The organism is Streptomyces sp. NPDC031365 (genome assembly GCF_055569765.1).
Genome location: NZ_JBVIIM010000028.1, coordinates 56,932 through 106,809, shown reverse-complemented (window position 1 = coordinate 106,809; position 49,878 = coordinate 56,932). Strand labels below are relative to the sequence as shown.

36 protein-coding genes and 1 pseudogene are annotated in these 49,878 nt (G+C 71.4%); 11 read left to right on the top strand and 26 right to left on the bottom strand.

The window, feature by feature from the left end:
- The 4 genes from ACZ5C2_RS31245 to ACZ5C2_RS31230 all read right to left on the bottom strand — a co-directional run.
- Window positions 1–163, bottom strand: a 163-nt coding sequence (locus ACZ5C2_RS31245) for a flavodoxin-dependent (E)-4-hydroxy-3-methylbut-2-enyl-diphosphate synthase (protein ID WP_351004190.1), incomplete at its 3' end; no start/stop codon positions are given.
- Window positions 164–346: 183 nt separating this feature from the next.
- Window positions 347–1,639: a M50 family metallopeptidase gene (locus ACZ5C2_RS31240; protein ID WP_468798920.1), complete on the bottom strand. Its 1,293-nt coding sequence runs from the start codon at window positions 1,637–1,639 to the stop codon at window positions 347–349.
- Between the two features lie 8 nt (window positions 1,640–1,647).
- Window positions 1,648–2,910 (bottom strand): 1-deoxy-D-xylulose-5-phosphate reductoisomerase, encoded by a 1,263-nt coding sequence (dxr, locus tag ACZ5C2_RS31235; protein ID WP_468798906.1) that lies wholly within the window; start codon window positions 2,908–2,910, stop codon window positions 1,648–1,650.
- A 131-nt stretch (window positions 2,911–3,041) separates the two neighbouring features.
- A complete protein-coding gene (locus tag ACZ5C2_RS31230) occupies window positions 3,042–4,982 on the bottom strand; it encodes an acyl-CoA dehydrogenase family protein (protein ID WP_468798904.1) in 1,941 nt (646 codons plus the stop codon).
- A gap of 306 nt (window positions 4,983–5,288) precedes the next feature.
- Here ACZ5C2_RS31230 and ACZ5C2_RS31225 point away from each other — a divergent pair, with 306 nt between their 5' ends.
- Entirely contained in the window at window positions 5,289–6,299 is a 1,011-nt protein-coding gene (locus ACZ5C2_RS31225; protein WP_468798902.1) for a LacI family DNA-binding transcriptional regulator, read from the top strand.
- Between the two features lie 23 nt (window positions 6,300–6,322).
- Here the strand turns inward: ACZ5C2_RS31225 and ACZ5C2_RS31220 are convergent.
- The 7 genes and pseudogenes from ACZ5C2_RS31220 to ACZ5C2_RS31190 form a co-directional block, all read right to left on the bottom strand.
- A pseudogene (locus tag ACZ5C2_RS31220) lies at window positions 6,323–7,164 on the bottom strand (dioxygenase family protein).
- A gap of 194 nt (window positions 7,165–7,358) precedes the next feature.
- Window positions 7,359–8,072, bottom strand: a complete 714-nt coding sequence (locus tag ACZ5C2_RS31215; protein WP_468798900.1) for a glycoside hydrolase family 12 protein — start codon at window positions 8,070–8,072, stop codon at window positions 7,359–7,361.
- Between the two features lie 36 nt (window positions 8,073–8,108).
- Window positions 8,109–10,322 carry a glycosyl hydrolase family 95 catalytic domain-containing protein gene (locus ACZ5C2_RS31210; protein WP_468798898.1) on the bottom strand — a complete coding sequence of 738 codons (2,214 nt, stop codon included), beginning with the start codon at window positions 10,320–10,322 and terminating at the stop codon, window positions 8,109–8,111.
- Window positions 10,319–12,304 (bottom strand): beta-galactosidase, encoded by a 1,986-nt coding sequence (locus ACZ5C2_RS31205; RefSeq protein WP_468798896.1) that lies wholly within the window; start codon window positions 12,302–12,304, stop codon window positions 10,319–10,321. Before ACZ5C2_RS31205 ends, ACZ5C2_RS31210 begins: the two co-directional genes overlap by 4 nt.
- Before the next feature lie 240 nt (window positions 12,305–12,544).
- On the bottom strand, window positions 12,545–13,507 hold the full coding sequence (locus ACZ5C2_RS31200; RefSeq protein WP_468798894.1) for a carbohydrate ABC transporter permease: 963 nt from the start codon (window positions 13,505–13,507) through the stop codon (window positions 12,545–12,547).
- Window positions 13,504–14,592: an ABC transporter permease gene (locus tag ACZ5C2_RS31195; protein WP_468798892.1), complete on the bottom strand. Its 1,089-nt coding sequence runs from the start codon at window positions 14,590–14,592 to the stop codon at window positions 13,504–13,506. Before ACZ5C2_RS31195 ends, ACZ5C2_RS31200 begins: the two co-directional genes overlap by 4 nt.
- A gap of 26 nt (window positions 14,593–14,618) precedes the next feature.
- Window positions 14,619–16,304 (bottom strand): extracellular solute-binding protein, encoded by a 1,686-nt coding sequence (locus tag ACZ5C2_RS31190; protein WP_468798890.1) that lies wholly within the window; start codon window positions 16,302–16,304, stop codon window positions 14,619–14,621.
- Window positions 16,305–16,662: 358 nt separating this feature from the next.
- Here ACZ5C2_RS31190 and ACZ5C2_RS31185 point away from each other — a divergent pair, with 358 nt between their 5' ends.
- Window positions 16,663–19,503, top strand: a complete 2,841-nt coding sequence (locus tag ACZ5C2_RS31185) for a glycoside hydrolase family 3 C-terminal domain-containing protein (RefSeq protein WP_468798888.1) — start codon at window positions 16,663–16,665, stop codon at window positions 19,501–19,503.
- Window positions 19,504–20,003: 500 nt separating this feature from the next.
- On the top strand, window positions 20,004–21,161 hold the full coding sequence (gene cobT, locus ACZ5C2_RS31180; protein ID WP_468798918.1) for a nicotinate-nucleotide--dimethylbenzimidazole phosphoribosyltransferase: 1,158 nt from the start codon (window positions 20,004–20,006) through the stop codon (window positions 21,159–21,161).
- A 148-nt stretch (window positions 21,162–21,309) separates the two neighbouring features.
- On the opposite strand, the gene ACZ5C2_RS31175 is transcribed toward cobT, so the two are convergent.
- The 3 genes from ACZ5C2_RS31175 to ACZ5C2_RS31165 all read right to left on the bottom strand — a co-directional run bounded on the left by ACZ5C2_RS31175 (window position 21,310) and on the right by ACZ5C2_RS31165 (window position 27,481).
- Window positions 21,310–22,755, bottom strand: coding sequence for an aldehyde dehydrogenase family protein (locus tag ACZ5C2_RS31175; protein WP_468798886.1), 1,446 nt, complete (start codon window positions 22,753–22,755; stop codon window positions 21,310–21,312).
- 605 nt (window positions 22,756–23,360) lie between these two features.
- On the bottom strand, window positions 23,361–24,923 hold the full coding sequence (locus ACZ5C2_RS31170; protein ID WP_468798884.1) for a PucR family transcriptional regulator: 1,563 nt from the start codon (window positions 24,921–24,923) through the stop codon (window positions 23,361–23,363).
- Window positions 24,924–25,045: 122 nt separating this feature from the next.
- Window positions 25,046–27,481, bottom strand: a complete 2,436-nt coding sequence (locus ACZ5C2_RS31165) for an ATP/GTP-binding protein (protein ID WP_468798882.1) — start codon at window positions 27,479–27,481, stop codon at window positions 25,046–25,048.
- 342 nt (window positions 27,482–27,823) lie between these two features.
- Here ACZ5C2_RS31165 and gabT point away from each other — a divergent pair, with 342 nt between their 5' ends.
- Both gabT and ACZ5C2_RS31155 read left to right on the top strand, forming a co-directional pair.
- Window positions 27,824–29,158, top strand: coding sequence for a 4-aminobutyrate--2-oxoglutarate transaminase (gabT, locus tag ACZ5C2_RS31160; RefSeq protein ID WP_468798880.1), 1,335 nt, complete (start codon window positions 27,824–27,826; stop codon window positions 29,156–29,158).
- Window positions 29,159–29,933: 775 nt separating this feature from the next.
- Window positions 29,934–30,575, top strand: coding sequence for a phosphatase PAP2 family protein (locus ACZ5C2_RS31155; RefSeq protein ID WP_468798878.1), 642 nt, complete (start codon window positions 29,934–29,936; stop codon window positions 30,573–30,575).
- 87 nt (window positions 30,576–30,662) lie between these two features.
- On the opposite strand, the gene ACZ5C2_RS31150 is transcribed toward ACZ5C2_RS31155, so the two are convergent.
- The 6 genes from ACZ5C2_RS31150 to ACZ5C2_RS31125 are packed head-to-tail and all read right to left on the bottom strand — an operon-like array spanning window position 30,663 to window position 37,851.
- On the bottom strand, window positions 30,663–32,081 hold the full coding sequence (locus ACZ5C2_RS31150) for an NAD(P)/FAD-dependent oxidoreductase (RefSeq protein WP_468798876.1): 1,419 nt from the start codon (window positions 32,079–32,081) through the stop codon (window positions 30,663–30,665).
- A gap of 36 nt (window positions 32,082–32,117) precedes the next feature.
- On the bottom strand, window positions 32,118–32,918 hold the full coding sequence (locus ACZ5C2_RS31145) for an ABC transporter permease (protein WP_468798874.1): 801 nt from the start codon (window positions 32,916–32,918) through the stop codon (window positions 32,118–32,120).
- A gap of 1 nt (window position 32,919) precedes the next feature.
- Complete coding sequence (locus tag ACZ5C2_RS31140) at window positions 32,920–33,843, bottom strand: ABC transporter permease (protein WP_468798872.1); 924 nt, start codon at window positions 33,841–33,843, stop codon at window positions 32,920–32,922.
- The gene (locus tag ACZ5C2_RS31135) at window positions 33,843–35,015 is read right to left on the bottom strand and encodes an ABC transporter ATP-binding protein (RefSeq protein ID WP_468798870.1); all 1,173 of its coding nucleotides are present in this window, start codon (window positions 35,013–35,015) and stop codon (window positions 33,843–33,845) included. Before ACZ5C2_RS31135 ends, ACZ5C2_RS31140 begins: the two co-directional genes overlap by 1 nt.
- Window positions 35,016–35,019: 4 nt before the next feature.
- Window positions 35,020–36,267, bottom strand: coding sequence for a polyamine ABC transporter substrate-binding protein (locus ACZ5C2_RS31130; RefSeq protein WP_468798868.1), 1,248 nt, complete (start codon window positions 36,265–36,267; stop codon window positions 35,020–35,022).
- A gap of 48 nt (window positions 36,268–36,315) precedes the next feature.
- Window positions 36,316–37,851, bottom strand: a complete 1,536-nt coding sequence (locus ACZ5C2_RS31125) for a gamma-aminobutyraldehyde dehydrogenase (RefSeq protein WP_468798866.1) — start codon at window positions 37,849–37,851, stop codon at window positions 36,316–36,318.
- Window positions 37,852–38,073: 222 nt separating this feature from the next.
- Here ACZ5C2_RS31125 and ACZ5C2_RS31120 point away from each other — a divergent pair, with 222 nt between their 5' ends.
- Entirely contained in the window at window positions 38,074–38,643 is a 570-nt protein-coding gene (locus ACZ5C2_RS31120; protein WP_468798864.1) for an NADAR family protein, read from the top strand.
- Window positions 38,644–38,712: 69 nt separating this feature from the next.
- Here ACZ5C2_RS31120 and ACZ5C2_RS31115 read toward each other — a convergent pair whose 3' ends face one another.
- The gene (locus tag ACZ5C2_RS31115; protein ID WP_468798862.1) at window positions 38,713–39,171 is read right to left on the bottom strand and encodes a DUF4190 domain-containing protein; all 459 of its coding nucleotides are present in this window, start codon (window positions 39,169–39,171) and stop codon (window positions 38,713–38,715) included.
- Window positions 39,172–39,250: 79 nt separating this feature from the next.
- The gene (locus ACZ5C2_RS31110; protein WP_468798860.1) at window positions 39,251–39,919 is read right to left on the bottom strand and encodes a DUF4190 domain-containing protein; all 669 of its coding nucleotides are present in this window, start codon (window positions 39,917–39,919) and stop codon (window positions 39,251–39,253) included.
- Window positions 39,920–40,028: 109 nt separating this feature from the next.
- Here ACZ5C2_RS31110 and ACZ5C2_RS31105 point away from each other — a divergent pair, with 109 nt between their 5' ends.
- Together ACZ5C2_RS31105 and ACZ5C2_RS31100 are read left to right on the top strand one after the other, a co-directional pair.
- Entirely contained in the window at window positions 40,029–41,147 is a 1,119-nt protein-coding gene (locus tag ACZ5C2_RS31105) for an adenosine deaminase (RefSeq protein ID WP_468798916.1), read from the top strand.
- Between the two features lie 19 nt (window positions 41,148–41,166).
- A complete protein-coding gene (locus ACZ5C2_RS31100) occupies window positions 41,167–41,949 on the top strand; it encodes a glycerophosphodiester phosphodiesterase (protein ID WP_468798858.1) in 783 nt (260 codons plus the stop codon).
- On the opposite strand, the gene ACZ5C2_RS31095 is transcribed toward ACZ5C2_RS31100, so the two are convergent.
- On the bottom strand, window positions 41,936–42,817 hold the full coding sequence (locus tag ACZ5C2_RS31095; protein WP_468798856.1) for an alpha/beta fold hydrolase: 882 nt from the start codon (window positions 42,815–42,817) through the stop codon (window positions 41,936–41,938). The genes ACZ5C2_RS31100 and ACZ5C2_RS31095 overlap by 14 nt on opposite strands.
- Before the next feature lie 134 nt (window positions 42,818–42,951).
- Between ACZ5C2_RS31095 and ACZ5C2_RS31090 the strand changes: the two genes are divergently transcribed.
- Complete coding sequence (locus tag ACZ5C2_RS31090) at window positions 42,952–44,925, top strand: AfsR/SARP family transcriptional regulator (protein ID WP_468798914.1); 1,974 nt, start codon at window positions 42,952–42,954, stop codon at window positions 44,923–44,925.
- Here the strand turns inward: ACZ5C2_RS31090 and ACZ5C2_RS31085 are convergent.
- The 3 genes from ACZ5C2_RS31085 to ACZ5C2_RS31075 all read right to left on the bottom strand — a co-directional run bounded on the left by ACZ5C2_RS31085 (window position 44,882) and on the right by ACZ5C2_RS31075 (window position 47,629).
- Complete coding sequence (locus tag ACZ5C2_RS31085) at window positions 44,882–45,412, bottom strand: hypothetical protein (protein WP_468798854.1); 531 nt, start codon at window positions 45,410–45,412, stop codon at window positions 44,882–44,884. The genes ACZ5C2_RS31090 and ACZ5C2_RS31085 overlap by 44 nt on opposite strands.
- Before the next feature lie 49 nt (window positions 45,413–45,461).
- Window positions 45,462–45,974 carry an HXXEE domain-containing protein gene (locus ACZ5C2_RS31080; RefSeq protein WP_468798852.1) on the bottom strand — a complete coding sequence of 171 codons (513 nt, stop codon included), beginning with the start codon at window positions 45,972–45,974 and terminating at the stop codon, window positions 45,462–45,464.
- Window positions 45,975–46,189: 215 nt separating this feature from the next.
- The gene (locus ACZ5C2_RS31075; protein ID WP_468798850.1) at window positions 46,190–47,629 is read right to left on the bottom strand and encodes a gamma-aminobutyraldehyde dehydrogenase; all 1,440 of its coding nucleotides are present in this window, start codon (window positions 47,627–47,629) and stop codon (window positions 46,190–46,192) included.
- A gap of 206 nt (window positions 47,630–47,835) precedes the next feature.
- Between ACZ5C2_RS31075 and ACZ5C2_RS31070 the strand changes: the two genes are divergently transcribed.
- Window positions 47,836–48,354 (top strand): Lrp/AsnC family transcriptional regulator, encoded by a 519-nt coding sequence (locus tag ACZ5C2_RS31070; protein ID WP_468798848.1) that lies wholly within the window; start codon window positions 47,836–47,838, stop codon window positions 48,352–48,354.
- 2 nt (window positions 48,355–48,356) lie between these two features.
- The gene (locus ACZ5C2_RS31065; protein WP_468798846.1) at window positions 48,357–49,730 is read left to right on the top strand and encodes an aspartate aminotransferase family protein; all 1,374 of its coding nucleotides are present in this window, start codon (window positions 48,357–48,359) and stop codon (window positions 49,728–49,730) included.
- Window positions 49,731–49,878 lie beyond the last annotated feature (148 nt).

The following is a 49,878-nucleotide window of genomic DNA, read 5'->3' as shown; positions in this document are numbered from 1 at the left end:
GGAGGGTCGCGCCGATGTCGGACGTACGCGTGGTCGTCATCGACTGCACGGACACCGGGGCGTCCCCGCCGACCGCCACTGATCCGACCTGGATCTGCCGGCTCTTCCGGCGCTCGGCGAGCTTGGTCGGTACGGACGGCATGCCGAGAGAAATCGCAGTCATCTGCTGTGCAACCCCAAGTCGTGGATCAAGGTCCGGCTCCCCGTGAGCGGCGGGCTCCGGGCTCCGAGATTACGGCACCGGCCCACGCCCGAGCACATCGCGCCCGTAAACGGGCCCAAGGGCGACGGCCTGGAAACCAAGGGTTCCAGGCCGTCGTGAACGGCGGGTGTCCTGGCCCGGCGGCTAGGAGATCCGCACCGGGTTCACCACGTCCGCGATCAGGACGAGGAGGGTGAAGCAGACGAAGATCCCGGCCACCACGTAGGCCACCGGCATCAGTTTCGCCACGTCGAACGGGCCCGGGTCGGGGCGGCGCAGCACCCTGGCGAGGTTGCGGCGCAGCGACTCCCACAACGCGCCCGCGATGTGTCCGCCGTCGAGCGGCAGCAGCGGGAGCATGTTGAACAGGAACAGGGAGAGGTTGAAGCCGGCGAGCAGCATCACGAACATGGCCATCTGCTGCGAGGCGGGGATCTCGAGGGTGGCGATCTCGCCGCCGACCCGGGCCGCTCCGACGACGCCCATCGGGGAGTCGGGTTCGCGGGGGCCGTCGCCGAAGGCGGCGTCCCACAGGGCGGGGATCTTGGACGGCAGGGCGGCGAGGGAGTCGACGGCGTCGCCGACCCGGTCGGTCATCCAGACCACGGAGTCCCCGAGGTCCTGTTTGACGACACCGTTGGCCGGGGTGAAGCCGAGGAAGCCTGCCTTGACGTACTCGCCCTCGACGTAGGTCCCGTTCGCGTCCTTCTTGGCGACCTGGTTGGTGGCGATCTTCGCCTGGAGGGTGACCTCCCGGCCGTCACGGTCGACGACGATCGGCACCGCCTTGCCGGCGCTGTCGCGGATGAGGTCCGAGAGCGTGGCCCACTCGTCGGTCCTGACGCCGGCGAAGGCGACGATCTGGTCGCCGGCCTTCATACCGGCGGCGGCGGCCGGGGACTGGGGGTCGGACTTCTCGCACTCGTCGCGGTTCTCGCTCTGCGAGATGACGCACGGCGAGACCGAGCTGACCGTCGTGGTCTCCTGCTGGATGCCGAAGCCCATCAGCACGGTGAGGAACAGCACGATGGCGAGGATGAGGTTCATGAACGGGCCCGCGAACATCACGATGACCCGTTTCCACGGCTTGCGCGTGTAGAACAGGCGCTTCTCGTCGCCGGGCCTGAGCTCCTCGAAGGCGGCGGAGCGGGCGTCCTCGATCATGCCGCGCCACGGTGAGGTGGAGCGGGCCTCCAGCCGGCCGTCGGGGCCGGGCGGGAACATGCCGATCATGCGGATGTAGCCGCCGAACGGGATCGCCTTGACGCCGTACTCGGTCTCGCCCCTGTTCCGCGACCAGAGGGTCGGGCCGAAGCCGACCATGTACTGGGGCACGCGGATGCCGAACATCTTGGCGGTGGAGAGATGGCCCAGTTCGTGCCAGGCGATCGAGAACAGCAGGCCGGCCGCGAAGACGACTATGCCGAGGATGAACATCAGGGTCGTCATGCACGCGCCTCCGCGCTCGCCGTCCGGACTGTCAGTTCCCGGGCCCTCGCCCGCGCCCAGGTCTCCGCTTCGAGGACGTCCGGCACGGTCAGGGAGGTTCCCGTCGCCGGGGTGCCGTGTTCCTCGACCACCCGGGTGACCGTCTCCATGATCCCGAGAAACGGCAGCGCACCGGAGCGGAAGGCCTCGACGCACTCCTCGTTCGCCGCATTGAACACCGCGGGGGCGGTTCCCGCGAGCTCACCGACGTGCCGGGCGAGGTTCACCGAGGGGAACGCCTCGTTGTCGAGAGGGAAGAACTCCCAGGTGGACGCCGTGCTCCAGTCGAAGACCGGGGCGGCGTCGGGGACCCTTTCGGGCCAGCCGAGACCGATGGCGATGGGCCCGCGCATGTCGGGGGGTGTCGCCTGGGCCAGTGTCGATCCGTCCGTGAACTCAACCATCGAGTGGACATACGACTGCGGGTGCACGACGACCTCAATACGGTCGAAGGGAATGTCGTAGAGCAGGTGCGCCTCGATGACCTCCAGCCCCTTGTTGACGAGGGTCGCCGAGTTGATCGTGATGACCGGTCCCATGGCCCAGGTGGGGTGGGCGAGGGCGTCCTCCACCGTGACGTCCGCCAGCTGCTCCCTGGTGCGGCCGCGGAAGGGGCCGCCGGAGGCGGTGACGACGAGCCTCTGGACGTCGGCGCGTGTGCCGGCGGCCAGCGCCTGGAAGAGGGCGGCGTGCTCGGAGTCGACCGGGATGATCTGGCCCGGCTCGGCCAGCGCCTTGACCAGCGGGCCGCCGACGATGAGCGACTCCTTGTTGGCGAGCGCGAGGGTGCGGCCCGCCTTCAGGGCGGCGAGGGTCGGGGCGAGCCCGATGGAGCCGGTGATTCCGTTGAGGACGGTGTGGCAGTCGGAGGCGGCGAGCTGCGTGGCCGCGTCCGGTCCGGCCAGGATCTCGGGCAGCGGCTCCCCCGCGCCGTACTGCGCGGAGAGCGCCTCGCGCAGCGCCGGTACGACGTCCTGGCGGGCGACGGCGACCGTGCGCGCCCGCAGCCGGCGGGCCTGTTCGGCGAGGAGGGCGACCCGGCCGCCGTTGGCGGACAGGGCGGTGACCCGGAAGCGGCCGGGGTTGCGCAGCACGAGGTCGATGGCCTGGGTGCCGATCGACCCGGTGGAGCCGAGGATCGCCACGTCCTTCGGGCCGTCTCCCACCGGGGGGTCGTACACCAGGTGCGGATCGGCGAGCGGGGCTGGAGCGTCGGTCATGGACCCCATTGTGTCGGGTCGCGCCCACCGCCGGGGCCCCACCCCGGCGGCCGGGGCGTGTGTTCTTGCGCGCGGAAGGGTGCGGAGGGGAGTGGCCGGACCGCCCGGCCGCTCCCCTCCGTCCCGGCGGATCAGCGGATCGGCCGGTGCACGTTGTCCCGTTGTGACGGGCCCGGGGTGGCGTCCGCGATCCAGGGGCCGTCGTCCGAGGGGTCGATGACGCCCTGCTCGAGCCATGCGTACGTGCCGGAGAGCACGCCCTTGACGACCTTGCGGTCGAGGTCGTCGGTGTTGGTCCACAGCCGGCCGAAGAGCTCCTCGACACGGATGCGGGCCTGTCGGCAGAAGGCGTCGGCGAGCTGGTAGGCCTCGCGGCCGTTCTCGCCGCGGCCTCGCAGGAGTTCCGCGCGGACGCAGGCGGCGCTCATGGCGAACAGTTCGGCGCCGATGTCGACGATCCGGCCGAGGAAGCCCTGCTTGGTCTCCATCTTCCCCTGCCAGCGGGACATGGCGTAGAAGGTGGAGCGGGCCAGCTTGCGGGAGGTGCGTTCGACGTAGCGCAGGTGCGGGGACAGGTCGACAGCGTGCTTGAACTCGTTGTAGGTACCGGGGAGCTGCCCCGGTCCGGCGACGAGCCTGGGCAGCCACTTGGCGTAGAACACGCCCGCGTTGGCGCCCGCCCTCGCCTTGTCGCCGAGGGACTTCTCCGGGTCGATCAGGTCGCCGGCGACCGAGAGGTGGGCGTCGACGGCCTCCCGCGCGATCAGCAGGTGCATGATCTCGGTGGAGCCCTCGAAGATCCGGTTGATGCGCAGGTCGCGCAGGATCTGCTCGGCGGGCACCGCGCGTTCGCCGCGCGCCCGGAGGGACTCCGCGGTCTCGAATCCGCGTCCGCCGCGGATCTGGACCAGTTCGTCGGCCATCAGACAGGCCATCTCCGAGCCGTAGAGCTTGGCGAGGGCGGCCTCGATGCGGATGTCGTTGCGGTCCTCGTCGGCCATCTGCGAGGAGAGGTCGAGGACTGCTTCCAGGGCGAAGGTGGTCGCCGCGATGAACGCGATCTTGGAACCGACGGCCTCGTGCAGTGCCACCGGCTTGCCCCACTGCTCTCGGGCCGCCGACCACTCACGGGCGATCTTCAGACACCACTTGCCGGAGCCGACGCACATCGCGGGCAGGGACAGGCGTCCGGTGTTCAGCGTGGTGAGCGCGATCTTCAGGCCGTGCCCCTCCTCACCGATGCGGTGCGAGGCGGGGACGCGGACCTGGTGGAAGCGGGTGACGCCGTTCTCGAGCCCGCGCAGCCCCATGAAGGCGTTGCGGTTCTCGACGGTGACGCCCTCGGAGGCGGCCTCCACGACGAACGCGGTGATGCCGCCCCGGTGGCCCTCGGACTTGGGCACGCGCGCCATGACGACGAGCAGGTCGGCGACCACGCCGTTGGTGGTCCACAGTTTCACACCGTCGAGGACGTAGTCCTCCCCGTCGGGGACGGCGGTGGTGGCGAGCCGGGCCGGGTCCGAGCCGACGTCCGGCTCGGTGAGCAGGAAGGCCGAGATGTCGGTGCGGGCACAGCGCGGGAGGAACGTCTCCTTCTGCTCGCGCGTGCCGAAGATCTTCAGCGGCTGCGGAACGCCGATCGACTGGTGGGCGGAGAGCAGTGCGCCGGTCGCCGGGTTGGCCGAGCCGACCAGGGCCAGGGCCTTGTTGTAGTAGACCTGGGTGAGGCCGAGGCCGCCGTATTTGGTGTCGATCTTCATGCCGAGGGCGCCGAGCTCCTTGAGCCCGGTGATCACCTCGTCGGGGATGCGCGCCTCGCGTTCGATCGTGGCTCCGTCGATCTTCGTCTCACAGAAGTCGCGGAGTTTGGCGAGGAACTCCTCACCGCGCTGGACGTCCTCGTCGGCGGGAAGGGGGTGGGGGTGGATCAGGTCGAGCCGGAAACGGCCGAGGAACAGTTCCTTGGCGAAGCTGGGCTTGCGCCAGTCCTGTTCCCGGGCGGCCTCCGCGACCTGACGGGCCTCCCGTTCGGTGACTGTGGGCCGGGACGGAGACTCGGGTACTGCGGACATGAGGCTCACCTCGCCGCGAATAGGATGGAGTCATGCGTTACTGACTGGTGCTACCCGATCGTATGTACCCGATTAGTAGCGGCCCCACCACCCTTCGTGCGGCCGTTCGGCCGATACCGCGACCCGGAGGACGGGGACCGCGACCCGGCACAGGTCGGGGCGAAGGCCGGCGCGGGCAAGGCGTCGTCGAAGCGCTTCGACAGCCTATGGACACTCGTTGTCCACGGAGCTACTGTCGAAGGATCCTCAACCGCCCGCGTACATATCGCGCTCCGTCGAAGCGCTTCACACCATTGGGAGAGCCGGATGGTCACCCTCGCCGAGGTCGCCCAGCACGCAGGAGTCTCGGCGAGCACGGTGAGCTATGTCCTCAGCGGCAAGCGGTCCATCTCCGCGAACACCCGCCTGCGGGTCGAGCGGAGCATCCACGAGCTCGGGTACCACCCGAACGCCGGGGCCCGCGCCCTGGCCAGCAGCAGGTCCAATATCATCGCGTTGATGGTCCCCCTGCGTACGGACATGTATGTCCCGGTGATGATGGAGATCGCCATCGCGGTGGCCACCACGGCCCGCACCCACGGGTACGACGTGCTGCTGCTCACCGGCGAGGAGGGCCCGGACGCGGTGCGCCGGGTCGCGGGCAGCGGGCTCGCCGACGGCATGATCCTCATGGACGTCGAACTCGACGACGAGCGGCTGCCGCTGCTCCGCGGAACCGATCAGCCCGCGGTGCTGATCGGTCTGCCCGCCGACACCGCCGGCCTGACCTGCGTCGACCTCGACTTCAAGGCCACCGGTGCGCTGTGCGTGGAGCACCTGGCCGAGCGGGGGCACCGGGATGTCGCCGTCATCGGCGAGGCCCCGGCGGTCTACGAACGGCACACCGGCTTCGCCGAACGCACCCTGGACGGCCTGCGCACCCGGGCACGCGAGCTGGGGCTGCGGCTGCTGCACCGTCCGTGCGAGGGCGGGTACGACGCGATGGCCGTGACGCTCGCCCGGATCCTCGACGAGCGTCCCGGCACCACGGGCTTCGTCGTGCAGAACGAGTCGGCGGTCGAACCGCTGCTCGCCCTGCTGCGGCAGCAGGGCCGGGCCGTGCCCGAGGACGTCTCGGTGGTCGCCGTCTGCCCGGAACAGGTCGCCGTGCAGGCCTCGGTGCGGCTGACGTCGGTCGCCATCCCCGCGCAGGAGATGGGCCGGCACGCCGTGGAGCAGCTGGTCGCCAAGCTCGACGGACGCGGCGGCGACGAGGTCGTCCTGCTCGCGCCCGAGCTGACCGTCCGGGCGAGCTCGGGCCCGGCGCCCGCCCCCTAGAGGGCCCGGTGAGGCGCCCGCGGTCACTCGCGGCGCCACAGCGCCGGAACGTTGGGCGGCTCCCAGCCGGTCATCGAGGTGTGGGCCTGCAGACAGCGGTAACCGGCGCCCCCGTGGGTGACCCGGTCGCCCGCCGCGTACGGGCGGCCGGGAGCCCAGCTCCCGCTCGGCGGGTCGGTGGGCGGGTCCGTCGGCGGATCCGTCGGGTTGCCCTCGGCGTCGAGCACGAAGTCGAAGGTGCCCTGCCTGCCGCCGCCCGCGGCACGGACGTTCATCAGCAGCGCCGGGTCGAAGAGCGCGTCCGTGCTGTTGCGGGGCTCGCCGGGGAAGTACAGCTGGGTGGTGAGCACGGGCTCGCCCGGTGCCTGCGCCTTGACGTGGATGTGCCGGGTGCGGCCGGGGTAGAGGCCCGGCACGATGGTCCGCAGGGTGAAGGCACCGGTGGCGTCGGTGAACTGGTGCCCGCGGAAGGTGTATCCGGCCATGTCGTAGGCGCCGCCGTCGTCGGCCTGCCAGAAGTCGAGCAGGATCCCCGCGAGCGGGACGCAGTTCCGGCCGAAGACGTGCCGCTGACGGTGAGCCGGACACCGGGGGCGCCCGGGGTCACGAGGTCGGTGCGCAGCGGGGAGTTGGGCTTGAAGTAGGGGCCCTCCATCTGGTCGGGCGTGGGGTCGTCGCCGTCGTCGCAGTAGGGGGTGGGCGTCAGGGGCCGCGCCTGGGGGCCGGTCTCCCTGGCGAGCGCCACCGTGCCCGTGGCCAGCAACGGGGCGGCGGCTCCGGCGGCGACGGCCGCGCGGAGCAGGTTCTTGCGGCTGATCGGGCGTTCGGCGCCGGTTCCGGGCGCGTCGGGACGGGATGGGGTCATGACGGTTCCTCGGGCTTCTCGGTGGGGGCGGAAGGACGGGGCGTGCCTGATCGCCGGAAAACCTACGCGCGCCGGCGGATACGGCGACAGCTCCCGTTCCGGCCCCTGCACGGCGTGATGGCAGCCGGGCGGCGCCGGGAAGCACGGCTCCGCCCGCACCGGGCACAGGTGCGGGCGGCACGGAGGTGCGGTGACTAACCGCCCGACACCGTCAGGTTGTTGGTGCGGAAGTCCAGGCCGCCGGCCGACGAGGTGATCTCGTAGCCGAACTGCACGTCACCGATGGTCTCGTTGCCCATCCAGCCCTTGGTGTCCTTGATCCACCTGAGGATCGGGAGGATGTCGACGGTGCCGGCGTCCGAGTCCGAGGTACGCAGGAACGAGAAGACCTCGTTGGCGCCGTTGTCGCCCTTGTGGACGTTCCAGGTGTGGCCGCCGAGGCTCACGGTGCCCTGCGGGCTGCCGAGCGGGCCCACGGCCCCGTTGTGGTTGACCCACAGCATGATCTCGTAGTCGTAGTCCGTGTCCCAGATGTCGTACGAGGTGTTGTACGCGCCCGAGGACGGGACGGTGACGTTGTAGCTGCTGGTGAGCGAACCGAGAGAGGTGATCGACTTGTTGATCACCTTCTTGGCGTTCGGGTAGGACTTGATGCCGCCGGTGTTGGGGTGGTCCGCCCATACGCCCCAGTTGGTGCCGGAGTTGGCCCAGACGCACTGGGCGCCGGCACCGGAACCCCAGATGTTGTTGTAGAGGGTGTAGCCGTTCAGGCCGGTGTTGCCCCACCGGTCGCAGGAACTCCAGACGGCGGCGTGCGCGGGGGCGGAGGCGAGTCCGGCCGTCGCGCCGAGCGCGAGGGCGGGCGCCAGCAGGACCTTGGTGATCCTGCCCAAGGTGCTTGGTGCCATGGTTTTCCTTCCATGGGTGGGGGGAGTCGCGGGGGGTCACCGCGTTTTCGTGATGAGGACGCGGTCTTCTCCGGCGACCAGGTCGAGCGGCTCGGCGCCGGCGGAAGTCCACAGGGTGATGCGGTGGGTGCGGCTCGGCCGCAGGACGGCGGTGGCGCCGTCCGGGGACCAGGTGAGATCCAACGAGGCGCCGAACCGGGTGCGGATTCCGCGCAGTTCACCGCTCGGGTACTCCGGGAGGGGCGCCGGCAGCAGGACCAGCCGGTCGGGGGTGGACTGCACGAGGGCCTCGATCAGCACGGCGGGCAGGGTGTGGGCTGCGTCGGCGTTGTAGACGTCGCGGCGCGGGTAGTGCGCGCTCATCAGGGAGGCGTGGAAGAAGTCGCCGTCGAGGACCCTGGCGAGCGCGTGGGCGACCCGCTCACCGTCCCGGAGACGGGCGGCGATCAGCGCGTGGTGCAGGTGGCCGTGCGCGGAGTCGTTCTCGGCGCCGCGCAGTTCCAGGGCGCGGTGGGCGGCGGCCGCCAGGTCGGGGGTGTCATAGGGGGTGATCTCGTCGAGCGGCCAGACGCCGTAGAGGTGGCTGAGGTGGCGGTGGTCGTAGGAGTCGTCCAGGTCCGGCCGGGCCCATTCGGCGAGTGCGCCGTCGGCGTTGATGCGGTGCGGGGGCAGCCGGTCGGCGAGCGCGTGCCAGCGCTCGGCGTGCTCGGGGTGGTACGCGGCGGCGGTGCGCAGGGCGTGCCGGGCGGCGGAGAGGTCCATGGCCGCGTCGATCGCGCCCCAGCTCGCGTTCGCGGGACGGTTCTCGGGAGAGTAGGAGGGCACGACGGCCAGTCGGCCCCCGGTGTCGGTCCGGGTGAGGAAGTCCTCGTAGAAGAGGGCGACTTCGGCGAGTGCCGCTGCGGTTCGGGGGTCGCGCTCCCCGCGGGCCTCGTCGTGGTCGACGAGCGGCTTGAGGAGCCAGTCCGCGCCCGCCGTCCACAGGTGGAGGGGGTACTCGCGGCTGAAGTGGTACGAGTGGCCCGACTCGCCGTCGCTGTGGGCGGGCGCGACCACGCCCCGGGCACCGAACACCGCGCGGGCGTTGTCCCGCCAGTCGGGCAACTGGCCCTGGATCAGGGCGGCCAGCGCCTCGGTGACCTCGGGGAGGGCGGCTGGGACGGCGGAGGCGGTCTGGAGGTTGAGGTTGGCGTCGTTGGTGAATCCGCCGGACCAGGCGGTGTCCCAGTCGCCGGTCCACAGCCCGGTGAGCCGGGGCGGGAACAGGCCACTGGACGACAGCACGTGGTAGCGGCCGGCGGCGAAGAGCCGTTCGAGCAGGGCGGCACCGCGCTGCCGGATCAGCAACTCGGATCCCGGCAAAGCACGTTCGTCCGGATCGGCGGCCAGGTCGAGGGTGACGCGTTCATAGGCGGTGCGGTGCCGGGGCAGATGACGGGCGAGGAGGCCGTCGTACGAGGTCCCGGGCGCGTCGTCGAGCAGGTCGCGCAGGGCGCGGCCCTCGGCGAGCACGTCCGCCTCCCCGGTGTGCCGCCGCACCCGGGTGAGCAGCAGCACCGACCGCGCGCCCTCGATGCGCACGCCGGGCGGGGCGAGGGTGGTCGAGCCGCCCGTGACGGCGACGAGGGTGACACCGGTGCAGGCGAGGTCGCTGCCCGGGTAGCGGGCGCGCAGGCTCAGCAGCGCGCCCTCGGGGGTGAGGACGGCTCCGTGACCGACCCGCAGGCCGGTGGGCGCGCCGGGGAGCCGGTGGTCCAGGGAGAGGTGGATCGTGGGTCCCGGGCCGGTGACGTACTGGACGATCACGTCGTCGGCGCGGGAGACGAGGACTCGGCTGGTCCACCCGGCGTGGGTCGCCTCCACCACTCCGGTGGCGAAGTCGACCGTACGGCGGTATCCGGACCGGTCCGGGCTGCTCTCCGCGCGGGCGAGGCGGATCTGGAAGGCCGGGTGGAAGGGGCGCACCCACGTCAGGGGGCGGCCGTCGGTGAAGTCCTCGGCGGCGGTCGTGTCGCCGGAGAGCAGCCGGTCCTGGAGGCCGGCGAGACCGGCGGCCAGATGCGGCGGCCGCCGGTGGCGCTCGTCGCCCTCGCCCGGGCGGACCAGGGTGTGATGGGTGACGATGGTGCGGTCGTCGTCCGGATCGCCGAACACCAGGGCGCCGTGGTGTCCGTTGCCGCTCAGGAAGGCATCCTCCCAGCGGGCGGCCGGCCGGGGCTCCCAGCTTCCGTGAACGGGCGTGGCGCTCATGACGTCAGCACCGCCACGCCGTAGCGGCCGAGGCTGAGCCGGCCGGTCACGGCCGTGTCGGTCAGCAGGTCGCGGTGCGTGCCGGGGACATCCACGGTGACCGGCTCCCGGCTGTGGTTGAGCAGGAACAGCAGGTCACCGCGGCGCACCGCCTCGACGGCGTCCGGGAGTCCGTCAAGGACCGGCCACACGTCCGCGTCGGCGGCGACGCGGGACACCAGGGAGCGCAGCGCCTCCGGTTCGGGGAGCGTCGACACGTACCAGGCACGGCCCTTGCGCAGCACGGCGGGCAGTCCGTCGAGTTCCCCGCCCTTGTACGGGACGGCCTCCTCCGCGGTGCCGTCGGGTTCCAGTTCCTCGGACCACAGAGTGCCGCGCAGCCCGCCCTCGCACTCGGCCTTCTCCCCCGGCTCCAGCGGCCACCACTCGTGCAGGGTCCGGATGCCGAACAGTTCGCGCAGCCGCTCGTCCATGCCGCCGGGCCGCACCCGGTCGTCCTGGTCGGCGACGCCGGTCAGGAATCCGCAGACGAGGGTGCCGCCGCCGTGCACGTACGCCAGGAGGTTGTCGACGGCCGAGTCCGTGAGGAGGTAGAGCTGCGGGACGACGACCAGCCGGTAGCCGGACAGGTCGTGTTCGGGGTGGGCGAAGTCCGTGGTGAGGTGCGACTGCCACAGCGCCCGGTGCCAGGCGCCCAGGACCTGCGGGTAGTCGACCTCGCGGGACGGCCGGCCCTCCTGGTCGCCCGCCCACCAGGAGTGCCAGTCGTGCAGCACGGCGACGTCGGCGGGGACCGGGCGGCCGGTGACGTGCGGGCCGATCCGGGCCAGGTCCGCGCCGAGCCGCTTCACCTCCTGGTACGTACGTCCCTGCTCGCCCGCGTGGCCGACCATCCCGGAGTGGAACTTCTCGGCGCCCTGCCGGGACTGGCGCCACTGGAAGTAACAGACGGCGTCCGCGCCGCGCGCCACGGCCTGGAGCGACCACAGGCGGTTGAGGCCACGTGGCTTGGGGTGGTTCACCCCGCGCCAGTTGACCGGTCCGGCCGCCTGTTCCATCAGCATCCACGGGCCGCGGGCCTGTGAACGGGTCATGTCCTGGACCAGGGCCCCGCTCTGCGCGCCGAGGGGGTCGCGCGGGTCCGGGTAGAGGTCGACGGAGACGATGTCCTCCTCCTCGGCCCAGCGCCAGGCGTCCTGACCGGCCCACAGCGGCATGAAGTTGGTGGTGACCGGAAGGCGCGGGGTGTGCCGGCGGACGATGTCGCGTTCGGCGGTGTAACACTCCAGGAGCATGTCGGACGTGAAGCGTCTGAAGTCGAGTACCTGAGTGGGGTTCTTCATGTAGTGCGCGTGCCGGGGCGGCAGTACCTCGGCCCAGTCGCCGTAGCCCTGGCTCCAGAAGGCCGTACCCCACGCGGTGTTGAGCGCGTCGAGTGAGCCGTAGCGGTGGCGCAGCCAGGCGCGGAAGCGGGCGGCGGCCTCGTCGCCCCAGTCGTACGTGCAGTACTCGTTGTTGATGTGCCACATGGTGAGGGCCGGATGGCCGGCGTAGCGGGCGGCCAGGTCCTCGGTGATGGCGGCGGCACAGCGGCGGTAGGTGGCGCTGGAGTGCGAGAAGTGCTGGCGTCCGCCCCACCACTCGGTCCGGCCCTCCGCGTCGCGGGGCAGGGTGTCGGGGTGGAGGTGGCCCATCCAGGGTGGCGGGGAGGCGGTGGGGGTGGCGAGGACGACGTCGACGCCATGGTCGTGCATGAGGTCCATCAGCCGGTCCAGCCGGCCGAAGTCCCGCTCGCCGGGGCGGGGTTCGATGGTGGCCCAGGAGAAGACGCCGAGGGTGACGGAGGTGACGCCGGCCTGCTTCATCAGGCGGACGTCCTCGTGCCAGGTCTCCTCGGGCCACTGCTCGGGGTTGTAGTCGCCGCCGTAGAGGATGCGGCCGCGGGTGGCGTCGGCGAGTGCGGGTCCTTCGCGTCTCGGCATCAGACGGACTCCCCGCGCTGGGTGCCGCGCCCGTGGGTGGCGAGGAGGGGGACACCGGCAACCGCGGCAACGGTCGCCGCCCCGGCGGGAACGGCACATCTGCCGACAGGGGGCGCGTACATGACAGTACCTCGTTCGCAAGGGAGGACGGAGAAACCTTCAGGGGCGCCGGGAACCGCGCGATCCACCACACGAGCCCGCGGCCGGAAGACAGCGCGGCTCTCCCGGAGGGCAATACCGCTATCCCTTCACGGCCCCCGTCAGCATCCCCTTCTTGAAGTGCTTCTGGACGAAGGGCGACAGCACGGCCACCGGCAACAGCGCCAGCACCATCACCGCCATCTGAATGGCCAGCGGCGACAACTGCCCCGTATTGATCTGCGCGGACAACCCCACCGGTCGCTCCTGCTTCTGCACCAGCTGGATCATGACGTTCTGCAGCGGCATCATGTCCTGGTCCGTCAGATAGATCGACGCGTTGAACCAGGCGCTCCAGTACCCCACCGCGTAGAACAGCGCGATCACGGCGATGACCGCCCGGGACAGCGGCATCACGATCCGGAACAGGATCCGCCAGTCACCGGCCCCGTCGATGCGGGCGCTGTCGATGAGTTCCTGGGAGATGTTCATGAAGAACGCGCGGAGCACCAGGATGTTGAAGACGCTCACCGCGCTCGGCAGGATCAGCGCGAGGTAGGTGTCGGTCAGCCCGAGTGCCTGCACCAGCAGATAGGTCGGGATCAGGCCGGCGCCGAAGAACATCGTGGCGAGCAGGGTCATCAGGATCCAGCGGTGTCCCAGCGTCCCGGTCCGCGACAGTCCGTAGGCGCTCAGCACCGACACGGCCATGCTGAACAGCGTGCCGACGACGGTGACGCCGATGCTCACCAGGGTGGCGCGCTGCACCTGACCGCCGGTGAGGAGTTCCTGGTAGGCGACGAAGGTGATGCTCTTCGGGATCACCACCAGACCGCCCGCCTCGTCGATGGTCCGCTTCGTCTGCAGACTGGTGACGATGACGATCCACAGCGGGAAGAGGATGCCCAGGCAGGCCAGGCCCAGGGCGAGGCCCTTGCCGGCCTGTCCGGCCTTGGACGGCTCCTCCTCCCAGACGGGCCGGGGCGGTGCGGCCCAGGGGCTCGGCTTCTTCGCCCGATCGGTCGGCGGCTGCTCACCGGGCGGTGTGTCGAGGACGGTGGTCACTTCTTGTACACCCCCTGCTCACCCATGAGATGGGCCACCTTGTTGGCGGTCAGCACCAGGCCCAGACCGACCACGCCCTTGATGAGGCCCGCGGCGGCGGCGTAGCTGAAGTCCTGGTTGCGGATGCCGTTCCACCACACGTAGGTGTCGAGGACCTCGGAGGCGTCGACACCCACCGCTTGCCGTTGCAGCAGCAGTTGCTCGAAGCCGACGGTGAGGGCGTCGCCGACGCGCAGCACCAGCAGCAGGGCGATCACCGGGCGCAGGGCGGGCAGCGTGATGTGCCACATGCGCCGCCAGCGTCCGGCGCCGTCCATGGCGGCGGCCTCGTACAGGTCGTTCGAGACCGCGGAGAGCGCGGCGAGGAAGACGATGATGCCCCAGCCGGCGTCCTTCCAGACGGTCTCGGCCGTCACCAGGTACTTGAAGATCTCCGGGTTGGTCATCAGGTCGAAGCCCTCGTAGCCGTGCCGGCGGAGGGTCTGCGCGATGATGCCCGCGCCACCGAAGATCTGCATGAAGACGGTGACGACCAGGACCCAGGAGAAGAAGTGCGGGAGGTACATGACCGCCTGGGCGACCGCCCGCACCCGGGGTCTGACGATGCTGTTGATGAGCAGCGCGAGCAGGATCGGGATGGGGAAGTAGAGCACCAGCTGGAGGAAGAACAGGACGAAGGTGTTCTGCACGGCGTGCCAGAAGGCCGAGTCGGCGAAGATGCGCTCGAACTGCTCGACCCCGATCCAGGGGCTCTCGAAGATGGCGACGAAGCCGTTCTCGCTGAGATACGGGTCGTAGTCCTGGAAGGCGACCACATTGCCGAGGATCGGTATGTAGTTGAACACCAGGATCAGCAGCAGGGCCGGCACCGTCATCAGGATCAGCGTGCGGTCACGCCGGAACCTGAGCCGGAGGCCCAGCTTCCCCGAAGCCTTCCCGGGCGTCTCCGCCCTCTCGCCGGCCCTCTTCCCCGGCTTCTTCCCTGCGCCCCGCCTCCCGGGCCCGGGGGCATCCCCGTTGCCCGCCGTCGGGTCCTGAGAGGTCTGCGCCTCGGTGGTGCCCCGGGGCACCGTACTGTGCGACACGGCCTTCTCCTCGCGTCAGCCCCGGGTCACTTCGCCGAGCCGTGGTCGTCGAGCAGCTTCTTGTACCAGTCGCGCAGTTGGTCGCCGCCCTTGCTCTTCCAGTCGGACACGGCCTGCTGCACATCGCTGATCTTCTTGCGGCCGCGCACCACGTCGTCCTCGAGCTGCTCGAAGTCGTCGGCGAGGTTCGACCAGCGGTTGGGCTCGGTGACGGTGAGGCCGAAGAAGGAGGACTTCTTGGTGAAGGCACCCATGCGCTGCTGCCACTCGACCATCGCCCTGGTGACGTCCGGAAGGTCGGGGTAGGCGATGTACGGGGCCGGGTTGCCGGTGTAGTCGTAGGCGCCGTTGACCTCGTTGACGCCCTGCTGGGTCTTGACCGGGAGCCCGCCCTCGACCGCGTAGTCGGTACCCTCGACTCCGTACGCGGTGAGCATGAACTCCTTGGTGCCGTAGGGCGCGGCGCAGAAGTTGCAGAGGGCGAGGAAGTCCTTGATCTGCTGTTCGGTCGCCTTCTTGGAGACGAAGGTGAAGATGTTGGCCGGCTGGACCGCCCACAGCGTCGGATCGCCGCCGCCGGGGCCGAAGATGTCGAACGCCCCCATCTCGAAGTCCGGGTTCTGGGTGCGCTGTTCGGCGGTCTTGCCCCACCAGTCGGAGATGTTCTGGTTGTAGACCAGCACCTCACCCGCGGTGAAGCGGTTGCCCGCGTTGCCGCCCGTCTTGCCCTGGACCGCGTCGGGGTGGACCACTTCGGCGGCGTAGAGCTTGCGGGTCCACTCCAGCGCCTCGAGGTACTGCTCGGTCTCGACGCGGTTGACCAGCTTGTCGCCCTCGAGGTTCCACCAGAGGGCCTTGTCGCTGCCGGAGAGGACGCCGAAGATGTTGAAGGCGGTCCACTTCATGTCGTCGCAGGCCCAGAGCTTGGCCTTGGCGTCGGTGGCCTCCTTGGCCCAGGTGAGGAATTCGTCGGGGCTCTTCGGGACGCCGTACCCGTTCTTCGCGAACAGGTCCTTGCGGTACAGGGGCGCGATGTCGGTGACGTAGGGGGCGGGCATCGGGACGCCCCGGAGCTGTCCGCCGAAGATGCCGCGCTGCCAGGCCTCGGTGGGGACGGCCGCGAGGTTGGGGTAGTCCTTGACCTTGTCCCCGGCGAGATGGGGCCCGAGGTCGGCGAACTTGGCGTTGACGGCACTGGGGATGCGGCCCATCAGGTTCCAGCCGGGGACGACCACGACGTCCGGGATGTCGCTGGAGGCGAGGACCGCGCCGAGCTTCTGGTCATACGTGACGCCGTCCTGGTTCTGCCAGGTGACCTCGACGCCGACGGCCTTGTTCATCGCCGTGTAGTACGGGTTGTCACCCTTGGGCGGGGTGCCCCAGAAGGGGGACATGATCTTCAGCTTGCCGCCGCTGCCCAGCGCCTTGGGCACCGACGTCTTCAGTTCGGCCGTCGGTATCGCCTTGGTGAAGCCGGCCGCCGACCCGTTCTTCGCCGGGATGTCGGGGGTGACGACGGCCGACGCCACGAACGCCGGGAGGAGCTTCTCGGCCTCCTTGCCGGAGGTGGTGCCCTCCTTGCGGCCCTCCTGCTCACCCCCGCAGGCGGAGAGCAGCGGGATTCCTCCGGCCACCGCTGCGGTGACGACCGCCGTGGAGGCGAGGAAGCTTCTCCGGCTGGGTCCGGAGGAGTTGGAGGCGTTCGGCGTCATTGCGTCAACCCTTCATGGCGCACCAGGACACCCGGCAGGTGGCCGTCGGCTGCGGTGTCTTCAGTGGAACTGGCTGAGCCGAAGCGGTCTTCGGCGGGGGCTGGGCCGCACGCGGCGGGCCTCACAGTCGAAGCGCTTCGATGTTGCTGCGAGGTTAAGTGAACACCCAGGGGCACACAAGGGCCGCATCCAAGATTGCTCGGATGTATGCGTGATCGCGACGCAGGTACAGGAGCCAGGAGCCGACAGAAAGGCGTCCGATCCGATCCTCCCGGATCCCTTGACACCCACCCCCGACCCGAATGAGCATCGAAGCGCTTCGAAAGTGCTTCGCCGCTCCATCCCGAGGGGAACCCACGTGACCGCACATACGCCGCCTACGCCGCCTTTCCGCGACACGGGGCTGCCCCTCGCGAAGCGCATCGACGACCTTCTGTCGCGGCTCACCCTGGACGAGAAGACCGGATTCCTGCACCAGTTCGGGCCGGCTGTCGAGCGCCTGGGTATCGCCGCCTTCCGCACCGGCCAGGAGGCTCTGCACGGGGTCGCCTGGATGGGCCCGGCGACGGTGTTCCCCCAGGCCGTCGGCCTGGGTGCGACCTGGAACCAGGAGCTGGTGCGCCGGGTGGGCGAGGCGGTCTCCCGGGAGGCGCGTGCGATGCGCGCGCGGGACGAGCGCGTCGGCCTCAACGTCTGGGCCCCGACCGTCAACCTGCTGCGCCACCCCCTGTGGGGCCGCAACGAGGAGGGGTACTCGGAGGACCCGAAGCTCACCTCGGCGATCGCCACGGCCTACACGCTGGGCCTGCGCGGCAACCATCCGGCGTACTGGCGCACGGCGCCCGTGCTCAAGCACTGGCTGGCACACAACAACGAGACGGACCGCGACACCTCCTCCAGCTCCGTGCGCCCGCGCGTGCTGCACGAGTACGACCTGCGCGCCTTCCGGGAGACGGTCGAGGCGGGCACCGTGGCCGGGGTGATGCCGGCGTACAACCTGGTCAACGGCCGCCCCAACCACGTGTCGCCGTATCTGGGCGAGCAGTTGCGCGCCTGGAGCGAACAGGACCTGCTGGTCTGCTCGGACGCCGGCGCGCCGTCCAACCTGGTCGACTCCGAGCACTACTTCGACACCCACGAGGAGGCCACCGCGGCGGCGCTGCGGGCCGGTGTCGACAGCTTCACCGACCACGGCACGGACAGTTCCGTCATCATCGGGCGGGTCAGGGGCGCCCTGGAACAGGGGCTGCTGACGGAGGCGGACATCGACGCGGCCGTCCGCCGTCAGCTCTCGGTGCGGTTCCGGCTCGGCGAGTTCGAACCGGGCGCGGACCCGTACGCCGGGGAAGAGGCCTTCGACACCCCGGAGCACCGGGCACTCGCCCAGGAGGCCGCCGAGCAGGCGGTCGTCCTGCTCAAGAACGACGGCCTGCTGCCGCTCGCCCCGGGCACCCGCGTCGCGGTCGTCGGGCTGCTCGCCGACGAGTGCAAGCTCGACTGGTACAGCGGCAGCCTCCTCCACCGCTCCACCCCGCTGGAAGGTCTCTACGAACGGTTCGGCGCCGACCGCGTGGAGTTCGCCGAGGGGGTGGACCGCGTCCTGCTGAAGACCTCCGACGGCACGTTCCTGCACGTCCCGCCCGCGCCGGATGCCCCAGGTGCGGCGCGCGGTGCCGAGGGCGCCCTCGACCCTGCGCTGCTGGCGGGACGTACCGATCTGCCGCCGCTCACCGCGAGGGCGTCCGGTACCGAACTGGCCCTGGTCGACTGGGGCGAGGGCGTGCTCACTCTGCGCGCACCCGACGGCCGTTATCTCTCGGTCGCCGAGGACGGGTACGTGCGTGCCTCCGCCGACCAGCCGGGCGGCTGGGTCGTGCAGGAGACGTTCCGGCTGGAACCGCACGGGGACGGTCACCTCCTGCGGCATGTGGGGACGGGACGCCATGTGCAGGTCGCCGCCGACGGCGTGAAGGTTGCCGAGGAGCGTCCCGAGGTCTTCGAGCTGGTCGTCACCGAGCGCGGGGAGGACGCGGTGACGCGCGCCGCCGCCCGGGCCGACGTGGTCGTGGTGGTCGCGGGCAACGATCCGCACATCAACGGGCGCGAGACCGAGGACCGCACGACGCTGCGCCTGCCCGCCCAGCAGGAACTGCTGCTGGGCGCGGCCCGCGCCGCCAACCCGAACACGGTGCTGGCGCTGGTCTCGGCCTACCCGTACGCGGTGGACCCGGCGGACCTCCCGGCGATGCTGTGGACCGCGCACGGTGGCCAGGCCGCGGGCACCGCCCTGGCCCGGGTGCTCGCCGGTGACGTCTCCCCCGCGGGCCGGCTGCCGCAGACCTGGTACGCCGACGACGCCGACCTGCCGGACCTCCTCGACTACGACGTGATCGGCTCCCGGCAGACCTATCTGTACTTCGAGGGCACACCGCTGTTCCCGTTCGGACACGGCTGTTCCTACGCGTCCTTCTCCTACGGGGAGGTGACGACCCGGATCGTCGACTCGACGGTGCGTGCCGGGTTCACGGTGACCAACACCAGTGACGTGACAGCCGACGAGGTGCCCCAGCTCTACGCGCGGGCCGTGGACCCGTCGGTCCCGCGTCCGCGCCGCGAGCTGCTGGCCCACCGGCGGGTGACGCTGGCGCCCGGGGAGACGGCCGGGCTGTCCTTCGTCCTGCCACTGTCCGCCTTCGCGTTCTGGGACGTGGCGGCCGGCCGGTGGCGGGTGGAGCCGGGGGCGTACGAACTGCTGGTGGGTGCCTCCAGCGAGGACCTACGGGTCCGGACCACCGTCACGCTGGAGGGTGAGCCGGCCGCCCCGCGTCCCGTCGTCGAACGCGGCCTGGACGCCGTCGACTTCGACGAGCAGAGCGGCACCGAGATCGTCGACCGGACGAAGGCGGGGGGCGACTCGGTCACGGCCGTGGCCGGAGAGGGCGGCGAAGTGCTCTTCCGCGGCTGCGACTTCGGCTCCGGCGTGACGGAGGTGACGGTGGACGTGTCCGGCGGCGGCACGGTCGAGTTCTCACTCGACGGCGGCCCGGTGCTTGCCGCGCTGTCCCCCGGGGCGCCCACGCCGGGACCGTACGCCTACACCACGCTCCGTGCGTCTTGCGCCGCCATCGACGGCGTGCACGACGTGCGTCTGCGCCTGCGCGGGCCGCTGCGGCTCGCGCGGGCCGGCTTCTCCGGTTGAGGGTCCGGACGCGGCCGGCACAGGGAGGGGCCCGGTACCCGGACTTCGCGAAGTTCTTGGGTTCAAGGGGTCGTCCCGTCCGCCCCGGACCGTCCGTCCGGGCGTGGACAGCGTCCGCGGGTCATGCCGTCCGGGTGTGATGTCACCCGTGTGCGCCGTGTGTCAGTATGTGCGGGACGGACGCGGAGGAACTCCGGTGCGGGTCGCAGGACCCAACTCCGGGGCGGGCCCGCCACTGTGACCGGGGAGTCGTCTCCCGACGAAGGCCACTGGCAGCCGGCGGGAGCCGACAGCCGGGAAGGCCGGAGACAGACGCCGCCGTCCGGGCCGTACCGGCCGCGCACAGCGCCACCGGTCGCCGGACGTCGAGATCCGGGAGCCAGGATATTCCGCCCGTCCCGCGACCGGGCGCGTGTCGACGCGACTCGCCTCGACGTCCTCCGGCGCGGTCCGTCACGGCGGCGTGGAGCCCCGCCGAACCCGGAAGGACTCCCGTCGTGATGCCGTCGTCCGGCTCCGAACCGACACGTTCGCCCGTCCCCGTCCCCGTCCCCGTCCCCGTCCCCGTCCCCGTCCCCGTCGGCAGCCTGCTGGAACGCACCGTGGCCGCCATCACCCCGGCGGATCCGTCGGCGTACGCAGCAGCCGAAGACCGTCAGGGCCACCTCACCAAGCCGCCCGGCTCACTGGGCAGGCTGGAAGAGATCTCGATCCGCCTGGCGGCGCTGTCCGGCACCTGCCCCCCGCCGATGCCCGAACCGGCCGTGGTGGCCGTCTTCGCCGCCGACCACGGCGTGCACGCTCAGGGTGTCACCGTCTGGCCTCAGGAGGTGACGACGCAGATGGTCGCCAACTTCCTGGAGTCCGGCGCGGCGGTGAACACCCTGGCGGCACAGGTCGGGGCGCGGGTGGTCGTGGTGGACGTCGGGGTGGCGACTCGCTCCCCGGACTGGCCCGTTGTCACGCCGGACAAGCTGATGCGCCGCCGTGTCCGCAACGGCACGGCGGACTTCACCAAGGGCCCGGCGATGACCCGTGAGGAGGCCACGCGGGCGCTGGAGACCGGCATCGAGGTGGCGGAGGAGCTGATCGCGGACGGCTGCCGCTGCCTGATGACCGGCGACATGGGCATCGGCAACACCACGCCCTCCGCGGCCCTGATCGCGGCGTTCACGGGCGCGGACCCGGCCGCCGCCACGGGCCACGGGGCGGGGATCGACGACGAGACACTCCTGCGCAAAGTGGACGTCGTGCGCAGGGCATTGGCCCTGCACACCCCGGATCCGGCCGACCCGGTCGGGGTCGTGTCCGCGGTCGGCGGCCTGGAACACGCGGCCCTCGCGGGCTTCGTCCTGGGCGCGGCCGCGCACCGGATCCCGGTCATCCTGGACGGCGTGATCGCCACCTCGGCGGCCCTGGTCGCCACGGCACTGTCCCCGGCCGCGGTGGACGCCTGCGTCGCGGGCCACCGCTCGGTGGAGCCGGGCCATGCGATCGCCTTGCGGCAGCTCGGCCTGCACCCCCTGATCGATCTGGGTCTGCGCCTCGGGGAGGGCACGGGGGCGGTGCTGGCGCTGCCCCTGGTCCAGTCGGCGGTTCGCGCACTGCGGGACATGGCGACGTTCGAGTCGACGGGAGTGGCGGGAGCACGGGCCTGACCCGGCCGGAGCCGTCCCAGCGGCGGCAGGCGGCGGCGCGACGGCCGCCACCCGCCCTGCCACGGCACGCCGAAGCCTCCCGTTTCCGGGGAGGCTTCGGCTTCCGGCCCGCCGGCGCCCGGACGGCCCGCCTCGCGGGAGCGCCGGGTCAGAGGGCGAGGCCGGTGAGGACCATCACGCGCTCGTAGGTGTAGTCGTCCATCGCGAACTTCACGCCCTCGCGGCCCACACCGGACTGCTTGGCGCCGCCGTACGGCATCTGGTCGGCGCGGTAGGAGGGCACGTCGCCGATGACCACGCCGCCGACCTCCAGGGCGCGGTGGGCCCGGAAGGCGGTCTGCAGGTCGTGGGTGAACACACCCGCCTGGAGCCCGTACTTGGAGTCGTTGACGGCGGCGAAGGCCTCGGCCTCGCCGTCCACCTTCCGCACGGTCAGCACCGGTCCGAAGACCTCCTCGCAGGAGAGGGTCACATCGGCCGGTACGCCGGTGAGCACGGTCGGCGCGTAGGAGGCGCCGTCGCGCTTGCCGCCGGTGAGGAGGGCGGCGCCCGCGTCGACGGCCTCCTGCACCCACGCCTCGACGCGCTGTGCGGCCTCCTCGCTGACCAGCGGGCCGACATCGGTCGCGTCATCGTTGGGGTCGCCGGTGACCTGTGCCTCGACGGCGGCGACGATGCGCGGCAGCAGCCGGTCGTACACCGACGCGTCGGCGATCACGCGCTGCACGGAGATGCAGGACTGACCGCCCTGGTAGTTGGAGAAGGTCGCGATGCGCTGTGCGGCCCTGTCCAGGTCCTCGTCGCTCGCGAAGTCGGCGAGGACCACGGCCGCGCCGTTGCCGCCCAGCTCCAGGGTGCAGTGCTTGCGCGGCACCGAGTCCATGATCGCGTAGCCCACCTTCTCCGAGCCGGTGAAGGAGATCACCGGCAGCCGCTCGTCCTGGACGAGGGCTGGCATACGGTCGTTGGGGACCGGGAGGATGCTCCACGAGCCGACGGGCAGCCCGGTCTCGGCGAGCAACTCGCCGAGGAGCAGTCCGGACAGGGGCGTGGCGGGCGCCGGCTTCAGGACGATCGGGGCACCGGCGGCGATCGCCGGGGCGATCTTGTGGGCGCACAGGTTCAGCGGGAAGTTGAACGGTGCGATGCCGAGGACGACGCCCTTGGGGAAGCGGCGGGTGAACGCGAGCCGCCCCTGGCCGCCGGCGTCGGTGTCCAGGCGCTGCGCCTCACCGCCGTTGAACCGCCGGGCCTCCTCGGACGCGAAGCGGAACACGGAGACGGCACGGCCGACCTCGCCGCGGGCCCACTTCACCGGCTTGCCGTTCTCGGCGGAGATCAGCCGGGCGATCTCCTCGGTGCGCTCGGCGAGGCGCCGGCTGACATGGTCCAGCGCGGCGGCACGGACATGGGCGGGCGTGGCGGCGAACTCGTCCCGTACGGCGTACGCGGCGGCCACGGCCTCCTCGACCTGGGCGTCGGACGGCACGCTCACCGTGCCGACGACCCGGCCGTCCCAGGGGGAGGTGACGTCGAAGGCGGCCTCGCCGGTGGCCTGGCGGCCGGCGAGCCAGAAGGCGTGGGTGGAAGACATGGGGAGTCCCGGCCCTTCCGCGTAGGGGGTGTACTGGGTTTCTGGGTCCACGGTAGGGGCGCGCCGCCGGGCGGGCGCTTGTCCGGCACGTCCGGATGCCGGGCAGCAGTGCGCCGCATCGGCACAAAGACGGTGCCACCACCACGCGGGGCCACGGAGCCACCGCTGACGCGCCGCTCCCCCGCACGGGCACGCCCCGGGCAGCCGTTCGGCCCGCGCACGCGGCCACCGGGGCGCAGTGCGAGGCATCCGCGCGGGGCCCGGAGGACGGCCGCGAGGACGCCACCGCGCAAGGCCCGGGAAGGGGCGCGCCGCTGGGCGGTCGTTCCGGCTCACGGCCCCAGAGGATTAGATCGGTAAGTGACCGCCCGGCACACGGCCCTGTAGGACCACACCGGTAAGTGACCGCCCGGCACACGGCCCCAGAGGACCACACCGGCAGGTGACCGCCCGGCCCGGGCCCCGCGTGCCCGGGCCGCCGTTGGCGCATCCGTGCAGGAGCCGGAGAACGGCCACGGGGCGTGCCGCCGGGGGCCGGAGGGGGCCTCCGGTCGGGGGAGGGGAGCGGCGGAGGGGCGGTGTCCGCCGGGCTGCCCCGGCGCCGCTCAGCCGGTCTCGGACGATGTCGCCTTGAGTGCCAGCCACAGCTCCATGCGGACGTCCGGATCATCGAGGGAGCGGCCGAGGATCTCCTCGACGCGGCGCATGCGGTAGCGCAGGGTGTGGCGGTGGACGCCGAGGTCGGCGGCCGCGGCGTCCCACTGGCCGTGCCGGGAGAGCCAGGCGCGCAGGGAGGCGACGAGGTCGCCGCGGCCGGTCGCGTCGTGTTCGCGCAGTGCCCGCAGCAGCCCGTCGGCGAATGCCCTGACCGCGTCGTCGGCGAGCAGCGGCAGCACGGACCCGGCGGCCATGTGCTCGTGCTCCACCAGCACCCTGCCCCGCCTCCTGGCCACCGACAACGCCTGTTCCGCCTGTTTGTAGGCGGCGGACGCGGCGATCGGCCCGGCCGGGGCGGACAGCCCGATCACCAGGTCGTCCTCGTCGGCCTTGCGGGCCGCCTCCCGCGCGGCGGCGTGGTCGCAGCAGGCGGCCACCGCGGCGCCGCCGTCGGCGGCCAGGACGACCAGCCGGTCCCCCTCCGGCACGACCAGCACCGACTCCCCCGAGCGGGCAGCGGCGGAATCCGCGGTCTCGGCGAGGGCCCCGAGGCCGTCACCGTGCGCCTCGCTGCCAACGGCGACGATGATCCGGAAGGGCGCGTCGAGGAGGCCGCCGTACAGGTCCCCGGCCACCGCGCGGGCGTGATCGGGTTCCCCGGCGAGCAGCATGCGCAGCACGGCGGCGCCGATGCGCTGCTCGGCCACGCGCAGGGAGCGGGAGCGTTCCGTGGTGAGGGTGAGCAGCGCGATGGCGGAATGGACGGCGTACCGCTCGGCGGTGCCGGGGGCCGCCGCCGTTCCGACGGCGAGCGCCGCGCGGGGACGCCGGCCGGTGCCGAGGGAGTGCAGTTCGACGCGGTCCTCGTTGTCCGGGCCCGCCACGACGGAGGACGCGGGCGCGGGCCGCTCCCGCAGCCGGTTCACGTCCGCGGTGAGCCGTGCGGCGCGCCGCCCCGCCCACTCCGGTGCCGCCGCGACGACGGCACCCGAGGCGTCGTAGAGCGCGGCCCATCCGTCGACCTGGGCGGCGAGCGCGGCCAGCAGGCCCTCCGGGCCGTCGCTCAGCGTCTGTCGTGTCAGTTCCCGCTGGGCGGCGAAGCCCGCGGTCACCGCGCGGTACTGATCGGCGGCGATGGCGGCGGACACGGCCTTGCTGATCGCGAGGAAGGGGGTGCGGCGCGGCACCTCCAGCAGCGGCAGGCCCTCCGCGCGTGCCGCGTCGACGAGGGCGTCGGGGATGTCCTCGTAGTGGACGCCGACGGCGAATCCGAGACCGACGACGCCCGCCCCCGCCAGCCGCTTCACATAGCGGCGCATCGCCTCCCGGTCCTCGGCGTCGAGTTTGAGCGCGGTGATCAGCAGCAGCTCCCCGCCCTCCATGTAGGGCACGGGGTCGGCGAGTTCACTGGCGTGCGCCCAGCGGACGGGTACGTCGAGGCGGTCCTCGCCCGCGCGCACGGTCAGCTTGAGCGCGGAGTGGTGGACGAGCGAGGCGAGCGTCGGGGGCATCGGGACCTTGAGCCTTCGGGTCTGCGTCGGGTGTGTGAGAACTCGGTGATCCTTTGGCCGCCGCGTATGAACGGCCCGTGTCGATTCTGCCTCACTGTACGGTCACCGGCTGCCCGGACGGCTCACTCCCGCAGGTCCACCAGCAGCGGGGGCGCGTGCTCGCCCTTGACGGTCGTCAACGACAGCACCGCGTGCCCCGCGGGCACCGTGTGCGCCAGCTCGGAGGCGGACCAGCGCTCCCGCTCGACCTGCCGGACCGTCACCGCGTCCGTCGTCACCCGCCTGCCGGTCACCAGCTTGCGCAGCGCGTGCAGCGCACGGGTCATCGGCTGGTCGGCGAAGACCGTGTGCTTGGCGACCTCCGTCGTCTCCACCCACTCGGTGCCCCAGGTCTGCGCGAACCGGTTGCCGTCCCAGGTGGTGACACCGGAGAACGCCATACGGCAGCCCACGGCCCCGTAGAGCGGCCCGTGCAGCGCCTCGGGGACGTCGGCGACGGTACGCAGGGCGAGCAGCACGCCCGCGTTCTGTGAGCGCAGTCGCTGGATGCGGCGCACCGACTCCGCGGTGACCGTGCCGGTCGCGTCGTCCAGGACCAGGCAGGCGAAGTGCGCGCGCCGACCCTCCCGGACGACGGCGTGGAACTGTGCGAGGACCAGCCTGGTGATGAGGCGGCCGGCCTCCTCGTGTCCGCGCTCGGGCAGGTCGATCCGCACCCGCAGGGGGTGGTGGGCGATCGCGCGCAGGGAGAACGGCCTGCCGGGGCCGCCGCCGCCGAAGAAGTCCGCGAACACCGGCCGGTTGAGCAGAGCGAGCCGGTCGGCGAGGGCCCGGCCCGTGTCGCCCGGCGTGCCCGTCTGCCGGGCGCGCGCGTCGAGTTCACGGCGCATGACGTCGTCCCCGCTCGCGGAAAGCGCCTCCCGCAGCGGCGTCAGCGCCCTCTCCTCGCCCTCCAGCAGCTCGCGCAGCTCCGGCAGGGCGGGGTAGCGGCCGTGCACCGCACGGAACGGGCCGAGCAGCTGCGCCAGCGTCGTGGCGGCGCTCTGCGTGCCGACCGTGTCGAGGTCGCCGGCCAGCGCCTCGGCGAGGACGCCGGCCGCCTCGTCCGGATCGTCGGACTCGGCGTACGGGTCGAGGTCGTACACCGAGGACGTGTCACCGATCCGCACGATCACGTCGAAGGCGTCGTCCGCGCCGAGCGGGTTCCCCGCGGCGGAGACAGCGACCACGGAACAGCGCCCGGTGAGCGCCTGGAGCGCGAGCGCCTCGGTCACCGGCTCGACCAGGGTGGCGGTCTTGCCGGATCCGGAGGGGCCGACGGCGAGCAGCGAGGTGCCGAGGACGTCCGGGCCGAGGGCCGCCCCGGCACCGCGGTACGGCTGCGGGGCGCGTTCGGCCGCCACCCAACTGCCGATCCGCACCTGTTCGGCGAGCAGGTCGTGGCGGGCGGTCCGGCGCGGCAGGTCCCGGGCGCCGGAGGGGTGGGTCCAGGCCGCGCCGGCCTGCCGCAGAACGGTGTCACGGAAGGCGCCCGGCGTGGCACCGCGCCGGGCGGCGGCGAAGGCGTGCTCGATGCGGGTGCAGTCGACGTCGTTCATACGGCCGGCGATGACCTCGGCGGTGAGCAGGTCGGCCGCCTCGTGCTGGCCCGCCTCACGCAGGTCCGGCCACTGGGAGCGGGGGCGGTCGGGCACGGAGGTGCTGGGGGCGGCGCTCCCCCGGCTACGGGCGAGCAGCTCCTTCGCGTACGGCAGCCAGGCGCCGAGGCGGGCGAACGGCCACACCACGAGCAGCGTGACGACCGCGTACAGCGTGTTCGTGAAGACGGAGGACGCCATCAGGCTGTAACTGTCCGTGATCAGGACCGTCAGGGAGAGAAGCGGGTCGACGACCGGCACCGGGGACCATCCGACGAACGGGAACGCGTCGGGGAAGACGAAGCCGAGGGCGACGAGGGCGAGGAGCGCGGCGACGAGGGCACGGGCGGGCTGGGGCCTGCGGCCCACGTAGTGGCGGACGATGGCGCGCCAGCTGCCCAGCACGGCCACCGCGACCGCCAGTACGGCGAAGGAGACGCCTTCGTAGACCACGAGGGCTTCCGACCCCGGGGACGGCACCTCCCGTCCCTCGAACACCTTGGGCGAGATGACCGTGCCGCCCCACCACCAGTCGTCCGGCGTGAAGGCCCTCAGGGGGGCGACCTGGTACGAGGTGATGCCGCGCTGCCAGAGCGACCAGACAAGGGCCGCGAGGGCGAGCGGGACGAGCATGCCGGCGACGGTCACCGGTGCGAGCCGTTCCGTGGCCTGCTTCGGCGGGTGGTAGCCGAACCGCCAGATACCGGGGTGGGCGCCCGGCCTGGCCGCGTCGAGCCAGGCGGCCACGGCGGACGAGGGCCGGGGAGCCTGTCCGGGTACGGGGGGTACGCCCGGGGCCTGTCCGGGTACGGGGGGTACGCCGGGTGGTGGCGGCGTCGCCGGTACGTCCGGCGGCCCCGCGGGGCGGGGTACGGGATGGGCATGCGTGCCCCGCGCGTCCTGGGTACCGTCGCTGTCCATCGCCCTTGCCCCCTGAGCAGCCGCGCCATCCTCCATCAGCGAGCCAATCTAACGCCCCGACAGACGGAGTCCACCGTTTACGTGGCCGTGGGAGGGCAGGGGGTGGGCCGCGGCTGCCCGCGTTCGCGGGGTGCCGCCGCGCCCGCCCTCCCCGCTCCCGGCTTCGTCCGGGCGCGGGGAGGCACGACTGCCCGCGGCCCGGGCAGCGCCACCCCGCTATGTCCACGACGGACAAGCCGGGGCCCCGCACAACGCCCACATGGAGCATGCCCAGGCCTCATCGGCGGCCCTAGCCTGCGAGAAAAGAACGCACGTGTCCGAAACACCCCCCAGGAGCCCCGCATGACCGCACTTCCGCAGGAGCGCCGCGTCGTCACCGCCATCCCCGGCCCCAAGTCGCAGGAGTTGCAGGCCCGCCGCACCGCGGCGGTCGCGCAGGGCGTGGGCTCCGTACTGCCCGTGTTCACCGCCAGGGCCGGTGGCGGGATCATCGAGGACGTCGACGGCAACCGGCTGATCGACTTCGGTTCCGGCATCGCCGTGACCTCCGTCGGCGCCTCCGCCGAGGCCGTCGTACGCCGTGCCTCCGCCCAGCTCGCCGACTTCACGCACACCTGCTTCATGGTGACGCCGTACGAGGGGTACGTGGCCGTCGCCGAAGCGCTCGCCGAGCTGACCCCGGGCGACCACGCCAAGAAGTCCGCGCTGTTCAACAGCGGCGCCGAGGCGGTCGAGAACGCCGTCAAGATCGCACGTGCGTACACCAGGCGGCAGGCGGTCGTCGTGTTCGACCACGGCTACCACGGCCGCACCAACCTCACGATGGCGCTGACCGCGAAGAACATGCCGTACAAGCACGGCTTCGGCCCGTTCGCGCCCGAGGTGTACCGCGTTCCTGTGGCGTACGGCTACCGCTGGCCGACCGGCCCGGAGAACGCGGGTCCGGAGGCAGCCGCGCAGGCCATCGATCAGATCTCCAAGCAGGTCGGTGCCGAGAACGTGGCCGCGGTCATCATCGAGCCGGTGCTCGGTGAGGGAGGCTTCATCGAGCCGGCGAAGGGCTTCCTGCCCGCGGTCCGCACGTTCGCCGAGGACAACGGCATCGTCTTCGTCGCCGACGAGATCCAGTCGGGCTTCTGCCGTACCGGCCAGTGGTTCGCCTGCGAGGACGAGGGCATCGTCCCGGACCTGATCACCACGGCGAAGGGCATCGCCGGTGGTCTGCCGCTGGCCGCCGTCACCGGCCGCGCGGAGATCATGGACGCCGCACACGTGGGCGGCCTGGGCGGCACCTACGGCGGCAACCCGGTGGCCTGCGCGGGTGCGCTCGGCGCCATCGAGACGATGAAGGAGCTGGACCTCAACGCCAGGGCGATGCGCATCGAGTCGGCGATGAAGGCCCGTCTCACCGCCATGGCCGAGAAGTTCGACATCATCGGCGACGTCCGCGGCCGTGGCGCGATGATCGCCATCGAACTGGTCAAGGACCGCGCGACCAAGGAGCCGAACCCGGAGGCGACCGCCGCTCTGGCCAGGGCCTGCCACCAGGAGGGCCTGCTGGTCCTGACCTGCGGCACGTACGGCAACGTCCTGCGCTTCCTCCCCCCGCTCGTCATCGGCGACGACCTGCTGAACGAGGGCCTCGACATCATCGAGCAGGCGTTCGCGCGCATCTGAGCCGGCATCGGGGCAGGTGAGCCGCCTGCCCCGGCCCGCCGCCACCGGTGAACGGCAGAGGGTGTGAAGAACGTGTGCGGGGTGGATGACAGGAGCCCGTTGGCCCTGTCGCGGGGCCACCCCCTGCCGTAGGTTTCTCCGCGGATGAGAGATACACCCCGCCCACAGGGAACTGCGGGCGGCTCAGGCCGGGGCCTCCCCAGCTTCGACCTGGTAGTGCCTCCGCGCACACACAACCGGGGCCTGCAGGCTTCGGGTCTCCTCACGATCGGACGGTCGCCCGCCCCAAACCCCCCGGGGCGCGCGGCGTTCCGATCCGGACGGCCGTCCGGGCATTCCACACGGCAAGCCGTTCCCCGAAGGGCCGGCGCGCCCCCCCTTGCGCCGGCCCTTCGGCGTTCACGGGCAGGGCTCCTCCTCGGTGATACGGGCCGGCAGCACACGCACCTCGCGCGTGCGCGGGTGAGCGGGATGCAGGTCCCGCTCGCACTCGGTCAGCGCCTGACGCACCAGCACCTCCGCCTCCGCTTCCCCGTCCCACCCGCGGCCGAGGCCGTGCAGCCCGCGCCGTGACCGGGGTTCCGATGTCCGCTCTCGGCGCGGTCGCCGGCGGGTGTGAACCGGTGGGCCTCGGCGAGGTCTCCTCGAACCTGCCGTCCGGCGCCAGGAGCTCGGTACGGGCCAGGGCATTCCGGCGTGCACGGCCCCCGCCCCCTTCGTATGCCGTTCACGGGCGGTGCGGGTACGTGATCGCCCACCTGCGAAGCTGGACGGCATGGTGCTGCTGCTGGGACCGCCCGTCCTCCTCTTCGCGCTGATCACCTGGCAGGTCGTCGCGGACGGACCGCTGGTGGATCTCGACGAGCGGCTGAGCGAGGACCTCGTTCAGCCGGACCGGACCTCCGAGGTGCTCGCCGACCTCGGCAACATCCAGGTGGCCGTGCCGGTCCTGGCGGTGGCGCTGGCGTACGTCGCGTGGCGCGGACGTGCGCGAGGCAGTGACCGCTGGTGGCTGCCGCCCCTCGCCGGGGCGGCGGCCATGGTGCTGGTGCCGGTGCTGGTCGCCCCCTTGAAGGAGTGGACCGACCGTCCGGGCACCCCGGCCGTGCCCCCGGCGGTCGGCTACTACCCCTCCGGCCACACTGCCACCGCCGTCGTGGCGTACGGCGCGGCGACGCTGCTGCTTCTTCCGCTGCTGCGTTCGCCGGCCGTACACCGTTCACTGGTCGTGCTCTGCGGCGCCCTGGTGCTGGGCGCCTCCTTCGGGCTGGTGCGCCGGGGCTACCACTGGCCGCTGGACGTGGTGGCCAGCTGGTGCCTCGGCGCGGTGCTGCTGATCGGTCTGCGGCTGCTGGTCAGCCGAAGCAGCCGTCGAACGTCCCCGGGAACTCCCCGCCTCCGAACCGGTCCCAGCTGACCGACCAGGTCATCAGCCCGCGCAGCGCGCGCCTTCCGCAAGCGTGTTCCGCGCTTCCCTTACGGACACCGAACGCCCGCTGCCGGCTCAGCTGTCGAACCCCAGGCCCAGCCTGTCCATCGTCCGCAGCCACAGATTGCGCCGCCCGCCCTGCGCGTCCGCCCTGGCCAGGGACCACTTGGTGAGGGCGATGCCGGTCCAGGCGAACGGTTCCGGCGGGAACGGCAGTGGCCTTCTGCGCACCATGTCCAGCTCCGTGCGCTCGGTCCGCTCCCCCGCCAGCAGATCCAGCATCACCTCGGCGCCGAAGCGGGTGGCGCCCACGCCGAGCCCCGTGTAGCCCGCCGCGTACGCCACCTTCCCCGCGTGTGCCGTGCCGAAGAACGCCGAGAAGCGGGTGCAGGTGTCGATCGCGCCGCCCCACGCGTGGGTGAAGCGGACGCCCTCGAGCTGGGGGAAGCAGGTGAAGAAGTGCCCGGCGAGCTTGGCGTACGTCTCCGGCCGGTCGTCGTATTCGGCACGCACCCGGCCGCCGTAGGGGTAGACCGCGTCGTAGCCGCCCCAGAGGATCCGGTGGTCGGCGGACAGCCGGAAGTAGTGGAACTGGTTGGCACTGTCCCCGAGGCCCTGGCGGTTCTTCCAGCCGATCGAGGCGAGCTGCCCGGCGGTGAGCGGCTCGGTCATCAGGGCGTAGTCGTAGACCGGGACGGTGTAGGCGCGGACCCGTCTCACCAGGCTGGGGAAGATGTTGGTGCCGAGCGCCACCGTGCGGGCGCGGATCGCCCCGTACGGGGTGCGTACGGCCATACCGGCTCCGTGCGACTTCAGGGTGAGGGCAGGGGTGTGCTCGTAGACGCGCACACCGAGGCCGAGGCAGGCCTGCTTCAGTCCCCAGGCGAGCTTGGCGGGGTGGAGCATCGCCACGCCGCGGCGGTCGTACAGGCCGGCCGCGAAGGTCGGGGAGTTCACCTGCTCCCGTACGGCCTCCGTGTCCAGGTACTCGATGTCCCCGGCGAGGCCCTTGGCCCGGATCTCCTCGTACCAGTCCCTGAGCTCCCGGGCCTGGTACGGCTCGGTGGCGACGTCGATCTCGCCGGTGCGTTCGAAGTCGCAGTCGATGGAGTGGCGGGTGACCGTCTGCTCGATGGCGTCGAGATTGCGGGCGCCCAGCCGCTCCAGGGTGTGGATCTCCTCCGGCCAGCGGGCCAGTCCGTTGGGCAGGCCGTGGGTGAGAGAGGCGGCGCAGAATCCGCCGTTGCGGCCGGAGGCGGCCCAGCCCACCTCGCGGCCCTCCACCAGCACGACGTCCCGTGCGGGGTCGCGTTCCTTCGCGATCAGCGCGGTCCACAGCCCGCTGTAGCCACCGCCGACGACCAGCAGGTCGCAGGTGTCGGCACCGGTCAGGGCGGGCTCGGGGTCGGGCCTGCCGGGGTCGTCCAGCCAGAAGGAAGCCGGCCGTGCTTCGGAAAGGGATTCGGTCCAGCGGCTCATGGCGCTCGGGGCCATGATGTCAACTCCCTACAGGGGATTGCGGCGTCGTTTCTATGCCTTCTGGCGGTTGCGGCGATTGCCGATGAGCATGGAGACCAGTACCAGCAGCACGGCGATGACGAACATCGCCGTACCGATCACATTGATCTGTACGGGTGTTCCGCGCTGGGCGGAGCCCCATACGAACATCGGGAAGGTGACGGTCGAGCCGGCATTGAAATTGGTGATGACGAAATCGTCGAAGGAGAGCGCGAAGGCGAGCAGCGCGCCCGCCGCGATGCCGGGGGCGGCGATCGGCAGCGTGACCCGGAGGAACGTCTGGACCGGGCCGGCGTACAGGTCCTGCGCGGCCTGCTCCAGCCGGGGGTCCATCGACATCACACGCGCCTTCACGGCGACCACGACGAAGCTGAGGCAGAACATGATGTGGGCGATCAGGATCGTCCAGAAGCCCAGTTGGGCGCCCATGTTGAGGAACAGGGTGAGCAGGGAGGCCGCCATGACCACCTCGGGCATCGCCATCGGCAGGAAGATCAGCGAGTTCACGGCGCCGCGGGCACGGAAGCGGTAGCGGACCAGTGCGAAAGCGATCATCGTGCCGAGCAGGGTGGCGCCGAGGGTCGCCCACAGCGCGATCTGGAGACTGAGCGACAGCGAGGCGCACAGTCCGGATACTCCACACGGATCCTTCCACGCGTCCGTGGAGAATTCCTGCCACGTGTAATTGAAGCGCCCCTTCGGATTGTTGAAGGAGAACACCGTGACGATGACGTTCGGCAGGAGGAGATACGCGAGGGTCAGCAGTCCCGCGATGACGACGAGATGACGCTTGAACCAGTTGACGAAGGTCATTTTAAACCAGATCCTCCGTGCCGGACTTGCGGATGTAGAACGTGACGATGAAGAGGATCGCGGCCATCAGAATGAACGAGAGTGCCGCGGCCGTCGGATAGTCGAGAATCCGCAGGAACTGCGACTGGATGACGTTGCCGACCATGCGGGTGTCGGTGGATCCGAGCAGATCCGAGTTGATGTAGTCGCCGGACGCGGGGATGAAGGTCAGCATGGTGCCGGAGACCACGCCCGGCAGCGACAGCGGGAAGGTGACCCGGCGGAAGGTGGTCGACGGTCTCGCGTAGAGGTCGTTCGCCGCCTCGTGCAGCCGGGGATCGATGCGCTCCAGCGAGGTGTAGAGCGGCAGGATCATGAACGGCAGGAAGTTGTACGTCAGGCCGCAGACCACCGCGAGCGGGGTGGCCAGCACCCGGTCGCCGGCGGTCCAGCCGAGCCAGGCGGTGACGTCCAGGACGTGCAGGGTGTTCAGGACGTCGACCACCGGGCCGCCGTCGGCGAGGATCGTCTTCCAGGCGAGGGTGCGGATCAGGAAGCTGGTGAAGAACGGCGCGATCACCAGGACCATGACCAGGTTCCGCCAGCGTCCCGCGCGGAAGGCGATCAGATACGCCAGCGGGTAGCCGAGCAGCAGGCACAGCACGGTCGCGGAGGCCGCGTAGAGCACCGAGCGGACGAACTGCGGCCAGTAGTCGGACAGCGCGTCCCAGTAGGTGGCGAAGTGCCAGGTGACCTGGTAGCCCTCCTCCAGGGAGCCCGTCTGCACGGACGTGGAGGCCTGGTAGATCACCGGCAGCGCGAAGAAGACGAACAGCCACAGCAGGCCGGGCAGCAGCAGCCAGTACGGCGTCCAGTGGCCCCGCTTGCGCGGGGGTTTTTGTTCCGGGGCGGGCGCCAGGGGTGGCGCCTCGGTGACCGTGGCCATCAGGCGACCTCTTCCTCGACCGTCTCGACGCCCGCGTCGATGTCCTGTGCCGCGTCCAGGCCGAAGGTGTGCGCCGGGTTCCAGTGCAGGACGATCTCGGCGCCCGGCACCAGCCGGTCGTCGCGGTCGATGTTCTGCACGTAGACCTCGAAGTCGGAGCAGACCGGGCTGTCGACGACGAACTGGGTGGAGACGCCGATGAAGCTGGAGTCGGCGATCCGGCCGGTGATGCGGTTGCGTCCCTCGGGTATCTCACCGGCGTCGTCGGCGTGGGTGAGGGAGATCTTCTCCGGGCGCACCCCGACCAGCACCTTGCCGCCGGTCGTCGCGGGAGCGCTGTTGCGGGCCTCGGGCAGGACGAGCTTGCCGCCGCCCGCCTTCAGCACGAGCTCTCCACCGGACTTCGAGTCGACCTCGGCCTCGATGAAGTTGGAGGTGCCGAGGAAGTTGGCGACGAAGGTGGTGCGCGGGTTCTCGTAGAGGTCGGCGGGCGAACCGAGCTGCTCGACCCGGCCGGCGTTCATCACGGCGACCGTGTCGGCCATGGTCATGGCCTCCTCCTGGTCGTGCGTGACGTGCACGAAGGTGATGCCGACCTCGGTCTGGATGCGCTTGAGCTCCAGCTGCATCTGGCGGCGCAGCTTCAGGTCGAGGGCACCGAGGGGTTCGTCGAGGAGAAGCACCTTGGGATGGTTGATCAGCGCGCGGGCGACGGCGACGCGCTGCTGCTGTCCTCCGGAGAGCTGGTGCGACTTCTTGCGGGCCTGCTCGCCGAGCTGGACCAGCTCCAGCATCTCCTCGACCTGCCGCTTCACGCTCTTGATGCCGCGCCGGCGCAGGCCGAAGGCGACGTTCTCGAAGATGTCGAGGTGCGGGAAGAGGGCGTAGGACTGGAAGACCGTGTTCACCGGCCGCTTGTACGGCGGCAGCGCGGTGACGTCCTGGTCACCGAGGTGGACGGTGCCCGCGGTGGGCTCCTCCAGGCCGGCGATCATGCGCAGGGTGGTGGTCTTTCCGCAGCCGGACGCGCCGAGCAGGGCGAAGAAGGAGCCCTGGGGAACGGTCAGGTCGAGCGGGTGTACGGCGGTGAAGGAGCCGTAGGTCTTGCCGATGCCGGTGAGGCGGACGTCCCCGCCGTTGCCGGGCGCGGTGGTGTCTTTGGTGGTCTTCATCTCGTCACGCCCCAGTGAGCTTCGCGAACTTCTCTTCGAATTCCGTCTCTTCCTTGGAGCTCAGGGAGCGGAAGGCACGGGACTTGGCCTGCATGGCCTTGTCGGGCAGGATCAGCGGGTTGTTCGCCGCGTCCTCGTCGATCTCCGCGAGGTCGTCCTTCACCCCGTCGACGGGACAGACGAAGTTGATGTAGGCGGCGAGCTCGGCGGCCGGCTGCGGCTCGAAGTAGTAGTCGATCAGCCGCTCGGCGTTCGTCTTGTGCCGGGCCTTGTTCGGAATCAGCATGTTGTCGCTGGACGTCATGTAGCCGCTGTCAGGGATCAGGAACTCGATGTCCGGGTTGTCCGCCTTGAGCTGGACGACGTCGCCGGCCCAGGCGAGACAGGCCGCGAAGTCCCCCTTGGCGAGGTCGGCCGTGTAGTCGTTGCCGGTGAAGCGGCGGACCTGCCCCTTGTCGACAGCCTTCTGCAGACGGGCTATCGCCCCGTCGTAGTCGTCGGCGGAGAACTTCGCCGGGTCCTTGTCCATGTCGAGCAGGGTCATGCCGACGGTGTCCCGCATCTCGGTCAGGAGACCGACGCGCCCCTTGAGCCCCGGATTGTCCAGCAGGTCGGAGAGGGTCTTCACCTCGATGCCGTCGAGCGCCTTCTTGTTGTAGGCGATGACCGTGGAAATGCCCTGCCAGGGGTAGGAGTAGGCGCGGCCGGGGTCCCAGTCGGGATTGCGGAACTGGGCCGACAGGTTGGTGAAGGCGTTCGGGAGGTTGGCGGGGTCCAGCTTCTGCACCCAGCCGAGGCGGATCAGGCGGGCGGCCAGCCAGTCGGTGAGGACGATGATGTCGCGGCCGGAGTCCTGGCCGGCGGCGAGCTGCGGCTTGATCTTGCCGAAGAACTCGGTGTTGTCGTTGATGTCCTCGGTGTACTTGACCTTGATGCCGGTGCGTTTCGTGAACGCGTCCAGCGTGGGGTGCTCGCGCCCGCTCTCGTCGACATCCATGTACTCGGTCCAGTTGGAGAAGTTGACGGACTTCTCCTCCTCCGAGTGGTCCTCCGCCGAGACGCCGCCCCGGGTGTTTCCGGCGGCGGGGATGCCGCAGGCGCTCAGTGCGCCGAGTCCGCCGGCCGTGAGCGCGCCGCCCGCGGAGGCGCGCAGCACGGAACGGCGGGTCAGTGCCGCCCTGCCGGTGCGGAAACCGCGCCGTACGGCGGCCTCCTGGGCCGGTGAGAGGCGGTCGGGCTCGTACTGCTCCATGCGCGTGGTGCCCTTTCGGGAGGGGGCCGCGGTCGGGCGGCCCGGCTTCTATCGGTCCCCGAAGACGGTGCGGTGCCAGTCCTTGCGGACCACCGCCGTGTTGTCGAACATGACGTGCTTGATCTGCGTGTACTCCTCGAACGAGTACGCGGACATGTCCTTGCCGAAGCCGGACGCCTTATAGCCGCCGTGCGGCATCTCGCTGATGATCGGGATGTGGTCGTTGATCCACACGCACCCCGCCTTGATCTCCCGGGTGGCCCGGCCCGTCCGGTACACGTCCCGGCTCCAGGCGGAGGCGGCGAGCCCGTACGGAGTGTCGTTGGCGAGCGCGATGCCCTCGTCGTCGGTGTCGAAGGGCAGGACGGTCAGCACCGGACCGAAGATCTCGGACTGCACGACCTCGCTGTCCTGCGCCGCGTCGGCGATGAGCGTGGGGCGATAGTACGCGCCGTTCCCGAGCTCGCCCAGGGGTGTCTCACCCCCGGTCACGACGCGCGCGTAGGCGCGCGCCCGGTCGACGAAGCCGGCCACCCGGTCGCGCTGGACGTGCGAGATCAGCGGACCCAGGTCGGTGCCGGGGGCGAAGGGGTCGCCGAGCCGGACGGTCTCCATCAGGGCGGCCGCATGCGCGACGAACGCCTCGTAGAGGGGACGCTGCACGTACGCGCGCGTGGCGGCGGTGCAGTCCTGCCCGGTGTTGATCAGCGCGCCCGCGACCGCGCCGTTGACGGCGGCGTCGAGGTCGGCGTCGTCGAAGACGACGAACGGGGCCTTGCCGCCGAGCTCGAGGTGGAGGCGCTTGACGGTGGCGGTGGCGATCTCGGCGACCCGCTTGCCGACGGCGGTGGAACCGGTGAAGGAGGTCATGGCCACGTCGGGGTGGCCGACCAGGTGCTCACCGGCCTCCCTGCCGGTCCCGGTGACGACGTTGATCACACCGTCCGGGATTCCGGCGTCGGTGGCGGCTTGCGCGAAGAGGAGCGAGGTCAGCGGGGTGAGCTCGGCGGGCTTGAGCACGATGGTGTTGCCCGCGGCGATCGCCGGGAGGATCTTCCAGGCGGCCATCTGGAGCGGGTAGTTCCAGGGGGCGATGGAGCCGACCACCCCGATGGGCTCGCGGCGGACGTAGGAGGTGTGGTCGCCGGAGTACTCACCGGCCGACTGACCCTGGAGGTGGCGGGCGGCACCGGCGAAGTAGGCGATGTTGTCGATGGTGCCCGGGACGTCGAACTCGCGGCTCAGCTTCAGCGGCTTGCCGCACTGGAGCGACTCCGCACGGGCGAAGTCCTCCGCGCGGTCGGCGACCACGGCGGCGAACCGGTGCAGGGCGTCGGAACGCTCGCCGGGCGTGGCACCGGCCCAGGCCGCGAACGCCTCACGCGCGGCGGCGACGGCCGCGTCGACGTCGTCCGGACCGGCGAGGTCGTAGGTGTACACCTCCGCGCCGGTGGCCGGGTCGACGACCGCGTGGGTACGGCCCGAGGTGCCCTTCGCCAGGCGGCCCGCGATGAACTGCGCGCCGTCCGCGAAGCGGTCCTGGGCGGGAAATCGTTCCGGGGTGGTGGTGCCCGGGTTGTGCATGTCGCTCTCCTCCGTGTCCCCGAGGGGGGCGGCGTGGCTCCAGCTCGATTTGAGTGCCGATCCTGACAGAGCGATCCGACTCCAACAAGTGATTCCGTTGTTGAATTTTGATTACGCAACGGAATCTGTCGACCGAGTGTCGAGTAACCACGGAAAAGGCAGTACGGAGTGTCCGTGGTGCCTGCCAGACTCGCGTGCAGGAAAGGGATCACGGGGGTGGCGATGGGTGGGACGACGGAGACGATCGGTTCCAGGGAGGCGCTGATCGAGGCGCTGGAGGCCGGGGCGAGGATCAGGTACCTGCACTTCTGGGGACACCGGCCGCTGCCGGACGGGCGGATCGGGGCGGGCTGCCTGAGTCAGTGGTGGCCGTCGCCGTTCACGGTGGACGGCGTGGAGTACGCGACCGCCGAGCACTGGATGATGGCGGCCAAGGCCCGGCTCTTCGCGGACCCCGAAGGTGAGCGGCGGGTGCTGGACGCGGAGCACCCCTCGCAGGCGAAGAAGGCGGGGCGGCTGGTGCGGGGCTTCGACGAGGCGGTGTGGCGCCGGGAGCGGTTCGGCATCGTCGTCGAGGGCAGCGTGCACAAGTTCGCGGCCCACGACGGCCTGCGGACGTTTCTGCTGAACACGGGCGAGAGGGTGCTGGTCGAGGCGAGCCCGGTGGACCGGGTGTGGGGCATCGGCCTCGCGGCGGACGCCGAGGGGGCGATGGACCCAGAGCGGTGGCGGGGGCCGAACCTGCTGGGCTTCGCGTTGATGGAAGCCCGCAGACGGCTGCGCGCCGGCTGAACAGAGGTCTTCGCACACGGCGGAGGGCCGGTCCCTGCGGACCGGCCCTCCGGAACGCGGCGGCTCACCTCAGGACGCGGCGCCGAGCCCTCCCATGACACCGGCGAACAGCAGGATGCCGAGCAGCGGCAGGATCACCGTGGCCACGATGCCGCAGACGAGCCCGGCGGTCGCCGAGCCCTTGTTGGTGGCCTCGCCACGGTTCGCCTTCCCCCGGCCGATGGCACCGAAGATGATCGCCAGGATGCCCAGGATCACGCCGAGGAACCACAGGAAGAAGGTAAGGCTGCAGACCACACCGATGATGCCCAGCACCAGTCCTGTGGTGCCGAGTCCATTGCTCGGCTGCATGGGCATCGCGTAGCCGGGTGTCTGGGGGTAGGGCATGGGTGGCATGCCCTGGGGGGCACCGCCCGAGGAGTGGCCGTAGGGCGGGCCGGACTGCGGATAGCCGTAACCCGGGCCCGGCTGCTGCGGGGGCTGGGACGGCGGCCCGAACCCACCGGGTGCGGGATTGGTGCCGGACATGGAAACGCTCTCCCCTCCGTTTACTGACCATCGGATCATAGTGATCCGTTCACCCCGCAGGACAGCGTTTCCCGCCCCGTCAGCGGAAGGCCGGAGCGGTGACGACCGGGGTATGGGCACCGTAGTAGTCGTCGTCCTCCCAGCTGTCCTCGTCGCTGTTGATCGCGGCCGTGATGCCGATCGCTATCAGGACGATCACGGCGATGCCGAGGACGAGACCGATGACGCCCATGATCAGGCCGGCCTGAGCCTGTCCGTGGTTGTCCGCCAGGCCCTGCTCGGCCTTCTGCCGGCCCTTGACGCCGAAGACGACGGCGAGGATGCCGAGGACGACGGAGACCACGCCGTACAGGCAGAACAGGCAGCAGGCCAGGATGCCGAGCACCATGGCGGCGGTGCCCATGCCGTTCTGCCGCGGCGGCGTCATCATGCCGGGCCAGCCGTAACCCTCCGGGTGGCCGGGGTAGCCGTACCCGGCGGGTGCCCCGGGGCCGGTGGGCGCCACGGGCGGCGGGGGCACCGCGGAACCCGGGGCGCCGAACGGCGCGGTGCCACCCGGGAGCGCGGCCCCGGGGGGCGGCGGGACGAAGCCGGCTCCCGGCATCGAGGTGATGGTGGGCTGGTCGTGCACGGACGGCCCGCCGGCGCCGGATATCCGGTCCTTGCCCAGCGAGGTCCTGTCCCCGGGGGCCGCCCAGGGGTCGCCGGCGCCCGTGCTGTCGCCGCCCGGCTGCGTCGCGTCCGTCATCTGGAGTCCCCCGCCCCTCGATCGTCCCGCCATGCTACGGCTCCGCAGCCCCGCGCCGCCCCGGCCCCTCCCCCACCGCCTACGATGACCCCGAGTCACCGATCAGCCGATCATCCGCGTCCCGGTTCCCCCCCGCGGCCCGGGCGCCGTCCTGGGGGAGGCCCTCTTGACCGACCACCTCGTCGAGCCGCACGTTTCACGCGAGCTGCACGCCTTCATCGCCGGACTGCCCAAGGCCGAACTGCACGTGCACCACGTCGGCTCCGCCTCCCCCCGCATCGTCTCGGAGCTGGCCGCCCGCCACCCCGACTCCAAGGTCCCCACCGCCCCTGAGGCCCTCGCCGACTACTTCACCTTCACGGACTTCGCCCACTTCATCGAGGTGTACCTGTCCGTCGTCGACCTGATCCGCACCCCCGAGGACGTCCGGCTGCTGACGTACGAGGTGGCCCGTGAGCTGGCCCGGCAGCAGGTGCGGTACGCCGAGCTGACCATCACCCCGTTCTCCTCCACCCGCCGCGGCATCGACGAGCGCGGGTTCATGGACGCGATCGAGGACGCCCGGAAGGCCGCCGAGACGGAGTTCGGGACGGTGCTGCGCTGGTGCTTCGACATTCCGGGCGAGGCCGGCCTGGAGTCCGCCGAGGAGACCGTGCGCCTGGCCACCGACGACCGGCTGCGCCCGGAGGGCCTGGTCTCCTTCGGTCTCGGCGGCCCCGAGATCGGCGTCCCCCGCCCTCAGTTCAAGCCGTACTTCGACCGTGCCATCGCCGCCGGGCTGCGCTCCGTGCCGCACGCCGGCGAGACCACGGGACCGGAGACGGTGTGGGACGCCCTCAACGACCTGGGAGCCGAGCGCATCGGGCACGGCACCAGCTCCGCCCGGGACCCCGAGCTGCTCCGGCACCTGGCCGAGCGGCGTATCCCGCTGGAAGTGTGTCCCACCTCCAACATCGCCACCCGCGCGGTGGCCACGCTCGACGAGCACCCCGTGAAGGAGTTCGTCCGGGCCGGTGTCCTGGTGACGGTCAACTCCGACGACCCGCCGATGTTCGGCACCGACCTCAACAACGAGTACGCGGTCGCCGCGCGGCTGCTGGACCTCGACGAGCGGGGCCTGGCCGAACTGGCGAAGAACGGGGTCGAGGCGTCGTTCATGGACGCGTCGAGCAAGGCACGGCTGGCCGCCGAGATCGACACCTACACCGCGTCCTGGCTCACCTCCTGACCACCCGCGAAGGGCCGCCATGCAGAACGTGACCGCCGTGGCCCACCGCGGCGACCCCTACCGCGTCCGCGAGAACACCATCGGCTCGCTGCGTTCCGCTCTCCACCGGGGCGCGGACGCGGTGGAGATCGACGTACGTCTCACCCGGGACGGTGTCCCGGTGCTGCTGCACGACGGGACGCTGAAGCGACTCTGGGAGCACGACCGGCCACTGCTGTCGCTCTCCTGGGAGGAGGTGCGCGGGGTGACGGACGACGGAGTGCCCACGCTCTCCGACGCGCTGGCGGCGGCGGACGGCGGCCGGGTGATGATCGACCTGCCCGGCACGCCGGATGTGCGTGCCGTGCGCCGGGTCGTGGACGCCGTGCGCGAGAGCGGCGCCCAGGACCGCGTCTATTACTGCGCGGGCGCTCCCGCCATGCTCGCCGTGCGCGCGGCGGACCCGTCCGCCGAGATCGCGCTCACCCGGACGACCCGCGCCCCGGCGCGCGCCGGTCTCCTGGCGGCGATCCGCCCGCGCTGGCTGAACTACCGCTTCGCCCTGGTCGACCGGGCCCTCGCCGACCATGTCCACCGCGACGGGTATCTGCTGTCCGTCTGGACCCCGGACACCCGCCGCTCCATGCGCCGCCTGCTGTCCCTGGGCGTCGACTCGATCACCACCAACCGCATCGACGTCCTGTGCGCGCTGCGCGACGGCGGAGCCCGGGCGGGCGTTCCCCGGAGACCGGTCCTGCACTCCACGAAACGGCCCGGTCCGGTTCTCCGGGGAGACCGGGCGGACCGGTCTAGCGCTTCATGAGGTCCCGCAGGGCGGCGGCGACGTCGCCCGGCGCCTCCTCGGCCATGAAGTGCCCGCAGTCCACGGTGAAGTGGCGGAGATCGGCGGCCCAGGCGTCCCACAGGGCGGCCGCCTCGTAACCGAGGGCGGCTCCCCAGTCCTGCTGGAGCACGGAGACGGGCATGGTGAGCCGGGTCCCGGCCGCGCGGTCGGCCTTGTCGTGATCCACGTCGATTCCGGCGGAGGCGCGGTAGTCGGCGACGATCGACGGGACGGCCTCGCGGCAGGCCTCGAGGTAGGCCGCGCGGACGTCGGCCGGCACGGCGCCGGGGTCGTTCGCCCAGAGGTCCAGGAAGTGGCCGAAGAACGCGTCGGCGCTCGCCCCGATCATCCGCTCGGGCAGTCCGGGCGGCTGCGCCATCAGGTAGAGGTGGAAGCCGACGGCGGCCGAGGTGCCGTGCAGCGCCTCCCACATGTCGAGGGTGGGCAGCACGTCAAGGCAGGCCAGCCGGGTGACCGCGGCCGGGTGGTCGAGCCCGGCCCGGAAGGCCACGAGGGCACCCCGGTCGTGGCCGGCGAGGGCGAACCGTTCGTGCCCGAGCCGGCGGGCCAGCGTGACGACGTCCCGCGCCATGGTCCGCTTGGAGTAGGTGTCCGGCCCGGTCCCGGTGGGCTTGTCGCTGGCGCCGTAGCCGCGCAGGTCGGGGCAGATGACGGTGTGGTCGGCCGCGAGGTCCACGGCGACGTGCCGCCACATCAGATGGGTCTGCGGAAAGCCGTGCAGCAGCACGACCGGGGGACCGGTGCCGCCGACGGCGGCGTGGAGTTCAACGCCCTCGTCCACGGGGACGCGCTGGTGGGTGAAACCGGGGATGGTGGGATGGGGCATGGCTGCTCTCCTCTGCTGGCATCGGCGCCCGGTGGACGGCCCCGGGCGGTGTCTCCACCTTCCACCGCGTGGATCAGCAACCGATGAACAACTGCGCCGGGCCGACGGGCCCGGACGGAGGGACGGACGCCGTCATGCACGTGACGTTCGGAGTACTCGGCGCAGCGACGGCCTGGGGCGAGGCCGGTGACCCGCTGCCGCTGCGCGGGCCGAAGCACCGGGCGGTCCTGGCCCGGCTCGTGATCGCGCGCCGCCGGGTGGTGCCGGTGGCACGGCTGGTGGAGGATCTCTGGGACGAGCCGCCGGACCGGGCGGTGGGTGCGGTACGGACGTTCGTCGCCGGGCTGCGCAGGGCGCTGGAGCCGGACCGGCCGCCCCGGACCCCGCCGCGTCTGCTGGTCACGGAAGGGCCCGGGTACGCGCTGCGGGCGGCCCCGGAGGACGTGGACGCCTGGCGCTTCGAGCGGGCGGTGGCCACGCCGGCGGACGCCCACCCGTCGCAGGTGGTGACGGTGCTGACCGAGGCGCTGGAGTGGTGGCGCGGGCCGGCCTTCGCGGACTTCGGCGAGGCGCCCTGGGCGCGTGCGGACCGCGCCCGGCTGGCGGAGCTGCGGCTCCAGGCCGTCGAACGGCGTGCCGAGGCGCGTGTCGCGCTGGGTGCTGCCGCGCGGGCGGTGCCCGAACTGGACGCACACGTGACGGAGCACCCCTGGAGGGAGGACGCCTGGCGGCTGCTGGCGCTGGCGCTGTACCGGTCCGGGCGGCAGGCCGATGCGCTGGCGGTGCTGCGCCGGGCGCGCGGCATGCTCGGCGAACACCTGGGTGTGGACCCCGGCCCCCGGCTGCGCCGGCTGGAGGGGGACATCCTGCGGCAGTCCGCCCGCATCGACCCGGACAGCGCCGTCGACCGGGTGTGGGCGAGCGCGACCGCCGCCTACGAGAGTGCCGTGTCCGCCCGCGCCCGGACCCGGCTGGAGTCGACCGCGGGACTGATGCGCGACCTGGCCGTGACGGGCGGGGGCGGTCTTGAGGCGGCGCGCCGGCACCGGGCCGCGGCCGTCGCCGCCGCGGAGCAACTGGGCGATCCGGAGCTGACGGCACGAGTCATCGGTGTGTACGACGTACCGGCGATCTGGACCCGCTGCGACGACCCCCAGGAGGCCCGTCGGCTGGTGGGATCGGCGGAACGGACCCTGCGGCTGCTCCCGCCCGACGGCCACGACGCGGCCCGCTGCCGCCTGCTGGCGACGATCGCCGTGGAGTCGCGCGGGATCCTCCCCGCCGACCGGCCGCTCCGGGCGGCACGCCGGGCCGAGGAGATCGCCCGCCGGCTGGACGACGCCTCACTCCTGGCGTTCGCCCTGAACGGCACGTTCATGCAGACGTTCCACCGCACCGGGCTCGCGGCCCGCCGGGACGCGATCGGCGCGGAGACCGTGTCCCTGTCGGAGCGCAACGGCCTGCCCCGCTACGAGGTCCTCGGCCACCTCGTCCGCCTCCAGTCGCGCTGCGCGCTGGGCGACTTCACGGGCGCCGAACGGCACGCGCGAGCCGCCGACGCGCTGGCCGCCCGCCACGACCTCCCCCTGGTCGCGGTCTTCACGACGTGGTACCGCGCCCTGCGCACCTCCCTCACCGCTCCCCCGGCCACCGCCCTGACCGCCTACGACCGTGCCGCGGACCCGCTCCCCGGCTCCGGCATGCCGGGTCTGAGCCACGGCCTGCTCCCCCTGGCCCGTCTGAGCGTCGCCCTGCGCCACGGCGAACCGCCCCCCGCCGACGAGCACACCGACTGGGGCCCTTACGAACCCTGGGTACGCCCGCTCCTCCTGACGGCCGCCGGCCACCACGACCAGGCGCGCGCGGCCCTGCGCGACCTCCCCGACCCACCCCACGACCTCATGTCCGAGGCCATGTGGTGCCTGGTCGCCCGAGCCGCCGTCGCGGTGGACGACCCGCCCACGATGCTCCGCGCCCGCACCCACCTCCTCCCCGCGGCCGGTGAACAGGCGGCGGGGAGCGGCCTGCTGACGCTGGGTGCCGTGGCCGGTCACCTGGAGAGTCTCAACGCGGCACTGGAACAGGGCGCCCGCCGGCCTCCGGGGTGAGCGCCTCGAGTCGCTTGATCTTCTCGCGTACGACGTACAGCGGAATCACCCCGAACAGCCCGAACGCCATGTCGATGACGCTCCACCAGAAGGGGATGCCGCGGATCGGTCCGCAGACGAGGGCGAGCGGAATGATGCCGGCGCAGGCGATCATGCCGAACTCGATGACCCAGATGTTGCGTACGGGGTCGCGGTAGGGGCCGTAGAAGGCGACCGCGATCACGAGATGGGCGAAGGCGAGCCAGTCGGTGCCGTAGAGGAGGAAGGGGTACTCGGCGTCGGCGGTGTCGAGCCCGTCCCGTACGCGCTCGATCCATTCCATGAGGGCGGGGAGGTGCTCCGGCACCGACAGGGACCGGAACAGGCCCTCGGTCCAGCGCAGTTCGTGCACCAAGGGGAACGCGGTGACGCCGCTGAGTACCAGACAGACGACGAAGAAGACCAGCCAGGCGCGAATGCCCTTGAGCAGAGCGGCTCTGTCGCTCATGGCGACAGCGTACGCCGGTATTGAACATGTTCAAAAAGAGGTCGTGGCTTCAGCGGCCCGTGCGCGCCGCCGTGCGCGTCAGGCGACGCGCCACCGCGTGCGACGCGACGGTGGCCGCCCCCGCCGCCGACAGACCGACGGCCAGGTCGCGGGGGCGGGTGGGACGCAGCACTCCGGCCCTGCGCAGCCGGCCGCGCGCCCAGAGGGAGAACGGCACGACCAGCAGCGGCGAGGTGACGGAACCCGGGGTGTAGCCGCGTACGGCCGCCGCCTGGGCCAGGTGGACCAGGCCGTGCAGTCCGAAGCCGTCCAGGGCGGCCCGGTAGAAGGCGGAGCGGCCTCCGGTCCACCGCCCGGCGACCGACGCGGCGGCGACGACCGCCGCCATCACGCCCACCGCCGCGGTGAATTCACGGCGGTCGATGCCGTCGGCCTGCCGCCACACCCGCTCCGGCACCTCCGGGAACCGCTCGCGCAACTCGGGCACATGACGCCGCAGCCAGCCCGGCAGGGTCGCCAACTCCTCGAGGTCATGCACGGCCCAGGCCGCGAACAGCCCCAACGTGACGGCGCCGCCAACGAGTTCACCGCTCGACGAGTCATCCGTCCCGCCAGGCCACCCGGCAGGAGAAGAGCCCCCGCACCCCAACGGGGCGCGGGGCTGTGACCTGTGCGGCTCCGCCGCGTGGGCGCGACCAGCCGCGGCGGGTCCGCGCCTGTGAACAACCCGGACCCCGAGGGCGCTCAGGACTCTCATCCGGCCGACCCCACGCGGCGCTACGCGTCCAGGGACGTCATCACGTGCTTGATCCGCGTGTAGTCGTCGAAGCCGTACCCCGAGAGGTCCTTGCCGTAGCCGGACTTCTTGAAGCCGCCGTGCGGCATCTCCGCGACCAGCGGGATGTGGGTGTTGATCCACACGCAGCCGAAGTCCAGCTTCTTGGACATCCGCATCGCACGGGAGTGGTCCTTGGTCCACACCGAGGAGGCCAGCGCGTACTCGACGCCGTTGGCGTACGCGACGGCCTGGTCCTCGTCGGTGAAGCGCTGAACGGTGATGACCGGGCCGAAGACCTCCTTCTGGATGATCTCGTCGTCCTGGTTCAGACCGGAGACGACGGTCGGCGCGTAGAAGAAGCCCTGCTCTCCGACGCGCTTGCCGCCGGCCTCCACGCGCGCGTGCGCGGGCAGCCGCTCGATGAAGCCCTCGACCTGCGCCAGCTGGTTGGGGTTGTTGAGCGGGCCGAACAGGACGTCCTCGTCGTCCGGCATTCCGGTCTTGGTGTCGGCGGCGGCCTTGGCGAGCGCGGAGACGAACTCGTCGTGGATGGACTCGTGGACGAGGACGCGCGTGGCGGCCGTGCAGTCCTGGCCGGCGTTGAAGAAGCCGGCGACGGAGATGTCCTCGACGGCCTTGGGGATGTCGGTGTCCTCGAAGACGACGACCGGGGCCTTGCCGCCGAGCTCCAGGTGGACCCGCTTGAGGTCCTTGGACGCGGACTCGGCGACCGACATCCCGGCGCGCACCGAACCGGTGATGGAGGCCATCGCGGGAGTGGGGTGCTCGACCATCAGACGGCCGGTGTCGCGGTCGCCGCAGATGACGTTGAAGACGCCCTTGGGCAGGACCGAACCGAGGATCTCGGCGAGCAGGACGGTGGAGGCCGGGGTGGTGTCCGAGGGCTTCAGGACGACCGTGTTGCCCGCGGCGATCGCCGGGGCGAACTTCCACACGGCCATCATCATCGGGTAGTTCCACGGGGCGACCTGCGCGCAGACACCGACCGGTTCACGGCGCACGATCGAGGTCAGGCCCTCCATGTACTCACCGGCCGAGCGGCCTTCGAGCATCCGCGCGGCGCCCGCGAAGAAGCGGATCTGGTCCACCATCGGCGGGATCTCCTCGGTGCGGGTGAGCCCGGTGGGCTTGCCCGTGTTCTCCACCTCGGCCGCGATGAGTTCCTCGGCGCGCTCCTCGAAGGCGTCCGCGATCTTCAGCAGGGCCTTCTGCCGCTCGGCCGGGGTGGTGTCGCGCCAGCCGGGAAACGCCTCGGCGGCGGCCGCCATCGCGGCGTCCACATCCGCCTGCCCGGACAGCGGAGCGGTCGCGTACGCCTCGCCCGTCGCGGGGTTGACCACCTCGGTGGTCCGTCCGTCGGCGGCGTCCCGGAACTCCCCGCCGATGTAATTGCGCAGACGACGCAGCTCGGTGCTCACTGCAGGCCCTCCTGGTGTTCCTTGTGGGTGTGTCCGAGGTGTTTGGGGGTGAGATGTCGAGGTGTCCAGCCTCTGAGACACCCACCCTAGACCGACCGCTGACGTTTTCAACACCCCCACCCGACTCGCACCTGCGAAATCCGCAATACGAGACCACATAGACAACGAATTTCATCGATTGAGCCTTGCGAAACTATCGATACGTCGTGCACAGTGTCCCCGTGGCCAGTCGAAGCGCAGACCCGAAGGACCCCCGCGAGTCCAAGAACGGCGGCGGTCCCCAGTTGGACGCCGTCTCCCTCGCCATCATCGAGCAGCTCCAGGAGGACGGCCGCCGGCCGTACGCCGCCATCGGCAAGGCCGTGGGTCTGTCGGAGGCGGCCGTGCGCCAGCGCGTCCAGAAGCTGCTCGACCAGGGCGTGATGCAGATCGTCGCCGTCACGGACCCGCTCACCGTGGGCTTCCGCCGGCAGGCAATGGTCGGGGTCAACGTCGAGGGCGATGTGGAGTCCGTGGCCGACGCGCTGGCCGCCATGGACGAATGCGAGTACGTCGTGATGACCGCGGGCTCCTTCGACCTGATGGTCGAGATCGTCTGCGAGGACGACGACCACCTCCTGGAGGTCATCAACAGACGCATCCGGGCCGTTCCCGGAGTGCGCTCCACCGAGAGCTTCGTCTACCTCAAGCTCAAGAAGCAGACCTACATGTGGGGAACCCGATAATCGTGAGCACCGACAGCCCCAAGGACCTCAGCAAGTCCGCGTACGACCACCTGTGGATGCACTTCACCCGCATGTCCTCGTACGAGAACGCCCCCGTCCCCACCATCGTCCGGGGTGAGGGCACCTACATCTACGACGACAAGGGCAAGCGCTACCTCGACGGCCTCGCGGGCCTGTTCGTGGTGCAGGCGGGGCACGGCCGTCAGGAACTCGCGGAGACCGCCTCCAAGCAGGCGCAGGAGCTGGCCTTCTTCCCCGTGTGGTCCTACGCCCATCCCAAGGCGGTGGAGCTCGCGGAGCGGCTCGCGAACGAGGCTCCGGGCGACCTCAACAAGGTCTTCTTCACCACCGGCGGCGGTGAGGCGGTGGAAACCGCCTGGAAGCTCGCCAAGCAGTACTTCAAGCTCACCGGCAAGCCGACCAAGTACAAGGTCATATCCCGCGCGGTCGCCTACCACGGCACCCCGCAGGGCGCCCTGTCCATCACCGGCCTGCCGGCCCTGAAGGCCCCGTTCGAGCCCCTCGTCCCGGGCGCGCGCAAGGTGCCGAACACCAACATCTACCGGGCGCAGATCCACGGCGACGACCCGGAGGCGTTCGGACGCTGGGCCGCCGACCAGATCGAGCAGCAGATCCTCTTCGAGGGCCCCGACACGGTCGCGGCCGTCTTCCTGGAGCCGGTGCAGAACGCCGGCGGCTGCTTCCCGCCCCCGCCCGGCTACTTCCAGCGGGTGCGCGAGATCTGCGACCAGTACGACGTGCTGCTCGTCTCGGACGAGGTCATCTGCGCCTTCGGCCGCCTCGGCACGACGTTCGCCTGCGACAAGTTCGGCTACGTCCCGGACATGATCACCTGCGCCAAGGGCATGACCTCGGGCTACTCCCCGATCGGCGCGTGCGTCATCTCCGACCGTCTGGCCGAGCCGTTCTACAAGGGCGACAACACCTTCCTGCACGGCTACACCTTCGGCGGCCACCCGGTCTCCGCCGCGGTCGGCATCGCCAACCTCGACCTGTTCGAGCGCGAGGGCCTCAACCAGCACGTGCTCGACAACGAGGGCGCCTTCCGCGCGACCCTGGAGAAGCTGCACGACCTGCCGATCGTCGGCGACGTCCGCGGCAACGGCTTCTTCTACGGCATCGAACTGGTCAAGGACAAGAACACCAGGGAGTCCTTCGACGCCGACGAGACCGAGCGCGTGCTGTACGGCTTCCTGTCGAAGAAGCTCTTCGAGAACGGCCTGTACTGCCGTGCCGACGACCGCGGCGACCCGGTCGTCCAGCTCGCCCCGCCGCTGATCTCCAACCAGGAGACCTTCGACGAGATCGAGCAGATCCTGCGCGCGACCCTGTCCGAGGCCTGGACCAAGCTGTAGGAACCGCCGGCCGGACCGCGGTTCCGATCTTCCTTCTGAATGATCAACTACGGCCCCGGGGGGGGGGGGTGGGGGGGGGGGGGGGGGGGGGGGGAGGGGGGGGGGGGGGGGGGGGGGGGGGGGAGGGGTGGGAGGGGGGGGGGGGGGA

Coding starts and splice junctions, on each gene's coding strand:
- ACZ5C2_RS31140 (WP_468798872.1), bottom strand. CDS start 33,843: ATGGCCACGGTCACCGAGGCGCCACCCCTGGCGCCCGCCCCGGAACAA.
- ACZ5C2_RS31190 (WP_468798890.1), bottom strand. CDS start 16,304: ATGACGCCGAACGCCTCCAACTCCTCCGGACCCAGCCGGAGAAGCTTC.
- ACZ5C2_RS31150 (WP_468798876.1), bottom strand. CDS start 32,081: ATGGCCCCGAGCGCCATGAGCCGCTGGACCGAATCCCTTTCCGAAGCA.
- gabT (WP_468798880.1), top strand. CDS start 27,824: ATGACCGCACTTCCGCAGGAGCGCCGCGTCGTCACCGCCATCCCCGGC.
- dxr (WP_468798906.1), bottom strand. CDS start 2,910: ATGACCGACGCTCCAGCCCCGCTCGCCGATCCGCACCTGGTGTACGAC.
- ACZ5C2_RS31130 (WP_468798868.1), bottom strand. CDS start 36,267: ATGGAGCAGTACGAGCCCGACCGCCTCTCACCGGCCCAGGAGGCCGCC.
- ACZ5C2_RS31205 (WP_468798896.1), bottom strand. CDS start 12,304: ATGCCGAGACGCGAAGGACCCGCACTCGCCGACGCCACCCGCGGCCGC.
- ACZ5C2_RS31230 (WP_468798904.1), bottom strand. CDS start 4,982: ATGTCCGCAGTACCCGAGTCTCCGTCCCGGCCCACAGTCACCGAACGG.
- ACZ5C2_RS31115 (WP_468798862.1), bottom strand. CDS start 39,171: ATGTCCGGCACCAATCCCGCACCCGGTGGGTTCGGGCCGCCGTCCCAG.
- ACZ5C2_RS31145 (WP_468798874.1), bottom strand. CDS start 32,918: ATGACCTTCGTCAACTGGTTCAAGCGTCATCTCGTCGTCATCGCGGGA.
- ACZ5C2_RS31155 (WP_468798878.1), top strand. CDS start 29,934: ATGGTGCTGCTGCTGGGACCGCCCGTCCTCCTCTTCGCGCTGATCACC.
- ACZ5C2_RS31240 (WP_468798920.1), bottom strand. CDS start 1,639: ATGTTCATCCTCGGCATAGTCGTCTTCGCGGCCGGCCTGCTGTTCTCG.
- ACZ5C2_RS31175 (WP_468798886.1), bottom strand. CDS start 22,755: ATGTCTTCCACCCACGCCTTCTGGCTCGCCGGCCGCCAGGCCACCGGC.
- ACZ5C2_RS31170 (WP_468798884.1), bottom strand. CDS start 24,923: ATGCCCCCGACGCTCGCCTCGCTCGTCCACCACTCCGCGCTCAAGCTG.
- ACZ5C2_RS31110 (WP_468798860.1), bottom strand. CDS start 39,919: ATGACGGACGCGACGCAGCCGGGCGGCGACAGCACGGGCGCCGGCGAC.
- ACZ5C2_RS31125 (WP_468798866.1), bottom strand. CDS start 37,851: ATGCACAACCCGGGCACCACCACCCCGGAACGATTTCCCGCCCAGGAC.
- ACZ5C2_RS31085 (WP_468798854.1), bottom strand. CDS start 45,412: ATGAGCGACAGAGCCGCTCTGCTCAAGGGCATTCGCGCCTGGCTGGTC.
- ACZ5C2_RS31165 (WP_468798882.1), bottom strand. CDS start 27,481: ATGGACAGCGACGGTACCCAGGACGCGCGGGGCACGCATGCCCATCCC.
- cobT (WP_468798918.1), top strand. CDS start 20,004: ATGCCGTCGTCCGGCTCCGAACCGACACGTTCGCCCGTCCCCGTCCCC.
- ACZ5C2_RS31225 (WP_468798902.1), top strand. CDS start 5,289: ATGGTCACCCTCGCCGAGGTCGCCCAGCACGCAGGAGTCTCGGCGAGC.
- ACZ5C2_RS31120 (WP_468798864.1), top strand. CDS start 38,074: ATGGGTGGGACGACGGAGACGATCGGTTCCAGGGAGGCGCTGATCGAG.
- ACZ5C2_RS31210 (WP_468798898.1), bottom strand. CDS start 10,322: ATGAGCGCCACGCCCGTTCACGGAAGCTGGGAGCCCCGGCCGGCCGCC.
- ACZ5C2_RS31100 (WP_468798858.1), top strand. CDS start 41,167: ATGCAGAACGTGACCGCCGTGGCCCACCGCGGCGACCCCTACCGCGTC.
- ACZ5C2_RS31090 (WP_468798914.1), top strand. CDS start 42,952: ATGCACGTGACGTTCGGAGTACTCGGCGCAGCGACGGCCTGGGGCGAG.
- ACZ5C2_RS31215 (WP_468798900.1), bottom strand. CDS start 8,072: ATGGCACCAAGCACCTTGGGCAGGATCACCAAGGTCCTGCTGGCGCCC.
- ACZ5C2_RS31135 (WP_468798870.1), bottom strand. CDS start 35,015: ATGAAGACCACCAAAGACACCACCGCGCCCGGCAACGGCGGGGACGTC.
- ACZ5C2_RS31095 (WP_468798856.1), bottom strand. CDS start 42,817: ATGCCCCATCCCACCATCCCCGGTTTCACCCACCAGCGCGTCCCCGTG.